The organism is Legionella oakridgensis ATCC 33761 = DSM 21215 (assembly GCF_000512355.1).
Classification (GTDB): Bacteria; Pseudomonadota; Gammaproteobacteria; order Legionellales; family Legionellaceae; genus Legionella_A; species Legionella_A oakridgensis.
In genome coordinates this window covers 540344-598014 of the sequence record NZ_CP004006.1, presented here as the reverse complement: position 1 = coordinate 598014, position 57671 = coordinate 540344, and the positions used below count along the sequence as shown (strand labels likewise).

Below are 57671 nucleotides of genomic sequence, written 5' to 3'. Positions count from 1 at the left end.
ATGGGTTCGGCTCCAGGCAATGCCAAATTCTGGGGAGAGCAATATCTTAAAATTGGCGATCAGGTAACATTAGAAATAGAAGGACTGGGAAAACAGGAAAAGCACGTTATAAAAGAATAACAAATGCTTTCAATAAATTATGTAGATCCTTATCAAACTGACTTGGGCGCCATATTGCAAGTACTACTGGATTTTGGAATATCGAAAAACATTGCTCGAATAGCTGAAATGGCTACACATTTATAACGCTAAATTGAAAATGGTCAGAATTTCCTGCTTTAATTTTTTCTTTATTTTCCAACTTATGGCCATCTAGATATCGTTCACCACGTTCATTATCTTGTTTCTCTAATTGTTTTCTTTTTTGTTCTTCCGAATTTAATGCGATTTTCAGAAGCCTTTTTTTCTTGCTCCAAACGAATTTTAGCTTTTCTTTTTTTATTAAGATTAATGATGTCTACCATAATACCCTCTATAATAATGCGAATCTAAAGCAATAATTAAACAGTGAAGGCACCTCTTTATCTTCTTTATATATTAGCATACACAATCATTTCCCTAATCTTACTTTAACACACCCCAACCCACGTACCCAATGATGCATTTGAAGCAATCCATAAAACAACTTTAGATCATTCATAATGAAGAGCTGATTGATAAAAATTGTTTAAACTTATCTATCGAACTGACATTTTCAAATGAAAAGCGTTTTCTTCATCCAGAGTCCATGTTTTTGACCTATAATTTTAAATGGAGCATATATTAATTGTCATAACCAGGGATAAGGTTATCCTTTTCAACAAGGAAGTTAATCATGAAAACAACATCCGCTAAATTTTGTGCTTTAACTTGTGTGCTTGTTGTTTTCTTGACGTTCATTCTGTCAAACACCGTCATCGCCGATCCTGCATCTCGCGTTGCCCGCATAAGCTACACCAATGGCATTGTCAGTCTTTTACCTGCTGGAACCACCAAATGGGTAAAAGCAAAACTTAATCGACCTCTCATTCTTGGGGATAGTCTTTGGTTAGATACAAACGCTCGAATTGAATTACAACTTGGATTAGCCACCCTTCGTGCAGGGGAGCAAACCAATTTAAAAATCCTGAACTTTAATAATGAACTCGCTCAATTTCAATTGACTGAAGGAACACTGGTTTTAAGCATAACTCGTTTAAAACCTAAACAACGATATGAAGTTAATACACCAAACCTTGCCTTGTCGATTCAAACACGTGGATATTACCGCATTGATGTAGAAAAAAATTCCACCACCGTGACTGTAAGGAAAGGTACAGCAACCATTTATGGTGAAAAGGCTGCATTGAAGATCAGTGCAGGGAAATCATGTCAGTTTAAAGGAAGAAATCTTCAGGGGTACATTTGTAACGCCATCGGTCCCATCGATGAATTTGATCGCTGGAGCCTGGAGCGAGATCGCCGTGCTCAAAAAACAGCCATAAAACACGTTTCCAAAGCAATGATTGGTTATGAAGATCTTGCTGACCATGGTCAATGGAAATCCGTCAAAAAATACGGCTATGTCTGGGTTCCTGATAGAGTTGAGACCGACTGGGTTCCTTACCGAGATGGACACTGGGTATGGATTCGAGGCTGGGGTTGGACATGGGTGGATGATCAACCGTGGGGATTTGCCCCATTTCATTATGGACGTTGGGTGTTTATTGAGAGAAGATGGGCTTGGGTTCCTGGACCTGTAGCTGCTGAGCCGCTTTATGCTCCTGCCCTGGTTGCATTCGTTGGTGGGAGAAATTTCATTGTTGCAGAAGATACGGTCGGCATTGCCTGGTTCCCATTAGGACCGGGAGAGGCATATATTCCTCCCTACCAGGTAAGCCGCAATTATTTTACCCAAATCAATGTTAGCAATACCATCATTAATCAAACTTATGTGACCAATATCTATCAAAACCCAAATACGGTGATTAATTATCAGAATCTTGCCATTGGCAATGCAGTCACTGCCGTACCAACACAAGCATTTGTTCAATCCCAACCTGTTGAAGAAGCGTATGTTCCAGTAACTGAAAAAAATTTAGCAAATGTGCCTGTAACGCCTGTGGCTGCAATCGCTCCTGAAGAAACAAGTGTATTAGGAGGAGAAAAACCAACTGAGGCTCAACCATCGAAAACCATTGAGGACAAACCAGTCCTCGTGAAAACTGAACCGCCCCCGCCCCAGTTCCATTTTCTGAAGAGCAAGAATTACTCACAAAAAATCCAGGTGAGCCCTTAACTGCAGAAGAAGCTCAGAATATGCAACCTAAAAAACCAGGAGAAGAGACACAAGTGCAACTTGTAGATCCTCAACAAACTCCAGAACCAGTCAAAGAAACTGACCAAGCCTTGCCAGCCAAAGAAGCTCAACCAAAAGAAGAAACACAACCTGCAGAACCTGCACAAGCTCCTCAGGAATCTCAACCCCAGGAAGAAGCTCAACCTGCAGAGCCCGTGCAAGCTCCCCAAGAATCTCAACCTCAGGAAGAAGCTCAACCTGCAGAGCCCGTGCAAGCTCCCCAAGAATCTCAACCCCAGGAAGAAGCTCAACCTGCAGAGCCCGTGCAAACTCCCCAAGAATCTCAACCCCAGGAAGAAGCTCAACCTGCAGAGCCCGTGCAAGCTCCCCAAGAATCTCAACCCCAGGAAGAACCTCAACCTGCAGAGCCCGTGCAAGCTCCTCAGGAATCTCAACCTCAGGAAGAAGCTCAACCTGCAGAGCCCGTGCAAGCTCCTCAGGAATCTCAACCCTCACAAGGCATACAACCTCCTGAACCTATGCAAGCTCCTCAGGAATCTCAACCCTCACAAGGCGTACAACCTCCTGAACCTATGCAAGCTCCTCAAGAATCTCAACCCTCACAAGGCGTACAACCTCCTGAACCTATGCAAGCTCCTGAGAAGACCCAATCTCCAGAAGGAGCACAACCTGCGAAACCAGATAAAGATAATCAGCAACCAAATTAAAATACAGATTGCGACTATTTATAGGCAACTGTCTCTGAATATACTCAGCTGCTAAGAATTATTTAACAGCTGGATGAGTTAGAAATTGTCCAGGCTCTTGCAAGAAATTATATATAAGCATCCTTCTTAAAAACTCATAGAGATAACCAATTACTATGCATTAGGAGAAACCCCTAAGTCTATTTAACTCATTGGGCTCTTCCAGATAAGAAATGGTATCCATGTAAATTTTTGGATTGAACTGCGATAAACGTGAAAATATAGTGTTAGCAAATTTTTCCTTTGCCTGCTTGCGTGTGTCTTCTTCTGGAGTAGCACTTATATCTTCAAGTAACCTCCAAAACTCGCTATAGTCCAACTCCTTGAGAGAACCTTCATATAAACTTGTGATGTATTCATCTACTTTTTTGGCATAATCGCGAATCCTCTGGAACAATGCTATATGCTTCATCATGATATTAGTATCCATTGGTTTTAATAGTGGCTGTGGTAGAGCCAGAAGTTTACAAAGTTCATTATAAAACACAGCCAAACCCAATGTGTTTTTATCAATATTAAACGATAGAATAGCTGAGCGAATCCCGCGTAACTCGTTTATAAAATCTGGAGGAAACTCTGGCTGGGATGTGATTTGTTTTAGCCAGGGAGAGAGTTGTTTCCAATGAGCAATTTGCTCACAAATCACTTGCTTCTCTTTTAATTGGTTTTTAATTTCTGCAAATTGCCTTTCACTAATAACTGGCATAATCTTTCTCTTATTAAAATCCTCTTTATTTTCCTGATCTGCTAACGAATCTTTAATTTATTATCAAGCCAACTTAAGTTTTTGTTGCTTATGGTTTCATCATTGTATCTGCTTCGATTGCTTTCTCTGCTGCAGTTGTAACAGCAACCCCAGTAACATAGGATGCTTGCAGATAATCAATTGTAGGGATTAATTTACCAAAAAAACCCCATTTCCTGTATTCCAGGGTAGCGCTAATTTTAGCTTGGTTGGCAATATGTTGATCCCGACTCGTATCAGTAGCCGGAATACCAGCCTTTCGACGAATTTGCTCTTTTGAGAGCATATTTATCTCCTAAATATCAATAAAGTCAGAATGCGAGCAATTTTATCATAAACAGTTCTCACTACACATCTTTATCCGGATTACTCTTGATGCTTTTTCGGATATTGCCAAGAAATTTGTTATCTTCATGACAACTGCTTGGTATAACTACTTAAAGATATATCGCATAAACAAATTGAACAACTAAAACTCATCAATGTACATTCTAAAAAATAGTTAATCGTCAAGTCTGTTTTTTTAAATTTTCTCTGGTAAGATTTAGTGCCAAGCAGTGTAGAATATATCCTGAAGCAACCTGTGGATATCTTTTTTATTCAATCTTCAGATTCTTTCCCAATCGCGCATTCAAATCACATCATTCCAATCAATATAAGCTTAATTACCATGTTTAATCCTTGCTGACTTTCAAGTTTATCCACAAAATCTGTGGATAAGTCTGTGAGCAGCCCATTAAAAACCTTGAAAAATAACCGTCTTTATCTCATGACTAGAGACGATTCATTGATCCCATAAATAAGGCCTGAATGTATTTATAATATACACACCTCTTAATCAAACAATGACAGCTGATTAATGAATTTATTTGTTATTAATAATGAAATGACTTATCTTTACCTAAGAATTTATGGACTATTACATTAAGGAGATATTTATTATGAAAAAAGCTATTGCGATATCTGCGGTACTTTTTAGTTATTCAGCATTTGCCGAGACGCTCACGAGCCTCTCAAAAGAGGAAGTACTTAGTACCTTTCAGGGAAAGACCATCAAAAGCATACCACTCGCAAATCTAGATAACCGGCTCATTGCAGACTCATTCATGGGTTATTTCGATAAAAATGGCCAAATTACAGGAAAATTTACTAAAAAACCACAAGGGAATGACCCACAAACCGACGATGGTACCTGGAGGGTAAAAGATGATGGTACCTTATGCGTAACTTGGAAACACTGGTTTAATAGCAAAGAAGTGTGCGCCCTAACTTATCCGTTAGGAAATGGGTATTTATTTGTTAACCCTGACAACAATAATTTTGAAAGTCTTATTCATAAAGACATCAAATCTGGCAATCAGATTACAGGTTGATACAACCTACTTTATATGAACCAGTTTTGACTTAATTGACACCTTTAATTTGAGAGTTTCCAGAGGAAACTCTCATGATAATGGTTATAAAGAGGCAATGTCAGATCACTGGTTGAAATCACACAACCAGCAATACATTGATGTATAAGTTTTTGAAAGCAATTATTTATGGATTATTATAACCCACATAGATATATTAATATCCAAATGACTCAGGTATAATACTTCTTCCAAATTGACTTACCATTAAGACAAAACGCATGCCAGGCACTGAATTGCTTGATAAATTCCCGCAGGAAATCCAAAGAAAAAAAGCGCAGTATTTATCCACAGCTGATTTATTAAAACTTTCTATCGCTTCAACCAAGTATAGGGCTTTATATAAACCCATGGCGGACGTTCGCAAGCTGTTAGGGCATATCGTGCGTGGTGAGCATGATGCGGTTCGTACGATATTAAACAATGACGTGAGTTTAATGTTTAAAAAGGATCGCATAACGGATTGCTCTGGGCGAACCTTTGAACATATCAGTGCTTTTGAATATGCGCTTTGGGCCCTGGATAAGCATATGTGGACGATGATGCTTCATTGCATACCCCAAAACGAAGAAGGTAAAGCAGTATTAGCAAAATTACTTTCTCAATACGAGAAAGTAATTACAGAAGGCGTCACCTATAGATTTCACGAAGAAACAATCACCGAAAAGCATTTTGATTTTGCAAACACCATCATTAAAGAACTGCAAACGCAAGTGGATTCCACGAACGTACCCGGAATTAAAAATTGGGATGCTATTAATAAGCAATGGCGAGAAGGAGTTGGTGGTGCACAAAAACTTCTACCGATGCATGTTGTGTATGAGTACTGCTCTGACAAACCTTTTTACCCAGTACCTCACTTTACCTCACAGCCAAAATCATCAAAACAATTTTATAATTGGCTAACTCGTAAGCACGAAAATTGGTTTTCATCTAATTCTAAATTAGGTGTTGATTTTGCTATATTGAAAGGTTTGGACAGCCGCCAGCCGGCACAAGGCTCCCGCTCAGTACCCTATGGCCGTGCACTTTTGGATTTAGCCGCCATGCGAGCGTTGTATGAAATACGAACAATAGACTTTATCAATCTTAAATCGCAACTTGAAGAACAAATGACCGTTGATAATCAACGTCAAACGTTTCAAATATGAAACGATACAATTTTATCAAAAATCTTTAATATATTTTATTGCTCTAATCCCTAGTACGTGTGAATATTAGCCAATTTCATAGCTACCTGAGTAATAAATGACTAAGAAGCATTGGTCTAAGATAGAACTACTTCATCAAAGTGTTAAAAATCCAAATATTCATATTAAAGGCACGCATAGCTACTACTCAAATGCCTGGACCGATAATTTTGAGGAATCCGTCGTACGCTATCTATATGGAGATGAATATAGTCTCAATCATTGGGAACCTCGTTGGAAAATAGATCAATTATACATAGGTGATTATGTTTGTATTGCTGCAGAAGCAGTAATCATGCTAGGAGGCAATAATAATCATCGAGTTGATTGGTTTAGTCTATACCCCTTTAAAAATAACTACATCGAATCCTATGAATCGCGCGGTGATACCGTGATAGGTGACGGTGTATGGATAGGCATGCGCGCAATGATAATGCCTGGCATCCAAATAGGAGAAGGTGCGGTTATAGCCGCTAATGCAATCGTTACAAAAGACGTAGAACCCTACACGATTATTGCAGGCAATCCCGCAAAAATCGTTAAAAAACGTTTTGATAATGAGACAATAAAGCGACTGTTAGCACTCAATATTTATGAGTGGTCGGACGAAAAAATAAATGAAATGAAAGCATACCTGTGTTCCTCTGACATAGACAAATTAGAGGCTATGGCCAATAGATATAAAACCGATATCAACTAACATATCCATCGTTTTCCCTGAAGTTAATTCCCCAAAGGGAAAACTTTCATTGGCATGCTAAACCCTCAATTTGAAAACAATTAAATTAGTTTCGCCTTAATTTCTGCTTATTTCCTTCTTAACAACCTTTATATAAATAAAGAGTGCGCCTACCTGCCTACTTAATAAAGACTTAATATTACTCAATTAATATAAATATAAGGCAATATGCTTTGTATAATTATGAAATTAATTGAAGCCAATAAAGCATTACGAGATTTAAATCGCTTCATTGAAGAAAATGTCGCTAAATTAAGTCTGCCTAAAAAGCATGAGCCAACTCATGCTGACAGAAGCGATAGCCCACGAAAAGAGCCTGATGAGCAACAAAAGGCACATGCAGCGACAGTCATCCAAAGAGTTTGGCGTAAAAGAAAAGTAAAGCAGGCCATTGTAGAAAGTCCTTATTTTACTTACCTCTCTCTAATGGATAAAGGTGATGAACAATACTTACTATCACACATTATGTTCGGTAGGCATGTCGCGGAATTGAATCTTTCCTCAAAACATCGAATAAATAATCCATATATTCATAGAGGCGCTTTTTATCATCGTGATGATGATCTTTCAGGTGATTTGCTTGATAAACTGCTACAGGAATTTAGAATTGATCTAAAAGAACAGGCCAGCCATACCTTTATTCCTGTTACATTGTTGAAAAATACACCCATTTTAGAAATATATAATCATTTTTTCCCACATGAACTTCCTCGAATTATCAGGGATGAAAATCACTCCGTCGGTTTGTTATGTTTACCAAAGCATGGCCATAATAAGGCACAGATTATTCGCGTCTTGAGAGCGGCAGGGCTAATCGCATCTCCGTGGGAGATAGCTGTTAATATTCAAAATAAAGATGAATTTGTTATCCCCAAAAAAATAACTCTGGATGATAACTTACCTAAAACCTCCGAAGAATTAATCGAAAGTAGCATTTATGATAAGCTCTCATTCATCGCAAGAGATCTTCATCATCCGACGCAAAAATTAGCAGTATGCTTACAAAAATTTTAAAAAATCTACCTAAAAATATAAAACCTGAAGCGATACAACGCATTGCCTGCATGATAGACATGGCAAATACGTTTTATGAATACGATTATCCTAAGTTTGCTTTTTCTGTATACGCAACCATTCATGAGATAAGCCTCTCCCTGCTAGAACGAACAGAAGCAGAAGATTTGGAGCAAGGCTTTAGTGATTTTCTTACAGAGTCTCGGCACACGCTGGATAAATCATTAGCAATAGACAGTGCAACTATGGATAAAGCCAGTTTTCTGGCATGTCCAGCAATGTCTGGTACCAATGCGTATATGCTAGCAATGAAGCTGGCATTGAAAATGAAAACGCCATCAGGAGAACCACCATTAGTTAAAGTATTTAAACCAAGCTATTTTGAATTTGATTATATTACCAAAACAACCAGTAGTGCGGACGCTGATATTTTTGTGTTATCCGCTGGCCCTATAGTAAACCCAGAAGGTTTAACGCCTGGGGTTGATATTAATAAGTTTGTAAAACGAAATATTATTGAGGCGAAAAGAACAAAGCCTGTTACCTTGATTATTGATGCTACAACTGCTCTGTATAAAAATTTGCACTTAGATCCGGAAGTTCAACATTTAATCAATACAGGAAAATTATCCATCATTATTCACGAAAGCCATCAAAAATTTGGAATGATTCATGCAGATCAAGCACAGTATGGGCGCATGTTGGCCATTTGTTCAAAAGACCAATTTGACAGTGATGTCATTAGGGAGATGCAAGAATATTCTCGGGAAGACTATGCAAAGCATTTAGATCTTCGAGTTGGTGCTTATATTAGCTCTATTTGTGGCGATACCTTAGAAGAAATTAAAGAACAACATTTCAGTAACGGCGCTTTGTTAAGAAATATTTTAACCCAAACCTCTCTTGCCTCCAGGAAGGTTGTAGAGCATCGAGACATGTTATCCAATCTCAATGAGCTTTATTTTGTTACATCCACACAAAAAGAGCTGAGAGATGCTTCACGGGGCATTATCGATCAAAGAGATAGTTTTGGGCATTTTAGTACAGCGTTAGCCCGCGTCGTGGATCAAATTAGGCTTAGTCCGGATGCATCCGACGATTTGGATTGCCTGGTTCAGACCGCGCAGATATATCTGGCTCATCATTTTAAACCTCAAGATGCTCTGAAATTACTGATCACCTATGCTAAAAATGACGATCATCTTGCAATCACCGAACAGGTTATTGTAATGGCACTGGCCAATAACGTATTAAGTTCGTTACCTCTAATCAATGAATCAGATGCTTTATCACTATTGTTTACATTAAATAATTTAATGAAGCAATGTAATGAATTAAAAGGAAGGCAATATTATAATAACATTGCAAAGTTTTATTTTGAGTTCCGTCAAAACATCATTGATACCTATGACATAAAAAACCAAGGGAATTTTTTGAAGTTTCTAAACTCTTAAACGACAGAAATATACCATTAACCTCAAAACATTTACATCTATTGTCAAGCAACGAATTTATTAGAAAAATACTCGTTGAACACCATGAACAACTATCAAACCATGCTCTTTTAGCGATTGTAGATTTGGCTGGAGAAACACTCACACAAGATCAAATACAGTTAATGATTGATAATAAAGAATTTTGCGCCAGCGTAGAAAAAATTCACTCAGCAGTAAATGATATTTTATTAAATTTAAAAGATAATAAAAGTAAACATCAAAGTGCCGTAGAACATTCAAAATATTACTTCATTGATTGTTTCAAGGCCTTAGAAACTTTCCATACGGCGCTTTCAAAAGATTCAAATAGCAAAAATGAACTAATTAAAAATCTTAATCTGGCAAAAGATAATTACTGTCGAGATGTTTTAGGTAACGATAGAAGCACCTCATCAAAAATTGCTCGATATATATTGAAAGGAGTTGTTAATTTTATTGCAGCACTTACATTAGGTGCTGTTCACTATCTCCATTATAAGACCACTGGACATGCTTTATTTTTCGCAAATACAAATAGTCAAGATAAACTTGAAAAACTTCACCATAAAATGTCAAATGAAATAACTGAGGATAACTCAGAAGATACCAAACCAAAAACAAGATAAGCGTCTAAAGTAGATTACATTTTAGTCTCTGATCAACCACGACCTTCTATAAAAAGAAGGCCATGGCTTAAACACTTATAGCTTGTATACAGATTTTAACCATTCTTTGGCTTTCGGACTGATTTTTTCATCCTGTAAGGCAATGGCTGTGATAGTCGCTTTTTTATCTATTTGCTCACCACATATTTCATCCATTAATTGATTCCAGCTTTGCAATAACTTAGATGAAGAAATTTTTCCAACATTATCCAAAATGCTATAAGCACGTTGTTTCAAATAAGCATCCATTGCCTTATCCATCCAAGCTACAATTTCTGGCGTCAATCCATGCTGTTCAAGTCCCTTTCCTTCACCAAAACCTTTTTCGAATTTTTTAGTTCGAAGGTGCGCATATTTCTTACCATATAGATTGTTAACCCAATCCATCAATTTTTTCCCTAAATAAATACCCGTTTCGGAATTTGGATCCTCGTGCAAATGATTCTTAAATTCTTCAACAAGATTAAACCAATCTTTTTCAAACCTTTCCTTTTGTTCTGGTGTCGAATTTGATTTCAACTCTGTTTCGAATTTTGCATACTCCTTCAGCTCATCGGGCGTAAAGATTTCTTTAACCCAGGTATCTTCAAGTTGTTGCGTCATTTTATATACCTCAATAAGTTCGATAACTTTTTTCCAAGGGATGGATTTATTATTGTTACAATCTTGAGATATTCGATCTAATATGGCACTTGCTTCCATTAATGATGCTGCTTTTTCCCGTAAGAACCTGGATTGCATAGCAAGGTTATCAGGCACATCATCATTTCTGGTAAGAAATTCCTGGATTTGAGATAATTCAAAACCAAAAAATTTAAGCGCAATAATCTGTTGTAACTTTAATAAATCCTCTTCGGAGTACAAACGATAATTGTTACTTTGGCGCAAACTGGGTTTGAGCAAACCAATTTTGTCATAATGATGCAGTGTACGTACTGACACTTGCGCAAGATTTGCAAACTCTTTTGCTTGCCATTGTTTCATCGTTTTTTCCTCCTTGTTTCCAAGGTTAATGTATGACGCAACGTCATAGTCAAGCTTTTTTAAACTGTAAATTTATTCATTATAAATCCAGGGAAATAATCGATTAATAAAAAAGGTAAGAAAATGCAGAAAATCAATGGATAGAAAAAATTAATCTTGCGCCCCTGTAAATATTTGTATCACAGCGCAAGTTCCGACGTCTCAGGTCTAATAACAGCAGGTATGTCAGCCCCCTCTATTTGATTAGATATTACTTCTTGTAACTGAATCATGGTTTCTTGCATTTGTCTTTGAAATTGCTGTGCAGACATTTGGGGGGAAACAAAAAAGAGCCGATATAACTCCTAACAGAAGAAAAACATAATGGAATGCCCAAAGGTACCGCAGCAAGAACACCTAATACCAAACCACAAGTGGCCATCAAGACTGAATATACTTTATTTTTTAGCTCTTGATTTTTTAATATTTGTATTAATGTGTTTACTTCTGCGTTATACATAGCTCTCACTTCTGCCGGATTGAATGCTTTAGGTTGTTTACTCTGATCAAGCATGAGTGCTTCTAATTTTTTTCCAACATTCCACTCAAACATCATTAACGCCGTACGCTCTGGACTTTGTACATCATTAAAAGGTTCTATTAATAATAAGTTATTAACGGCAAGCTTAATAAGCTTTATACATCCATCGAAAGCAGACATTTTTTTAGATTTTGATTTAGTAGTAACGAGATGGTCAGTAATGCATGATGGTAGCACGGTAATCGTTGGTTTTTCTTTCAATACCTCATAGGTAGCGTTTAAATGTGTATTTATCAGCAGCAAATGCATGAAAACAATATGAAGTTTTTCATTATTCAATGCCATCTTCTCTGACTGAGGCGATAATAACAATACATCTGGTTCTAAATAAACTGTATGTAATCTTATTCCAGGATTAAATGGATCATAAGCGTAAGGAATCAAAAATTTTTTATTTATTCCCTGCTCCATACGAGCTTCAAAAAGATAACCTTGACGCGTTTCTGATAACTGAAAATGCCCATAACCGTCAAAAAAATAAGGGGATGGGCGATAACTTGTATTGGGAAAAGCATTTTCAAAAAAATCTATAAATTCAGGAGAAAACTCTCTTGCAATCTCATCGTAAGTTTTACGCCGAGGTAGAGGCTGTATATTCGCTGAATATTTCCCAGCAGAAGGCTTCGCATTATGTCGAATAATTTTAATGTGCGCAGGATAACTATCGAATGGGTTATAGTATCCTTCCTCATACTTGGCGATAAACCCCTCTTGATTAAGTTGGGTACAAATCTCATCGACTACACGCCGATCATAGATTGATTCAAGTCTGAATTGCCATTCTGATTCTGTGGGATTGGCGGCTAAAAGGCGGTTAACACCATTACTGAGACGCTTACGATTTTCTTCGGTAGCATCCATAATATGTTGGATTAAATCCTTCCATAATGGATTGGCCTCTTCAGTTTTTCTGATTTCCATATGTGTATCGTACGTTTCTAAATAAGGTCGCTCTCTACCAGAATAAAATGAAACTAATTCAAACCCCGTTCCTTTCAATATGGCTCTTATATTACTTTCTGATTCCGGTGAGTGGCTGGAAAAATATAAGCGCCATTGTTGCAAGAAAGGATTTTTATAAATTTCATTTTCTAAAGCTAATCCAATACCTCGTTTTGTTAACATACGTACTTTACTCTATGTCTATAAAATGGTAATTTAGGATCGATTTTAACCACATGATAAATGATTGTCAATTTGAAGACGCTGGGATTTAACTCCTGTTTTATAATCCTCAAAAGATATGATAATGACTGCACGCTCTAAAAATGATAAAATATTAGCAATTTAACGAGACTAGTAACTCCCCACGTCATCCCGAGTGCAGCGAGGGATCTCCAGCAACTGGCAGGTATTAAATTAATGTAAAAAACACTTGAAAAATTATGCGGTTATGATCAAATAGCTGCATGAATAGCAGAGCTGGAAAAACGACTGAACAAGAATAGCAGCAACAGCTCAAAGCCCCCCTCAAGTGACGGGTTAGGCAAACTACCCCGTACGACTATTGCTAACATGCCCGGATTGTTATGGTTCATTAGTTTCAACGCCGGTGATTGGAATTGTGAAGCGCCAGGTTTTTGATATTCCACCACCCAAAATTGAAGTCACGGAACATCAGGCTGAAGTAAAATATTGCGAGTGCTGTAATAAAACGATAACAGCAGCATTTCCTGCAGGTGTTCTTGCCCCTGTCCAATACGGTGAAGTTATTCGTAGTTGGAGCGTGTATTATCAATATCAGCATTTTATTCCAGAAGACAGGCTGCAACAGTTGTTTTATGACCTGTACGGAATTCAACTGGCTACTGCAACACGGACTGGATATAACCGGATTGCCTTTGATACATTGGCATCATTTGAAGAATCGGTATTGTCTGCAGTCAAAACTGCTGCCGTAAAAAACCTGGATGAAACAGGGTTTCGTGTGGCCGGAAAAACACAATGGTTGCATGTGGCATCGACTAAAACGGCAACTTATTATCACATATCTCCAAAACGAAAATCATTACTGGATGGCCTTTCAGGTACCGTCATTCATGATCACTGGAAAAGTTATTACAATTTGGGAGGTGTGGAGCATGCCCTATGCAACCAGCATCACTTGCATGAATTAAAAGCAATAACCGAGCATGACAAAGAACCATGGGCACAGGCTATGACCCGACTATTACGTGTTGCTCTTCGCTGTCGTCATTTTAATGAACATCATGCAATACCTGTTGCTCGCATCAAGCGGTTGACCAACATCTACAAGAAGATTATTCGAGATGGGCTGGCGTATCATGAAACGCTGCCGCCATTGCCATGCAAAGGCAAACAGGGTCGACAACCTCGACGGACAGGTCACAACCTCTTGTGGCGTTTATTTCATTACAAACAAGACGTTTTACGGTTTTTTCATGATCTGGCAGTTCCATTTACCAATAATGATGCTGAGCGTGATTTACGAATGATGAAATGCAAACAAAAAATATCCGGTGGTTTTCGGACCGCTCAAGGCGCTGAACAATTTGCTCGTATCCGAGGATTTATCAGTACGATCCGTAAACAAGGATTAAGCATTATCAGTTCCATCCAATCTATATTTTCTGGTACTATCCCTGTGTTATCAGGAATCTGAGATAACAATACAGTCCAACAGAGCAAGGAATAGTATATGCGTACGGAGTCTTGCGTTTACCTTCTGACCAATAAACACAATAATGTTTTGTATACCGGTGTTACCCATGATTTGATACGCCGTGTTTATGAACACAAAAATAAACTGGTGGCTGGATTTACCCAAAAATACAATGTGGATCGACTGGTTTATTTTGAAGTTTGTTCAGGCATCGTCATGGCTATTGAGCGAGAAAAACAAATCAAAGGGTGGTCTCGAAAAAAGAAGCATGATTTGATTAATGCATTGAATCCTGAATGGAACGATTTGTATCCATCGCTACTTTAAAAATTGTGCCACTGCAGGCAGATCCCTCGCTGCACTCGGGATGACGTGGGAAGTTACCGAGACTATCGTTTTATGCCAAGAAGTAATGACGATTTATTTTGTTTTTTCTCAGGTTTTGCTCATCAAGACATTGAGGTGCATGAATATCAAGAACATCTTGAGACTAAGACAGTTATTTTGACTTGCCATAATCTTGGCAAGCATTCATTGTCTAAAGACGATTACATACAACTCGATGGCGTGCTTTTTCAGGTCATTGAAACCAATGGCTCATATTTTAAAGCTTGCAGTACTTTTGAATTGGTAAACGATACATCCATCAAAAATCTCAGTCCGGGCAGTAAATTAACGTTAGGGATATTAGCAGAAAAAGATATATCGCATGAGCAATTATGGATGTTACAACCATCGGCTTTAAGCCAGGTAACCTACCTGAGTTGTTCCGTACTACATGGTCATGAACATACTTTAAAACTTGATTTTGAGGCACCACCAAACCTTGCCTCGGTGATTCATCAAGATTGCCATTTAGGGTTGGCCGGCTCTAGTTTGACAGCACGTGACGTCTCGAAAGAGAGCCATTTAATAAAATTTTCAATTTATTGTGGTCGAGAAACCAGAGAAAAATCACAATTTAACCAAACTCTTAAGCCAGGTACTCGAATTAATATCACTGAACCCGCTGAGATAGAAGACAGAACTTGTAAATGCTAAGTTTCATGTCTGAAACCGAAGTAACAAAATAGCAGACCCAACAACAAATCCACGACTGCGACAGAATAAGCAAACATGCTGTTAGTCACGAAATGCAAGGTAAGCTGATCCAACGCATGCGGAAACAAGAGGATGCTGGCACCTTTTAAGAAAACAATCCACGCCACAATAGTAACCAGCACACGCCAATGCCATTGCCAAATGTTATGACTTACCACCAACAAAATCCCCATAATCGCGGTGACACAACCTATGTATACCATTAAGTGAGCATTATTCATTAATCCATGAATGTTGGCCATGAATTGATTCATGTTGATGAGCATAGCAAGGCTAATGATGATTTCATACAGGCCAATAACCTTGCTTAGAAATTTTGAAACATCCACGTTAACTTCTCTTTATGAGTTGGTCTATTTACAGTATAGCAATCCGTGAAACAGCAACCATTTGTCAACATGCACCAAGGCTAATAACCTATCTAAAATGATAAGTCACTGCACTATCTTCCTCTTCTAATTGATAATCAAAACAAGCTTTCAAGGTTTGTTCAAAATTGGAAGGTAACGCATTATTGTCAAATTTTATTCCTACATGATCTATAAAAACGGACGTTTTTACAGCACTAGCTGTCTGCGGATTATTAGCTTCAATCATAAATATAATATTAGTGTTCAATCCTTTAAGAAGTTTTGTCATTAGATTTGGAAGCGGACAAGAAGCAGTTGGCACATCAAATAAGGTTGTCAAAAGCGCAGCTGGTATATTGATATCAATATTAATGGGAGAAGAAGCTTCTTGACTAAAACGCGCTGAAAGTGTTGCTTCAGGAAATGAGATTTTAATGGGCGAAACGGTAATTTTATTATTGGCAATTAAAAAAACCGCCTCTAGCTTTTGAGGTAATTTCTCGGGAGCAATCTGGAACAGCTGTTTAATCATTTGAGGATCAGACAATAAACCACGAACATTCCCTTCCCACATTGGATGAGCATCATTGAGAGCAAGGGAAACCACGTTCTTACCTAAAGAAAGAGTAAAATCGAGCAATTTCTCTTTTTGCGGGTAAATTCCTGCAAAACCAGTTATTGTTTGTCCAACAAATTCACCATTCAGGTTCATAAGAAATGACTCGTCGGCAGCATTATGTTCCATGGTGATTTTTTCAAAATGCAAAGGTTTCGTCGAAGATTTAGCGTAAATAATATCAAGATTGTTTATTTGAACATGGTCTAGCTTAAAAGCACGTTCAGAAGCCGTTTTAAATGTTGACGTGGGCGATTCTTTCTGTTGTTTTATTGTATCGGCAGCCCCCTGCTCATAATGGTCGCTTTCTCGATGATAACGTTCCTTTTGCACCGTCATTTGGGGTAAATTTGTAAGATTAATCATTCCATTCTTAAACGTCATATTGTAAATGTGCACACGCTTTTTAAATAATTCAAAAAATGATAGGTGGGCACTTGCCTCTTCAATCTTGAGGACTGGTTTATTCTTATAGGAATACTCAAGGTTTGTAAAACCCAATTTGAAATAGGGGAAAACCCTGATTTTTAGATTCAGATCAAGATGATTTGTTTTCGTATCAATCCCTACGACATTAGCGCTTTTGACAAGACGATTAGCCATATAACTTAACAAAAAATTTAGCCCAAATAAAAACAGGATAATAACCAAGGCTATAAGTAATAATTTTTGCCCCCAAGTCCAATTATCTTTTCGCGTCATCATTCTCTTCTTTCTTTATCAACACATTTGGTTATAACTCAATATCCAAATCCCATATTCATCGGACTTAAAAACCCATTGTATAACCGATATATCTATTTGCAATTTTCTAATGTCGAATTGGGTATTATTGAGATTTCCTCATAAACTTAAATGGATTTTTTTGATAATGTCACTACTAAGTGAGGCTTAAATGCAAAATAAATTCGAATTGTACGCACATACTTTAGAAGAAGGCACAACGGTTTTTCATGGAACTAATTATGAACGACTTTTAACGGATGCGGAATTAATGAAAAATAAAACTCTTTCTCAGGGATTTGTGAATGCTGGAGGTAGAGGATTTTATACTTCATTGAAAGAAAGTGATGCTGTGATGTGGGGCTCTTACAAAAGCTCTGATTGTTATATTCACAGTTTTACCTTAACAGCAGCTGCTAAAGGCCTCAGAGAAAACGAAACTGGTCAATTTGCAGGAGTCTCTGCAGCAGATGGTTATGAGTTCATTTATACCAAAGATAATGATATAAAATGGCTAATCAGCTGTGAGCAGTTAAAATCCAAATCCGTTTGTGCGGTTAAGTTCATACAACTCCAAGAAGATGAAGAAGACGCTCCTGAGGAAAAAGGTAATATTACACAGAAATTTAAAGGTCAATATAAAGCGGATAAGGCTGCTGTGACAGGCGAGGAAGATCTTGGAGAGCAAGACAGTAATCGACCATAATACCTTGAATTAATATGGTCTCTCGCATAAGCAATATGAATAATTAAAAATCACATATTTTTTACATTAAAAAATAGTTAATCGTCAAGTCTGTTTTTTTAAATTTTCTCTGGTAAGATTTAGTGCCAAGCCGTGTAAAATGCTTATGCATCAAGCTGTGGATATCTTTTTGATCAATCTGCAAACCCTTCCCCAACCAAGCACTCAAAACCCTATAAACTCAATAAATACAAGGCTTATCGCAAGATTTAATCATCGTTGATTTTCATATTTATCCACAAAATCTGTGGATAAACCTGTGAGTAGGCTATTAAGTCTTTGCATGAGAAGCCCTATTTAACAAACCCAACAGGTAGTCTAATTATAAACATCGTATTAAAGATTTGATTGAACAGGTAGTCCAAAAGGAGTGCTGGAATTTTGGCTCTTTCCCATTTAAGGGGGCAGCTTTAATCACCCGCAGAGGACCTTAACACGTACTCTATAATTTTCAAAATTTCTAAAACCATAAGCTCTTCGCTGAATGAGTTTCATTTTGCGATGAAAGCCTTCTGTTATTCCATTTGACTTACTAAATCGCCACATTCTGGCCACTTCATCTTTCCAAGCCCAAAGTGTTTTACCTAATGATGCTAATGCTTTAAAACCACTTTGCTTTAACTCAGCCAACATTTCTAAGAAAGTAGGTATTACTTTACGGCACTCATGCTGTGTTAGCGCCCTTTTCATTAATAGTGAGTGCAGTTGTTGCTGAAATTGATATATAGCCTCTATTGCAGGATTTTCAGTGAAAAACGCATCTCTTTTGACTTTCTTCTCATCACTTAAGTTATCAGGTCTTGTTCTTAATAAGGCTAAGATACCTCTATTGTTTTTAATTTCAGTGGAGAGTTCTCGACAGGTCATCATACACTGATGTTGAATTAAACGGATTACATGAAACCTATCAGCCACTATCATAGCATTAGGAAAGTACTTCTTTACTAAGGAACGGTACGTACTGCTCAAGTCCATACAAATCACTTTGACACGTTCTTTTCCAGGTAATTGCTGGAGATATTCTTTTAATTCTTGCTCACGACGGCCACGAACCACATCAAATATCTTATGTTTTCTTAGGTCACAAAAAGTAGTTGCAAACCCTTCTTTCTTACTGAAAAAATGTTCATCAATACCCAGTACCACAGGACATGGTTTATTGATTAATTCTCGATGTTGCTCTTCATAATGCCGCTGATACCAGCGCTCTATGGTCGCTTTTCCTTTCTTATAACGCTCTGATAAATCTTTTTGCGATACCCCGCGGCTATGCTCATGAAACACTGCAGCTTGAGCTCGCCAAGTAGCACGTTGATGTTTATTGATACCGGGAAACTGTTGATTACCATAGCGACAACAAGTATGACAATAAAGCTTATACGCTTTAAACCTCAATACACTTCGACGATGCCCTATTAACTCATGGTGTACTGTTCTTATATACGATGATTTCTTGCGAACCTGTTTACTTTGGCAATGACTACACCGAGCTAATCGGTTATAAGTTACATCTAATAATAAGGGTTGATACCCACTCACTTTTAATATGGAAAATCCAGGTAAATTTAGGATAAGATTGTTCTTAGGCACTTTAATCTCCTTTTGATCGCTAAATCAAGGACTTAGTCTAGACTAATTTGATTAAAGTGCCCCCTTAATTGGTGTAGAGCCGGAATTTTTGGTCCATGCAGTGGAGGAAAAGAGTCTGGCCGCAATAAAGGCCTCTTCTCATGGATCATCAATTATTGTACAATAAGATCAAATACACGCTTTTTAGATAACATTGTGACCATCCAAATCAATTCAACCAATGTAGCACAGAATGAATGGATCTGGGATTTTTTAGAGTCTCAGCGTCTTTTAGGAAAATCCATTTGGCATCAAGGAGAAAAATTCACTTACAATGGCACTGATTACACATTCCAACAAATCGTTTTTGCACGACAAAGAAAAGATCCCAAACGTGGTTATGCCTATGAAATGTTATCTTCTGAACAACTCGGAAGAGGAGCGTATGGGGCAATCTATCGCGTTGCATGTACAATAAGCTTAGGAAAAAATGGACATTTTCAAGCGCAAAATAAGCATCGCGTAGCAAAATATCAATCGCATCGTGATGCCTTATATGAATTCCAATCCGCTCGTTTTACCGATCATTTACATGTGAAAGTACCTAATCAAGGTCTTATGGTAATGCGGGAAATACCAGGCCAAACCTTACATCGCTTTTTGTTGTCAACGTATCTAACACGTGCAGAAAAATTGGAATTAACTAAAGCATTACTTAACGCATTTAAAGAACAGGTTGTAGATAGAAATTTGATTCATAATGATCTTCACCAAGGTAATATTTTAGTCCACGTGGATAACCAAGGTCCACGCAAACAATTTATAATCAATGTCGTTGATTATGGTTTAGCAAATTTCAATCCAACACTTTATTTAAATAAGCCCTACACAGACATTGCAAACTTTTTATCTTTAACCATACAACAATTATGGTCTTCCGAGTCCGATTGGCCTACCCCTATCGCGCAATTACTCAATAGCAATTCTTCTTCTTTAACTGATTATATAACATTCTTTAATGAGGCAGTTGCATCACCTAATCCTCAAACACAGAAACCATTAGAATCAATGCTCGCTTATCTTAAAGAATTGGAAAAAACCCACCAAGAATTAGCTAGCCGCTTAAAAAGTGATTTATTAGAAGCAGTGGAGCACTCCAGTTCCAACGATGTAGATCTTTTAAAAGAAGCCATACAGCATTGCAAAGAGAGCCTAGTGAAAGCTGGTATTAAACTTGATACTTTCCCCTATCCAATATTCACTAATAATCCACAAAAACAACAATTATTTAATGAAATCTATGCTTATTTTCAGTTGTTGGAAAACAAGGGGAAAGCCTTGATGGCTACCTCGCATAAACGCGAAGGGGAGCAACTTTGTGCCTTGGTACATCAGTTGAGAGAAAGAACCTTTAATGCACACTACCTCCCTCCTGAAAAACAAAAAGTGAGTTAGTGGAGTGTGGCAACACCTGCAAAAGGCTGTTACAAGAAAATCAACATTTACTCGATATTCATCGGAATACTAATTATATCTGGGCAGAAGTAAGCGTGATTTTTTGCTCGCTTATTGTACTGTATCCTATTATTGCTGGAATTCATTATGCTGCAACTGGACGATTCACCTTCTTCGCACAAACAGAATCAGCTCAAGGTGCAACGAAAATGGAAAAAGATTTTAATCAATTAAATAGCATCGCCGTGTTTTAACGGCGATTGCTTCGAGTCCTTACATGCTTTTGTCCTGGAGCATTAATCTTTTTGTAAACTCCGTTCACTTTTTATAAGTTACTCTACATTCTATATACCGTACCCTGGGCCTTCACTTGATCCACAAGGTATCATACCATATCCAGCCCCGTCATTATTAGCACCCAGTAACGACTACACCATAACATTCCTGAGATAAAGTAATTTTAGCGTTAGATTCTATGTTTCCATCAATCATTAAGTGGCCATCTTTAATAATTACAATAGCATTTTTACCGATACTACCAGTAATTCGGACGTCACCTTTATATTCAACATGCTCGTTTTCTTCAATTTTTTCAATTGTGATACCCCTTTTACTTCCTTGACATTCAAATCAACGGCAGATAGTAACATGCACTCTTAAAAATGGCGTCCATATAAAAATATGAACCAGTAATTCTATTGAGAATTCGATAACTATTATTTTTTCTTGAGAAAGCGTCTTACTAATATTCAGTTTTCTAGCAATATCAGATTGGCTCAGGCCATGCCATATTAGAGAGATCTAAAATTATGTTTATTGCGGATGAATAAAATAATTTCCTCTAATTCTAATTCTTTGCTCTGTGCAGGACAAAATTTAGATGGTTTTTGAGGATTTAGAGGTGAAGCAAAGGTAACTCGCTGATTAAATTCAAATAATTTATACTTCATTTCGCGAAAAAGGAGGTATAAATGAAGAACATCAGCGAGTTAAAGGGCATATTAGGTCAACATTTAGGTTGGCACAAGGCTCGAATTAATTTTTTTGCGCGAGCTTTAATTGGTTTTTTGCTGGCCCGGAGCATTAATTTTAAAGAGATTTCGGTTTTTATGCCTTCATTGGCGTTGATTGAATCACGCTATAAAAGGATTCAGCGGTTTTTTCGCGACTTTGAGATTGATTTTGATTTTATAGCCCGCTGGTTATTTTTATTGTTCTTTCATTCCTCAGATAAACTCTATTTATCCATTGACCGAACCAATTGGTTTTGGGGTCGAAGCAAAATCAATATATTCATGCTATCCATTTGTTATGAAGGTATTGCAATCCCTATCTATTGGCGTTTGCTTCCTAAAGCGGGCCATTCGACGGGTAGGGAACAAATTGCATTATTAAAGCGGTTTATCCAGCAATTTGGTACTCATCCGATTGAAGCGGTTCTTGCCGATAGGGAGTTTCCCAACAAAACGTTTATATCCTGGCTTCAAGAGCACAATATACCCTTTTATATGAGAATCAAGCATGACACGGCTGTCAAAATCCGGGCCAAAAAATATAAATCCGCCGGTGAAATCTTTGCAGGATTAAGTCCAAGAGTACATCATGTCTTTCATATGCGCCTGACTTTGTTTCAGCATCAACTCTATCTTGCCGCCAGTAAAAACGAACGCAATGAATTGATGATTATCGTGACTAATGCCAACCCTAAAGTTGCTCTAGCTACCTACTTAAGACGGTGGGAAATCGAATGTCTTTTTCAAGCCTTTAAACAGAGGGGATTTCAGTTTGAGTCAACGCAGGTTACTCATTCTGCACGATTAGAAAAAATGCTCGCTTTTATGGCTATTGCCTTTGCCTGGGCTCATAAAACCGGGGAGTGGCAGGCAATTAAACGGCCAATTAAGTGGACAGCCATTAAAAAACAACTAAGGCCAAGAACCAGCTTTTTCAAATATGGTCTCGATTTTATTCGCGATAAACTCAGCTCTTTTGGTTGCAAAATTGCCGAATTTAGAAAAATTATCCAACATCTTATTCCTCTTAATTTCATAACAGGCGCTGCTTCATGAAATTTTGTCCTGCACAGAGAATTCTTTGGTTGTTTTTTGTTTAGCTAATTTTTTGGTTTTTTGTACTATATATAATAAAGGATTTTTCTACTCCTGGAATCCCACACTTTCTTGCTATTTTACTTACAGAGCCTAAGCCTATGTCTATTTTTGAAATAAGGAATATTATTATTGCCTGCATACAGGGTATTTTGAGATGTAATTAATTTCATAGAGAGAGGTATCAATCTTACCTATAATCACATCAAGAATTCCATCATGAATCTTCACAAATTATTAATACTTTCTAGATCTATTACCCTATCAGCCATCTGAATAGTTTCCAAGCGGTGAGCAATTATAACTTGGGTAATCCTTAAAGATTTTAAGGAATTATTGATATTTTTTTCGTTTACTATATCCAAATGACTTGTTGCTTCATCTAAAAATAATATTTTAGGCTTTTTATATAATGCTCTAGCCAATAATATTTTTTGTTTCTGCCCTCCCGATAGAGTTGATCCCATATCACCAATCAAAGTTTCATATCCCATTGGTAATTTACATATTATATCGTGCACAAAGGATAGTTTTGCCACATTGTAAACTCTTTCTATATCAATATTTTCATCAAAAAAAGTAATGTTATCTAATATTGAACCACTCATTAGCGAATCTTCTTGCATTACACAAGCTGTTAGACATCTATAATTTCTTAATCCAAAATCTTTAATAGATATACCATCAATAAAAATTTCACCTTCCGTTTTATCAAGCAATCCCATCATAATTTTTAAAAATGTAGATTTACCACATCCAGAAGGACCAATAATCGCAACCTTTTCACCAGCTTCTATATTTAAACTAATATTATTTAAAATATATTTATCATTTAGAGTATATCTAAAAGAAATATTTTTTACAGATAATGCTCCTTTTATTTGTTCAATATTACCAAAACCTGTATCAATAACTTCTGGTTGTTGAAATAATATGTCACTCAACCGTCTTAACTGAATTGAAATTAATTTATAATCAAATATATTTTGAATAAATGAAGATGCCTTATTAACCAAGGAGAGACGATAAGAAAGAAAAGCAATTAGCATTCCTACGGAAAATTTATTTACTAAAACGAGATATGCACCAATACATATCACAAAAATATGCTCTATATTAAACAAAAATTGATTTATAATGTTATAGATAACATTAATCTTAGCTACTCTAATATCTGCATTTAAAAAATTAATATATGAGTTTCTCCAAGCATTAAATCTGATATGCTCTTTCAAGAAGGATTTGATAGGAATTATGCATTGCAAAGTTTCAAGAAATATTGATGCAGATTTGGCATATTGAAATATCGATGATTCTGTCTGTTTTTTTACAACATGATAAGTCGTATATCTTATAGTAAAGTAGATAAACAAAGTAAAAATTACTACCATTGTTAACATCTTATTATAAATAAACATTACTGTTATGTTAATGATGACCATTAACCCATCTAAGACAGTATTGACAAAGTCTGTGCTAATTTTTTTCTGAATTTGATCGATAGAATTAAATTTTGATTGAATATCCCCTTTATGTCTTTTTTCAAAAAAATCCAAAGGTAGTTTTAAAATATATTTAACCACGTTTGAAGAAAATTTTTCAGTTAAGTTCTTCGTTAAATATATTATCATATTACCTCGAATATATTCCGTATAAATTTGAACAAATATTAATATAATAAAAGCTATTGAGATAACGTACAAATTACTTACATCGTTGGAAATAATTACATTATCTGTTATATATTGTATGAATAAAGGATTTAATAAGCTTAAGACTTCAATAGATAATGAAAGTAAAATTAAGAAAATAAAAAATTTATTTATACCACTAACTTTTTTAAATAATTCATATAAATTGAATTTATTTTTATTTTTAATTTTCCTAAAATTTATTGATCTTTCAACTTCCAAGACAATGCCAGTAAATAATTTAGAGACCTCCTCCATATTACAATACCTAACTCCAATTGCTGGATCGTGAATTATAATAGAGTTTTTTTTTAACTTTCTTCAAAACAACAAAATGATTCATATTCCAATGTAATATTGCAGGGCACCTAATCATATGAAATTCATCTAATGGTACTTTCAATGCTCGTACTATAAATCCCAAATCTTCAAATAAATACTTTAATTCTAACAAAGTAATACCTCTATTAGATATTTTTTTAATTTTTCTAATCGCTTGTAGATCAAGATCATGCCCCCAAAAATTACTTATCATCACGAGACATGCATAACCGCATTCTGCAATTTCATCCTGAAGAATAATTGGTAGTTTATAACTTCTTTCAAAACAAATCTTTTTATTAAAGTTCATAAAAATAGCGTTCCATAATAGCTATATAAAGGGTCTAATACCCATTGCCAAATTTTTTTCTTTTGACCAACTATAACTGCTGATATTGTCATTCCATGCTGCAATTTTTTTTCTTTCCCATATATCATGACATATTGTTTATCCAATTTTGCTATAATTTTATAATAAGGCTCTCCAATTAATATTGGTTTTTCTTCTTCATTATCCATCATAATGCTTTGGCTAATTTCTTTTACCGTAGCTTTATAGCTCCCAAAACGCTCATACGGATAAGCATCATATCTAATAATAATTTTATTATCTTTATTCAAGAAACCTGATTTTTTTATTGGAATAAATAATTCAGCCACCAGGTCAGAATTACAAGGAGCTATCTTTAATAACGGCTTATGTATATCTACATATTGTCCGTTTTTATACATAACACTAGAAATAATACCATCTATTGGGGAATAAATTACATACGAGTCTTTTTGTTTATGTTTAATGATATCCATATCAATAATATTTTTCTTATTTTTAAGCTCTACTAGCTCTGATTTATTTTTATTGTATACAGTCAATGATAAATATTTTTCTGTAATAATTTTTCTAATTCATACAGATATTGCGTTTTATATTTAATCTCATTTTCAATAGATATTTTTCTTTTTTCCAAGAATTTAAATATCTTATTATCTTCCTTTTTATGTATGCCAATATACGAGGTATCAATTAAAAATAGTTTATCTCCCTTTCTTACTTTATCTTCGTTATGAAAATAGCTTTTAATAATTATTCCTTTGGTTTTAGGGTAAACGTTAACAACCGCTTCAGTTGAATTAAGATATCCTAACACATTAAATTTTTCTGAAAATTCAGCGAAAATAAAAAACAAAGCTACCAATATTACTATGACTGTAATCCCAATAGATATAGTCATATATTTTGGAGGAGTATTGATATAGATATATCCATGATTTTGATTTTTTTTATTTTCAATTACTTCTTTTCTAAATAAATTAATCTCTTCCATAATAGATATTTCGACAATTATTTAAAAATGATTGCTATCATTAAAATAAAAAATTTAAAATATATTATAGATATATTTGATATTATCAATTTTGGACAGATCTTAGCCATTTATTCCAAGAATCTATATTTTTATCTCCAAAATCTCTTCCGCTAACTTTCTTTAAGATTTCATAAGAAATATCATGATTATTAGGTTGTTTAAGTCGCAATAATGCCAATAATTTATTACCACCATTTTTTATAATGATATTCTTTTTTGAAAAAGGTGATAATATTGCTTTTGAGAGTATATACAATGCCTTATTTCTATCAGTATTTTCCGGGGAATCTAGTAAATCTAAAAATGGTATCATATTAATATGATATATTTTTGCTTTAGACATAGTAGAAGCAATAACTCGCATAACATTATTTCTAACAATATTATTGTTATCATTAATATGGGGTAATAACAAACTAATAATTTCTTCTGGGTCATTAAAATGACCTATCAAAAAGGCAGCAGCAGCTCGCCTTTCCGAATTATGATCTTTATTTAAAGTATCAATAATTAGTTTTTTTTCTTTGATTGCACCATCATTAAAAATTTTCAAATAAGGCTTTAATTTAACGTGATTGAATCCACTAATACAGTGATAAACAGGACATGTCATATTTTTTATATTTAATTTATTATTTATGATTAATATTATTTCAATATTTCTAAAAATAATCATTTGATTTATTAAATCATCTTTTTTATTATTATCATTTTTAACATTAATTTCTGATGTGACAAATCGAAGCCTATCTGGTTGATTTTTATTAACAACTTCTATAGTAGTGTATTTATTATTACTTCCAGGATATAAAACCGTACTAAAATTTACATATAAAAAACCACCTTCTTTTTTTATTTCCTCAATTAATTTATTCTTTTTTTCTATAACTTTACCCATTGAAAAATCCAAATCATTATTCTGTAATTTTTTTTTAATTTTTTCTTGAAATAACGATTCAATTTCACCAACTCTTTTTGAGTATTTTTTTAATATTATCTCTGACAAAGCAGAATCATCTCCATATAAATCAACTATACTTGATGCTGGTAAGTCAATAGAAAATACCAAAAAAAATGTCAGTATAAATATTTTTATCATAATGTCTCTACGATTTTTTTATTTGTGTACTATTTAAATCAACATGATTCTTAATATTTTGATTAACTATATGTCTAACTTCATGTTTATATATTTTAATTTCGTGCCTAAATTCATGTTGGTTCCAAACAAAATTCCTGGATCTATTAATAATAAAATTAATGAAAATATCTAACATTCTGAAATTTGAGTTATATTCTTCTATCCATAAGAATTGACCTTGTTCATTTACTTCAAGAAATATATATTTATCATCATGAGTAACAATAAAGTCAAATGAGCCAAAAATTATTCCAATCCTTCGCATAAATTCTCGTATTTTATTCGATATATCATGAGGTAGATTATAGGGCTCGATATTCATTTTTCCTTCAGGTATTGCCCTCCAATCAATTCTACCTTCTGGATGAATTTGGGAATTTAATTTTGCAGCAATAATATAGTCACCAAAACAAGTAATTCTTAGTTCATATTTTTTCTTGATTTCTCTTTGAAATATTCCAGGCAAAAGTTGCAATAATTTATTATTGGGGAGATCTAAAAAAGTTATTTTTGATGTGTATGCAATCTTAACTTGCTTTTCTTCAAACCAAAAATTTGAACATAATGGTTTATATATAACCCCATCTTTTTCATGTTTTAATAGGAAATAACGGATATCATTTGGATCATTCGAACAAAGTGTAGTTGGAATTAACATTCCACACTGACTAGCAATTCTTAATTGTAATAATTTAGAATTTGCTCTAATTGATGCTTCTTTAGCATTAATCCACCAGGCATTAGGCGCTATATTATTAGTTAGTGATTCATAAAATAAATTATTTTCTCTTATAGCAAATTTATAATCTTCTGGATGTATAATTTTCTCTGGTAAATAGGGTTTCCGTACACGTCGCCACCATACGACATCATAATCATGATCTAAAATAGTGCCATGTTTATCCGTGCTCTTCCATTGATAACTATCATTATCAATAAAAACTGAATTTTTCTGTTTAGTTGGCTGATCAGCAGTAAACAAAAGCCTTACATGATGCCCTATTTTTTCTAAGGCAATTTTTACAATAACAGCATGAGTATCATCAGGCTCAGTTAAAATTAGAAATTTCATTTTTTCCATTTTAGACAATATCTATTAATTATTTTTTAACTTTTTAGGGCTCTTTTAGAGCCCATATATTTCTAATATATGCTCACCAATCAACACTTTGATCATATACAACATCCACACCTTGACCGCTCCCACCCGTTCCTTTAACCGTCTCTGAATGAGTCATTTGAGATGCACCTCCAGATACTTTAGATAATTCATTATTATCTATTATTCTCGCCAGAGTATATGCTAAAACACGAACGTTATTGTCTTCCATTTCAACCTCCTATTTTTATTAAAAATATAACATAAAATTCTTTTAATTTTTATGAAGTTATTTTCTTTATATTTCCCATAAATTTTTTATTAAAAAAAATAACAACTATTTATGTTGCATTTTATAAATAAATTTTGATTATATTATTCTCACTATTCGCCAAAAAAAATAAACAAAAGATGAACTAAATTAATTGCTGGTTTTCCCTGAAGAAATTCTTTACCTTTATAGGCATTTAGTAAAGTTGCTATTGATATATCCAACATTAAAGCAAGATCAATTAAGTTTAATTTGCTATATTTTAATAATACTTCAAGCAAGATTTTCTGTTTGGTTCTACAACTAAATTCATATCGAACCAATGGTTTTTGAAATTCTATGATACATTCCATGTTAAAAATTCCTCAAAGATGGCTGTGACTTTTTAATTCTTTTAGTTTTAGTCTTCAGAATACTTTATTTTATTTAGTATCCGTTTATAATTTTATAAAATCATAAACGGATTTTTAAAGCATTTCAATACTATTAAATATTTTATTTGATGATTTTTAAATGCAATGTTATTTTATTATATAAAAATATAATTTATGGAATAAAATATGCTTTTAATAAATATTATTGGTGCTGGCCATCTAGGAAAAACAATCGGACGTCTATTGGTAAAAAACAAATTAGTTAAAGTTGGTGCCATTTTTAATACATCTATTGAAAGTTCTATCTCCGCAATTGAATTTATTGGTGAAGGTAAATATTGTACTTCACTTGATGAATTACCTGCCGCGAATATTACTTTCATAACAACGCCTGATGATGCTATATCTTCTACATGCGAAACTCTAGTTACAAACAGATTTATTGAAAAAGATAGTATAGTTATGCATTGTAGTGGTTCTCTTACCTCAGATGCCTTAACTTCAATTAAGAAGAGAGGATGCTACATAGCAAGTGCACATCCAATGAGAAGTTTTGCTAAACCTAAATTAAGCGTTGAACAGTATAGCGGCACATATTGTGCTCTAGAGGGAGATAGTGAGGCTCTATCTGTAATAGCTCCACTTTTTACTTCTATAGGATCAATTACTTATCGAATTAATAGAAATAAAAAATCTTTATATCATGCAGCAGGTGTTTTTGCTTCGAACTATTTAGTCACACTTTCACAACAAGCCCTTGCTTGTCTAAAGGATGCAGATGTCGAAGATGCAATGGCAATGCAAATAATTACTAATATAATGAGAAGAACGGTTTTTAGTCTTGAGCAAACTTTATCCCCAAGACAATCATTAACGGGGCCGATACAAAGAGGTGACATCTCCACAATTAAAAAACATATGGATTCATTTCCAGACAGAACCCGAAAAAAACTATATTCTGAGCTAGGAGAAGCAACTCTTCCCTTAACAACTCATGATCAAAATAAAACTGAAGCAATTAGAATCGCTCTCAAAAGTATCCAACATAGAGACACATATTATGTAACAAGGGTAAATGAAACAACTCAATACACAGCAAACCCTTTTTTTACTTCCATGAGATTAACCGGTTACAGAATTGATAATAAAAAATCTTTATACCAGGCAGCAGGTGTTTTCGCTTCGAACTATTTAGTCACACTTTCACAACAAGCTCTTGTTTGTCTAAAAGATGCGGGCGTCGAAGATATAATGGCAATGCATATAATTACTAATATAATGAGAGGAACCGTTTCTAATCTTGAGCAAACTTTATCCCCAAGACAATCATTAACGGGGCCAATACAAAGAGGTGACATCTCCACAATTAAAAAACATATGGATTCATTTCCAGACAGAACCCGAAAAAAACTATATTCTGAGCTTGGAGAAGCAACTCTTCCCTTAACAACTCATGATCAAAATAAAACTGAAGCAATTAAAATGGCTCTCAAACTCGAAGAAGAGGACATATTATATATGTCCTACTCATTTTTTTAATCATTTAAAGGATGAATTAACTTGAAGATGCTCTGCTTCCTTTTGACGAAAAGGAATAAATTTCATAAACTTAGATCTAATATTTCCAGAAAGTTGTTTTTTATATTTTTTTGCATCAAGTCCTTCTCTAAATCCTACTCTATATCCTAAATCATGAGCATCTTCACTTTTTAATTTTTTTATCATTTCTCTAGAAGAGGAAATATATTTTTCTGAATATCGGTATTCTCTTCCAGAAGAATCCCTAAGTAGAATTGTTCCATTTCTATCTATCTCTAGTACTCGTAAATTCTTCTTGCGCTCTTTTATGATATACTCTAGACGAGTAATTGTAACTGCATCTTGAGGGCTTAATCCCACCATTGCATTTGGATCAGATAACAATTCTTCTGGAGTATATTTTGGAAAAGCATTTTTTCCAACTAACTGCATGACACATATTTCATGTCCATGCGATTTACTATAAATTATATCCTCTAATCTTAGTGTATATTTTGGCTCTATTTTATTAACTAAATTACCTACATAGCTTATAACATTATTAGCTTTTACCTTCATACAATTAATCTCCTCATTCCTTAATTTCAAAATCTTCTATTAAAAGACTAATCCTTTATATTTTTTCATCATAATTGTAAATAAATGGATTGTAATTTACTCCATAATCAAATACATCGCTTTTTTCCCATTCTTTTATTTTAGAAGCAACGATGGAAACTAATGGAGCAGCAAATAAAGCAAATAATAATTTATAATACCAAACACTAAAGATAATTTTCCAAATTTCTATTGGACTTTTTAAACCTAGATACAGTGTGGTGTATGCAACAAAACAGAGTACAAACTCACTAATTGAGCTAGATAAAATAGTTCTTATCCAAAAACGCTTACCATTCATCCAAATCTTAATCTTTGACATAAGAAATGCATTAGTAAACATTCCACTTGAAACTGACATGCAGCTCGTAATATTAGTCCTAATTATATGCTTGAAAGCCTCATTATAGTGAAAATTATTTAAATCATTTTCTGGACTTGGGAAATTAACTGCTAATGTAATTACTATCCCAAAAATGAACTGGCAAATAAGAGCATTCCAAATCAATTTTCTTGATATTTGATAGCCATAAATATCTGCTATTAAATCTCCCAATGCAAATACTATTGGAATAATTAAACCACTTACAGGTACATTCGCTCCAAATAATGTAGTCATTCTAAATGCTGTTATATCACATGCAATAAAAATAGTGATAAATAACATCATAAAAAAATATATATAATTATAATGGTTGTAATCTCTGGGGCGAATATGAGAGGGTTGAAATTCTTGTATTCCTTTATTTTTCATTTTCTCTATCTATATGACTCAATTGATTTAATAACTACTCCTAGAATTTTAAAATATTCGTAGTGTTTCATTTCTCCAAACCCAGGATTGATTGGTTTAAAGTAGTAATCATTTCCATCTATAAACAATTGCCTAAATACGGGAATATCTTCCCCAGCTCCTAGGCAACATAACACATAATCTCCTTCAATTGGTTTAAGATCTGGGTCTATTATAACAATAGAGTTATTTTGAAATGCAGGAGCCAAGGCTTCGCTATTAATAGATATTCCAAATACATTTTTTCCAGTTATCCCTGCAGCCCCAATAAATTTTGATACTTTTGCCTTACTTCTATCTTTTGATATTTCTTCAATAGAATAGACAGAAATATGAACAAGATCTCCCATTCTCTTTTTATTTTGATAGCTTAAACTAGACATATCCTGATAAAGAAATGAATCCATATCAACTCTAAAAAATTCAAGTAACGGCTCAATAGAAGATAAAGTAGGGTTACTTCCATCTTTTCGTAGACGAGATAAAGTTGCAGGAGGGACACCAGTTTCAATGGATAAGTTTTTAATATCTAGAGAGTGCTGCGCAAGCAAATAATCTAGATTTTTTCTAAGAAATATATTCTTCTTTCCTCTTTTAAGAATCATGACATTTTAATTAACTATAAATTTGTTCAAAATTAACATAATATGATTTTAAAATCAATTAAATTACCATATATGAAATTATAAACTATTTTATGTTATAAAAATAATATCTGTTTAACTAAACTGTTTAAATTACATTTGTTATCAATTACATTGAACTGCATAAAAATGCAATATCTTATTTGTAATAAATAGAACACCACACATTTTATTTAGGCAGTTTTCCTCATCCCCAATACCACTTCATTAAAAAACACATCCGCATGGCAAGTATTTTCTTTGGGAATACCAAGTTTCGCGGCTTCCTCTAAATCACCAGGAAATTGGCTAACTACGCGGATGTCAGAAACCGCTGTACTGGTTAATTGTCCTTTGATCAAATGGTTTAGCAACGACATGGTGGAATGAGGGTTGAGACTACGATTGTCTGCCATGGTTTTAAATAATTGGTAGCGATAGGATAAGCACAGAAATACATTAGGAGCTATTTCAATAGGCTCCCTGCTTTCTCGCACGCTTAAATCAAGAGGGGTATAAAACCTTATGTCTGGGTTTTGCCTTCTTAAAAGCCTAAGGATTTTTAAAACATTCAACTCGTTGGTATTGGATATCAAATAAACAGGCTCAGTACGGGCTTGCTCGAATAACGCGGGGAAACGAGAAGCCCTCGTCTCATCCATGTCAATCATTGCATTCCAGGCATTTTCCAGTAATGACAAGGCAAACTCTCTTGAATACGACTCCCCCTCATTTAACCCAATCATCATTTCCTGTTCAGCCTCAACGTCTTGAAGGAATGGAAAAATTCTTAGTAAATTTTGTAAAAACTGCTCAGTATCAATAGCACCCAACCTATAGGGCTGAATAAGCTTTCTGTCATTCCTACTGTATTGATACATCACCCAAGCATAATTTGACCAGGATTTAAAGAAGGTAGGACAAGAATTAAAACACCCTGCAGAATACCGATTGCACAATTGCGCAAAGGCATCGACGCTTTTACTAATTGGATGCAGGGTATGAATGGAAGATAAGTTAACTATAAGTGGCATGACTGATCAAATCTCTATATTTATTTCTCATACGACACTGAAATCTTTTAAGACCCCTTAGTGGGAGGAGAGCTGCCACTTTGAAACTTCTTGTAAATAGTGAATTTGTCCAGAAGGGTCAAGCTTTCCATTTTCCATCGCTTCTTCCATCGTATAATCACTATACATCTCAGCATGTTTGTCTAACATCTCTGCTTCGGGTGTTGCTCTCCCATTAGGCGCTCCTGGCAAAGGTTTTGGTATACCTCCAAAAAAGGTAAATCTTTGCTGATAATTAATTTCATCGGAATATACAGAATTTTTTACATCGGCTGAATATCCATACTCAAGCGCTTCATGATTTTTAATGGAACCATCGGGGCGAGTACTGATATCAATGACACGAGGATCCCAAGCGTCCACTTCCCAGTAAGAATAATCCTTTTCATCTTTTAATTGGATTTTTATTTCCAGATAAACATGATCATATTTAACAGAGCGAACAATACGAATTCTTGCAAATGCACCCTTGAGTTCCAAGGCTTTACCAATTTCTACGAGAAGAAAATCTGCTAATTCATGACAATGACCTAAACCAACATGTGCAAGCAAATCATGCCTGTACATGTATTCATGCTCTCTGGTATCTATCAATGAAGCGCGAACATTGGCAAAGAAATAATGATTTTCTTTAATTTCTCGGTGAAATTTTTTATATCCGCTGATTTGATTATTGATTGTTATTGTATTTCTAGTATACAAAATAGCTTCAGTACATAGTTTAACAAATTGTTCTCTTGATAATAACGGCATAGTAATTCACAAAAAATCATTTAGGCATTTATGGAATTAAGACTGCTCAAAACTAATAGATACATGGCATTTTCTACAATACAAGATCAAAATGGAATATATTTTAACAACAAAGATTTAAAATAAGCAATAATCATGGATAGGATTTTATTGAACCTTTCGCTTCCTATTTAATGATCGTTTAAATGGATGGAATTAGCCGCTGGATTAATACAACGAGTTGAACGATTAATGAAAAATTTTATCAAGCACCCAGGCAACGAATGCACTCTTGAGAGTGCATTCATTCAATATGTTCCTACAGAGGCACTGAATTATAGTTTTTATTAAATTTAATGTACTATATGCTCCTTAATTGATCTTGAAAACGTGAAAATGAGCATTGATATTTTAAAACACGCATTAAAAAAAGCGTATACCGAATATTATGGAAAACCTTACGACAACCGCCCCCTTCCTGTACTAAAAGCAAGTTATCGCCATCATCATGGTATTCTCCACGCCATAGGATGCATGGAACTTATTCCGAAAATTCACAAACTATATTGCTCCCATGTTTATAACTATGAACATACGATAGCGGAATTGGCTAACGCTTTTAAAATCTCATCTGAAGACCTTCTTACTTTAATTCAAGCAACAGCGCTATTTCATGACTCAGGGCGTCAAGGCGATGGAATTGATTATTGGGATAAGGAAAGTAGTGATAATCTTTATAATTTCTTAATCACGCAAAATATTGCACCCGAATTAGCTCAATTATTAAAATTAGCAATACAATATAAAGATAATCAAGCAGCATTTATCGCTGAATCTTCCCAAATACCAAAACTTGCGCACCTGACAGCGACTAATATCAATGCTGATTATGTACGGCAGTTAGTCAATATGGCAGACACCCTCGAAGTCATTCGGGTACGCCGTGTATTTGATTATCATCATTTACCAATTATGCAACTTCCTGAAGAAGTATTGCTACAATCGGCCTCTTTATCAGACGAGGTAGATGCCTTAGTTATCTCTGTGGCACGTAGAATTCATAAAGAAAATCGGGCTTATTATTTGAACCCACAGGTGATGCGCAAAGATAATACTTATTTTGATATTACCTATAATGAGCAAAAAATTGCAGGCTCACAAGATGCTGTTTTCAAAGAGTTTTGCGCTAATAACCCCTATGGGTTTACTCTGGATTCAGCGTCATTGAAACCAGGCAAACATGAGCAACAACCCACTAATTCTTCATTTTATTTAAATTGCCTGACTGCTCTTGCTGGCATAACAGCAATGGCAGCGGGATTGGTCGTGCTCCTCATGAGTATAAGTACCATGGGTGGAGCAGCTTTAATAATAGGCGGCGCAGCTCTTTGTGCTTATAGTTTCTTTTCTAAACCGAGCATAAAACAGGCTCAAGAGAGTGCTTTGCAAGAGGTAGAGCACAGGACTGGACAAAAAGATTTTGCCCTTAACCTATGACCATAGCTGATTCATTTTCAGTGACTCTCAAATTAATGGCATACATTTTTCATTATCTTCTATACTTACCACGTTAATAAACAGGGAATGTTTCTCCATGCGCCATATCGTTATTTTAAACTTCCACCAATTGATGTCGTTTTAATTTCTCATAATCATTATGATCATATGGACATACCTACCTTGAAACATTTGGATAAAACATTTCATCCTCTGTTCGTTGTCCATTTAGGCAATAAAGTTTTACTAAATGCATATGACATCAAACATGTTGTGTAAATGGATTGGTGGTAGTCCATTAACATTAAAAATGCCAAAGTGACCTTTTTACCAGCCCATCATAGCTCACAACGTTGGTTACATGATTACAATTGGACACTTAATATTAGGAAACCAGAAAAGCATGAGCATCCATTGGGGAACTTTTCAGTTAAGTGCAGAATCCATTACCCAGCCAATAAAAGATTTAAGACTTGCACGCACAAAGGCTCACGTGTCAGAGAAAAAGTTTTTCGTAGTGCGTGAAGGCCAACCTTTTTACATTGGCATACATTAACATGATGCCCATGGCTTCTACCATCCAAATCCCCGCTCTGCGCTGAAATTATCCTACTTATTGAATATAAACAAAGAAATCAGAATTAGTTGGAAAATTATTTATGAACGACACCTAACAATTTTTATTTTTTGTTGTAAATCATATGCAATATGTGTTAAAAATGCACTCCGATCAATAATGTACAAGCTGTAGTTCTTACTATTAATTAAGGAGATATTATGCCTCAGTTATATACTGATATAGGCCCCATGCTGCTTCAATACAAAAATGCAAATGCCATTGGCCGACAAGCCATGTTGCTTGATGCAATGGCAGAAGTAGAAAAACTATCTGGCGTGGTAAAAAGTAAAGATGATGCAAAAGAGCATTACAAAAAATTAGCGTATGCCGCCACTTTAATCAATTATGCTGATGTATTACGACGCATGGAAAATCAGCAGTATTTTGATATCTTGTTTGATTTCTATAAGATGGATTTGGATGAAGAATTACAAGAATGGTTTGAATTTGGTAATCCAGGCCAAATGAGATTAACCCATCCAATCAGCGAGTATACGCCTGAAATTTGGCAACAATTTCGTGCGGCACAAAAAGCACATCTTATAAAAACCAATAAAACTCATCTATTTGATTTAGATCAGCTGGATATCTTAAATCCTCCTGCAACGCAATTATACCCAATTCAAATTCAAATGCTTGGTAAGCTTGAAAATGAAGCAGTCGATAGAATATGCGCCGATGCCCAAGGACGAATTCGTTTTGCAAAAAGATTTGGTTTATATCTTTTACCTGGCGGCGGGATGGTAGAAATAACCAACTCTGCAAGAATTGATGAGCTCAAGCACAAAATGCTGGAAGAGCATTTAGAAGAAGAACATGCCAATCTTCATATTAAAGCCGCTGAACTCTATGATCAATTAGATAAAGAAGCATTTAATGCAGCATTACTAAGAGCCTTTGAAAGTAAACAAGCTAAATCATTAGCTCCTGAATTTCAGGACTGGTTGAAGCAACAAATAGATGAAGAGGGAAATAATAGCGTTCGCCTGCAAGCCATTGTTGCTGAACTTGATCACCAAATAGAAGTAATCAAGGCAGTAGAACCATCAAGCAGAGAAGAACAAGGCAGAAAACAAGCCATGCTTAAATCGCTTGTAGAACTACGTGCCATTGTTCAGGTACAAACGTTTGAATTAACCCCATTATTCGAAGAAGCTTTTGCTTACGTAAAAGAAAACACAAAACATGTGGATATTCAACAGTATCTGGATACTCGCGCATTAGGTGGTTCACAATTGTCTCACAGCTTTATCATGACTGGCATGCCATTGGAAGATTGGTTTAAAGCGAAATTTAATGGTGTAGAAGGTGAGTTTGGTGATGATATTGCAGGCTCTGAAATTGAGCGCTTAACACTCCTTGAGGGACTGGAGCAATTTAGAAAAGTTAAATTCTCCCATTTATTGATTGGATTAGCGAATTATGACGAATGTTTAGATAATGGAACATTGCTTGTAGAAAATATTTGGAATGTTGAGCAATTTGAAAATGCACGAACAGCCATTCATACAGAAGCATCTAATCTGTTAAAAACACATGGAGAGTTATTACCAGAAATTCAAGCTTTATTAACCAAGGCAGTTTCTGGTTTACAAGATAAGAAAAAGCAAGAAGAAATTCGCGATCATATGACTGCTTTTTTGAGAACGGTTGAATACGCTAATGATTCACAAGCAGTACATACTGCTTATGTTCAATTTGCTCAACATTGTCGTGAAACATTAGATGGAAAGCATCCTAATATACTGAAAACCATATTGACCATTGCAGCAGTATCTGTTGCTACTGTATTAGCAGGAGCTGTTGGTTTTGGCATTGGTTTTGCTTTAGGCCTATGGACAGGTCCAGGAGCGTTTTTTACGGGCGTGATGGCAGGTAGCGCAGCCGCTTCACTCACTCTCGCCGCTGCAGGAACCGTTGGAGTTACGGCAGGAGTACTAACTGGATATAGTCTTTTCAAGCCCAAAGCTGACGTTTCTGCAGTGAAACAAACGTTAGATGTTGTAGAAGATACTTTTGATAGAATGGATTCTCTTGCTATCTAATCCATTAAATGTTGGGTCATTTGACCCAACATTATTATACTTTAACCATTCACTGGGAAAGAATTATTTTCCGCATTGCGATAATCTGGGAAAGAGCAGTGCGTATGCGCAATTTTCCAAACTCCATCTTCTTGTTCAGCAATAAGCGTACCTCGTAAATGCTCAAAGGTATGTTGGGTACCATCAATGATTATATGAGCATTGCAAATTGCTGCAGACCAAAAAGCATCTTGCAAAGTAGGTACAAATTTTATGATTTTAATCTCACCGTGCTCGGACTGACTCCAATCTCTGAGCAATTGCATTTCGATTTCCTTTAAGCCTTCACGATACTCATCAAGCCGTCATTCCGCAGTAGAAAATTAAATTAAACTTTCTTGACATACCTCTGCCATTTTGATCTATTACTCCCTTTTGGAGTTGAGTAATGGATAGTACGAATTATGTTAGCCAAAGCATTGATCACCTTGGCTTGGTTGCAGGGTTTTGTGAATCAATAGGCTTACAGGAATATATTGACAATTTAATTCCAAAAAAATCAAATCAAAGTGGGCTATCTCATGGCACGCTTTTAACCGCAATGATATTAAACGGTTTGGGCTTTGTTAGCCGTACATTACATATGTACCCAGAATACTTTTCAGAAAAAGCAACGGAACATTTGCTTGGTTCAGGAGTTATGCCTGAGCAACTAAACGATGACGCAACCGGTCGAAGCTTGGATGCGTTTTACGATGAAGGTGTTTCAAAGATTTATGCAGGTCTTGCCTTGAAGGTAACTGATTATTTAGGTCTTGATTGTAAAAGTATGAATATCGATACAACCAGCTTTCATACTGATGGTCAGTACGAACAAGATATTGATGCCCAGTGTATAAAAATAACCAAAGGGTATAGTCGCGACCACCGCCCCGAGTTAAATCAAGTTGTTTTAAACTTACTTACGGAAAATCAAGCTGGCATTCCATTATATATGCAAGCCTGCAGTGGCAATGCAAATGATATGGAAACATTCAAACAATTGGTGAAATCTCATTTATCAAGTTTAAAAGCAGCGTACAACAATACCTATTTGATAGGAGACGCCGCACTTTATACAGAAGAGTGCATTCGTTCTTTATCTGAGCAAAAACAGCTATTTATTACACGGGTACCACAAAAGTTAGTTGAAGCAAAATCTATCATACAGCAAGCGTCGAATGTCGACTGGGAGCCTCTAGAAAATGGTTACTCTGGTTCTTGGTTTGCTGCTTCATATGGTGGTATAGCTCAGAGATGGTTGTTAGTCCGTAGCCAACAGGCCAAGCAAAGAGAAAGCAGCATTTTGCATAAGGCTATTTCAAGGGATACAGAACAGGCAGTGAAGTCATTTAAAAAATTATACCGCCGTTCCTTTGCTTGTGATAAAGATGCTAGTAAAGCTCTTAGTCTTTGGCTTGAAAGCCAAAAGTTCGTTAGTGTAGAAAACATTGATTTTGTTAAGCATACAAAGCAAGAGCGGAGGGGACGACCTAGTACCAACAGTCCTGTAAAAATAACTTACCAAATATCCGGTAACTTATGTACAAAGCTGAATTTGTGCGAAGAGGCAGAGCAAAACACCGGACTTTTTATACTTGCAACCAATGACCTATCAGATGCTATGAGCATGCAGTTTTTACTTGATGAATATAAATCACAACAAGCTGTGGAACGCGGTTTTCGTTTTTTAAAAAGTCCTGAGTTCCTCACCTCATCTTTGTACTTAAAAAAGCCAGAAAGAATAGAGTCGTTGCTTATGGTAATGACTTGTAGCCTAATGGTATATGCTGCTATTGAGCACTTAATTAGAATCCAACTTGTTGCTAAGGCGATGTTCTTCCCTGATATGAAAAAAAACCAACGCAAAAACCTACGGCAAGATGGGTCTTCTCTTGCTTTCAGGGTGTAGATCTTCTAACCGTCAATAACAGTGTTAACTTGGTTATAAACTTAACTGACAGGCATAGAATAATTCTCGAATGCCTTGGTGAGCCCTACTGGAAATATTATTCGTAAATTTTAATGCGGAATGTGGGATATAAAAGAGCATATGTTCCATTTTGGAACCTATGTATTTTTTGATTGCTGTGTATGAAAAGCTATTAGTATGTTTTATTTTGAACCATTTCCAAAATGGAAACAGTTGCTCATTTTTCAGTTATTTCCATTTGGAAACATCTGCTCAGGTTGTTATAAGCAATATTTGCCATCCCTTTTTCTAACTACCTTATTAAAATGGAGGTGGCAATATACCTCTACCCTTAATCTAACATTGATCATAACTGCTAAATTCAGTTGGTGACAAAATGTCACCAACTGAATAAATATTTAATGTTGGGATTCATTTATTAAATCTAATCCTTTTGTAGTTAAGCGATATTTTTGCAATCGGCTGTTGGGTATGTCTGGAATAGTCATTTCTATCATTCCAAGTGTTATAAGTTGTTTAATTTGCTTATTTAGTTCACCAGAAACGGTTTCATGACCTAAGGCACGAGCAATTTGTAATTTGCCAATTTCTTCATTTTGTAATATCAAAATGACTCTAGCCGCAAGTTTTGACTCTAGCCGTGACTCTAGCCGTGACTCTAGCCGTGACTCTAATTGTTCATCCCTTTTATCGAAAATAGTGTCAATTGGTATAGCTTGTGCAAGGTATATTATAAAGCGTATTCGCATCCCAATTTCGATAATTTCGGGTTCTTGTAATTTTTGTTCTATAGCTTCGGAGTAGATACGACTTACGCCACTTCCCCATTGTTCAATTAAATTAAGTTCACGAAAAACTCTGGCAATGACATGATTTCTAATTTTTGATATACCCTGTCGCATATCTTCAATTGTTAGTCCTGGCAAAAGAATTCCAGGGTTTTCTATTTCTATACGGTCGTCAAAAAAGGAAATTCGAATTGGCGCACCACGTTGAGAGTAGTCAGTATGAACAAGTGCATTGATAACAGCTTCGCGCAACATAAGAAGAGGGATACTCCAAATATCTTTTCTTTGTACTGCTGAAAAATCAGCGCCACGTAAAGCGTGCTTTTTCAAAAACATCATGATGCTCTCAACTGCATTGGGAAGATAGTCATAGATATCAACATGATCGAAAATACGGGATTTGTCTTTACCAATGAAACGGCCACATTGTACCCAGGCATCAGGAAAATATGTATTGCGTTCTTTTCCAAATAACAATATCGCGCCTTTTGTTGGAACTAATTTTCCTTGATGAGAAGTGATGAGCTTTAAAGTCAGGAGGTTTTTTTCATTCAGCGATTTAATATCTGAAAATAGTTCTTGAGCTTTCGTTATATCAACATCATCGACAGAAAGCTCAGGCATGGGCATTTCATCAAAATTTACTCCTTCTGAGCGACGGTGTAATTCTGTGATAAGCTCTTGATCTGCTTGACGATTTGTGGAACCTAGTCGGACATAAATACCTTGTGTTGATCCCTCTGAATTGATCCAATGAGGTCCTGTATTGCTGACAAATACTTCAATTACCAGCAGTGTTTTATTATTTAGTGTTACCAATTCAATACTAGGTATAAGGCGTGGTGAGATAGAATCAGCAATCAGATTACATAGACGTTCCTCTTCGTCTAATGGATGCTCAACACCTGTTATTTGTCTTTCATCATTGACCCCAATAATCAGGTGACCGCCAGCTGTATTTGCAAAAGCAACGATAGATTTAAGTAGTGATTTTGGTGATGATAAATCTCTTTTAAACTCGAGTGTTTTTCCTTCTTGTTGTGTAATTAGATTTTTTATCATAAATTTTTATCCAATCGTAATTTCTGCTTTGTTTAATGCATCTTTGCAATATACAGCTAATTTGGGGGAGTCTGATTCTATAAGTTGCTTAATACGTTCTTCCCACCGAATAAGGGCTTCCTTTCTTTGAGGCAGCATTTCATTCTTATTATAGGTGGCCATTATTTTAGGCATCTTATGCCCTAAGCATTTCTCAATCACCACGGGATCAATATGCAAAGCCTCACCAAGCTGGGTTGCAAAGGTTCGTCTTAAGTCGTGTGCTGTCCAGTGCGGAATACCGACTCGTGATTGTATTCGGATTACAGCTCTTGGCATAGCCCGATCTGATAAAATACTTTGGTCGTCTGCGCCTGTAATGACATATTCTGAATTGCTGTGTGCTTTGAGTTCTCTCAATACCTTTTTAGTCATTTCTGTGAGGTGGATTCTCATGACTATGTTGGTTTTGGTATTCTCGGCTGGGATAGTCCATAAGGAGTTTTCGAAGTCGAACTCTGACCATTTGGCTACTCGGATTTCTCCTGTTCTTACGCCTGTAAGTAGGATGATTTTCAGAGCTGCTCGGATCTGGAAAGATGTTCCATGTTCTTCGCTGTCTAGGAATTGCCATAGGGTTTTTACTTCATCGAGGGTTAAATAGCGTTCTCTGGGTTTTTCTATACCACCTATGTCTCTGGCTCGTATGGTCATTGCAGGGTTTAGCAGCATTTCGCCTCGGCTTACTGCGTAGTTGAATGCTTGTTTTAGTGTGCTCAGTACTTTATTGGCATGTACGGGTGAACCGCGACCAACGATTTTATCGAGAGCTTGAGTTATTTCCCTCGTTTTTAAGTGTTCTAGTTTTTTATTGCCCAATAGGGGAATGATATCCACTTTGATATGCTGCCAGATTTGCAGCGGTTGGGCGCGGTGTTTTTCAATGTAGTTGGTGTACCAGTGGAGTATCAGATTTTTTACGGTACTTTGGTCTTTCTGTTTTTGTTCTGCGATCTGCTCTTTAGGATTTACTTCGCCATGGCGTATGTCGCTTAAATCGATAAAACGTTTCTTGGCTTCGGATAAACTCATAGCAGGGTAGTGGCCTATAGTGATGAAATGCCTTTGGCCGTTGATTTTATAACGGTATAGAAATGTTTTTAGCCCTTTGGGGGTGACTCGTATACCAAAACCCCCATCTCTGAATTCTTCATAGCGAGAAGATCTTGGTTTTAGCGATCGAATATAGGCGTCTGTAAATTGTCTTTCCATTATTGCACCACTTAAAAAATTAGGTGTACTTCTAGGTGTACTTTCGTGAGTTCTCACATGAAATCGTTTGATATTTTTTGAAGTATAGCAGATGATAAAAATTAATAAAATACAATGAGTTAATGATTCTTTTTGATATCAAATGATACTGTTTGAAAATGGTCTTTTTAAGAATGGGGTGCTAGTGGTCGAAGGTTCAAATCCTTCCGTCCCGACCATCAAATTTCGGGGCTCTTTCCCATTTAAGGGGGCAGCTTTAATCACCCGCAGAGGACCTTAACACGTACTCTATAATTTTCAAAATTTCTAAAACCATAAGCTCTTCGCTGAATGAGTTTCATTTTGCGATGAAAGCCTTCTGTTATTCCATTTGACTTACTAAATCGCCACATTCTGGCCACTTCATCTTTCCAAGCCCAAAGTGTTTTACCTAATGATGCTAATGCTTTAAAACCACTTTGCTTTAACTCAGCCAACATTTCTAAGAAAGTAGGTATTACTTTACGGCACTCATGCTGTGTTAGCGCCCTTTTCATTAATAGTGAGTGCAGTTGTTGCTGAAATTGATATATAGCCTCTATTGCAGGATTTTCAGTGAAAAACGCATCTCTTTTGACTTTCTTCTCATCACTTAAGTTATCAGGTCTTGTTCTTAATAAGGCTAAGATACCTCTATTGTTTTTAATTTCAGTGGAGAGTTCTCGACAGGTCATCATACACTGATGTTGAATTAAACGGATTACATGAAACCTATCAGCCACTATCATAGCATTAGGAAAGTACTTCTTTACTAAGGAACGGTATGTACTGCTCAAGTCCATACAAATCACTTTGACACGTTCTTTTCCAGGTAATTGCTGGAGATATTCTTTTAATTCTTGCTCACGACGGCCACGAACCACATCAAATATCTTATGTTTTCTTAGGTCACAAAAAGTAGTTGCAAACCCTTCTTTCTTACTGAAAAAATGTTCATCAATACCCAGTACCACAGGACATGGTTTATTGATTAATTCTCGATGTTGCTCTTCATAATGCCGCTGATACCAGCGCTCTATGGTCGCTTTTCCTTTCTTATAACGCTCTGATAAATCTTTTTGCGATACCCCGCGGCTATGCTCATGAAACACTGCAGCTTGAGCTCGCCAAGTAGCACGTTGATGTTTATTGATACCGGGAAACTGTTGATTACCATAGCGACAACAAGTATGACAATAAAGCTTATACGCTTTAAACCTCAATACACTTCGACGATGCCCTATTAACTCATGGTGTACTGTTCTTACATACGATGATTTCTTGCGAACCTGCTTACTTTGGCAATGACTACACCGAGCTAATCGGTTATAAGTTACATCTAATAATAAGGGTTGATACCCACTCACTTTTAATATGGAAAATCCAGGTAAATTTAGGATAAGATTGTTCTTAGGCACTTTAATCTCCTTTTGATCGCTAAATCAAGGACTTAGTCTAGACTAATTTGATTAAAGTGCCCCCTTAAATGGGAAAGAGCCAGGCTTTCATCGCAAAATGAAACTCATTCAGCGAAGAGCTTATGGTTTTAGAAATTTTGAAAATTATAGAGTACGTGTTAAGGTCCTCTGCGGGTGATTAAAGCTGCCCCCTTAAATGGGAAAGAGCCGAAATTTGATGGTCGGGACGGAAGGATTTGAACCTTCGACCACTAGCACCCCATGCTAGTACGCTACCAGGCTGCGCTACGCCCCGACTGCATGCGAATAATAACTGGTCTTTGAATAAATAACAAGATAACGCTTAATCCAAGAAGCGATCCCGAAGAATTGCTTGTGTTATTTTTTAGTAGGGTCTCTTTCGGAAAGGAGACGGCGTAGGCGCAGGGGCGTCTATTTCATCTTCGTATTGCTGCTCATCACTTACTTCTACCACACCGCTGGTTTCTTCTTGTAAAGCTCCATAACCAAATCCGTCCGCTTCACCCGTGGTTTGATAGCCAGGAGTACCTTCTCCCACGGAATCAACCATATCTGCACCCATAAAACTTTTTTGCAGCAGCTCATTATCGGAACCTTCTTCTTGCAGTGCTTTTTTTACTTCCATAGGGCTTAATTCTGTATTAGGCTCTCCCTGTAATTTTATATCCATAAGATCTTGTTTTAACTGTTCGGGATTTAATAATGTATCTGGTTCCGGTTCCAATTTTATACTCATCAGTATCTCCTAAATAAATCCATCGCGTTAAAATGGACTTTTCTAGTTATACTTTAAGTGTAGTAGAAAAAATGAATAAATCCCGAACATCACTCCCGTTTCTAACTGAATGCATTAATGCCTGTGATATGCCTACCCAAAACCAATGTATGGACATTGTCAGTACCTTCATAGGTAAAAACAGACTCCAAATTCAGCATATGACGAATGACATGATATTCCAGACTGATGCCATTTGCTCCCAGTAAATTCCGACAGGTACGAGCAATTTTTAATGCTTCACGACATGCATTGCCTTTGGCCAGCGAAATCATGACAGGAGTTTCACGTTGCTCATCTTTCAGACGGCCAATTTGCAAATTTAACCATTGTGCTTTCACAATTTCGGTATACATATCCGCTAAATCTTTTTGGATGAGCTGAAATGAAGCGATGGGCTTGTCAAATTGCTTGCGTTCGAGCAAATAATCACGGGTGATATCAAAACACGCCATGGCAGCTCCCATTGCTCCCCAGGCAATGCCATAACGTGCCTGGCTTAAGCAGCTTAATGGAGCACTCAATCCGCGCGCTTCCGGTAATAAATTCGCTTCTGGGACAAAAACATCCTCAAACACCAATTCCCCGGTGATGGAAGCGCGTAATGACTGTTTTAATTTGATTTCATTACGCACAAACCCTTGAAAGTCTTTTTCAACGATAAATCCCCGAATTCCTTCATCGGTTTTAGCCCAGACGATGGCAATATCGGCAATTGATGCATTGGTTATCCAGAGTTTTGAGCCACTCAAGCGCCAGCCACCTTTCACTTTTTTAGCAACAGTACGCATACTGCCAGGATCCGAACCCGAGTCCGGTTCCGTCAAGCCAAAGCAACCAAGGATTTCGCCAGCAGCCATTGCCGGCAAGAACCGCTTTTTTTGCTCTTCGTTACCATAACGAAAAATAGGATACATGCATAACGAGCTTTGCACAGATACAAAACTGCGAAGACCACTGTCACCACGCTCCAATTCCTGGCAAACCAAACCATAGGCCACGTAAGAGGCTTCAGCTCCACCGTACTCCGCTGGTAAAGTCAATCCTAACAACCCCAGGTCGGCGGATTTTTTAATCAGTTCACGCGGGAAAGTTGCATGTTCAAATGCTTCGGCCATGAGTGGGACGACGTCATGGCTGACAAAACGTCCGACACTGTCACGAATCATACGCTCATCATCACGTAGCTGTTCATCCAGAAATAGCAAGTCGTCCACTTCTCTCTCCTTTATCTATCAATTGCTTTGAGTATCTAATACGAAGGTATCGCTCGACCTTATTTAACAAATGGCTGCGCGGCTTTCGTTCGGCTTGATTTTTTCTCAGACGCCCTGCCATTCTCCATCATACGTATGACTTCTGCTATGATTTTGTCCCTGTTGGGCAAAAGATGCTGCCAAGCACTTCCTAAAGGAATAAAACAATCCTCTCCGGTCAGGCGTCGGATTTTTAAATGCGACAAACCATGCTCCATCAATAACGTCATTAAGCCCTCACTCACCGAACCACTTCTCCGTCCTTCATCCACAATCAATACTTGCTTTGCTTTTGACACTTCATGTAAAATAGCTTCTTTGGGCAAAGGACTAAGCCAACGCAAATCAACGACTTTTACCTTGATATCATAGCGCTCGGCCAATATCTTTGCAGCCTGACGGGATAAATAATAACCATTGGCATAAGTTAGAATCACTGTATCTCCTTTACCATGTATCCCCACTTCCCCAGGTAAAATACGCTCATTAAGCGGTGGATACTCAAATAACCAGCCATTGTCCCCTGGCTCATGAAGATCTTTGGTCATATATAAAGCAATAGGCTCTAGAAAAACAACCACACGCCCTTCCTGATGCGCAAGTTGCATGCAAGTTCGCAATAACTTCACGGCATCCGGACCATTAGATGGACAGGCCACGATAACACCGGGTAAATCACGAAAAACAGCAATCGAATTGTCATTATGAAAATGACCACCAAAACCTTTTTGGTAAGCCAGCGAAGCTATGCGTATTACCATCGGATTTTGATATTGACCATTTGAAAAAAAGGACAAGGTGGATGCTTCACCTCTTAGCTGATCTTCTGCATTGTGGAAATAGGCCAAAAACTGGATTTCCGGCACAGGTAGAAAGCCATTATGTGCCATTCCAATCGCTGTTCCCAGAATGGTCGTTTCATCAAGAATCGTATCAAATACCCGTCGTCGCCCAAAACGAGCTTGCAAGTCGGCCGTTACCCGATACACCCCGCCTTTTTTACCCACATCTTCTCCGAACACGACCATGTTGGGGTATTGCATGAGCAAATCCGTCAAAGCAAAATTAATGTGCTGACATAAATTGCGTTTCATTGGCAATTGCGAATAAGAAGCAGCGAACACTTGCGCCCGCCGGGTTTCATCAGGCAATGAATAATGATTCACTTGGCGAGAGTTGGGGAATAAGGACGCCATGACCTCCACGGCGTTCGCTAACTGCGGGCTATGAGCCACTTCCAAAGCCTTAGCCTCGATCAAAGCGTGATTATTTTCATACAAACTGACAATTCCCTGTAATGTCATCCATCCTTCTCGATATAATAGGCCAGCCGTATGTAGTAATGGATCGTCCGCTTCCGTAGCTTCTATCTCAGCCTCGCTGCGATATTGCGATTCAATGTCTGAACCGGCGTGCCCTAACAAGCGCACACAACGCATGTGTAAAAAAACCACTTGTTTTTTGACGCGTGCCAAATAGTCAGCTTCTTTGGCTTTTGCATAACAATCCGCAATATTCAAACCGTCACAAGCAAGATAACGAATATGAGGCCGGCATTTTATCGAAGCTTCTATCCAATGGCTGGGAGTTGGCACAGAAATACCAATCCCGTTATCTTCACAAATAAATACAAGCGGTAAAGGATAAGATTGCTGCGCAAGCCAGGAACTTGCATTGATGGTCGCTTGCGCTGATGCATGGTTAGTAGACGCATCACCAAACGAGCAAAGAATCACGGAATCCTGCGGCAAGGCACTCTCAATCTTTAATTCCTTGGCGCGTGTAATGGAAAAAGCCGCGCCTAATGATTTTGGCAGGTGGGAAGCAATCGTTGATGTTTGCGGTGGAATAGTCAATGGCACACTGCCAAATACTTTATGCCGGCCGCCTGCAATGGGATCATCAGCCGCGGCAACCAGAGAAAGCAATATATCACGCACCCCATCACAGCCTTGCACTTGTTTGGCCCTTTGCAAAAAAAATCCGCCACTGCGATAATGTAAAAAAGCCATATCGCTCGACCGAAATACGTGGCCAAAAACAGCGTTCCCCTCATGTCCACTGCTACCGATCGTATAATAAGACAATCCTTTTTCCTTTAATTGCCGAGCAATAAGATCAAGTTGACGAGATTTGATTTGCGAATCAAACAGTTCAATAGCAGTTTTCTTATCTAACCCTGCAGAAGTCAACGTTGTCGTACTTTTTGGTGCTGGAAAATCGGCTTGCTTTACTCGTTTTAGAAACTGTTTATTGATAATACTGGCCCTGTCTAACATTGTGTTTTCCCATAGTCATGCTCATCGAACAATAAGCCAAAATTATTGAGTCTTATTCGAACAGACATCAGTATAGTGAAAGGAATTCATGAAACACAAGCGTTACCAAAGAGAATCATATAAACTACAACCTATTGACTCAGGACGTTTAAAACTCGAGGACACCATGAAAGGAATTTTATTGTTGCCCATACTGCTTATGCTGACCGCTTGTGGTTTTATGAATGATGAAACCATTGAAACACAGGAGGTACTTGCCCCGCCTGTAAAAAATAAATTTTTATTCGTGGAATATGATACTGGAATCGATGTAACGCACACTAAAATTAAATACAATTAATTCCAGTGTTCTCTTTTATATAACCTTGGTTTTTTACAGGAATAATGCATGCGATTTATTATTTCGGCATTGTTACTTTTAGGATATTGCGGCTCTTTCCCATTTAAGGGGGCAGCTTTAATCACCCGCAGAGGACCTTAACACGTACTCTATAATTTTCAAAATTTCTAAAACCATAAGCTCTTCGCTGAATGAGTTTCATTTTGCGATGAAAGCCTTCTGTTATTCCATTTGACTTACTAAATCGCCACATTCTGGCCACTTCATCTTTCCAAGCCCAAAGTGTTTTACCTAATGATGCTAATGCTTTAAAACCACTTTGCTTTAACTCAGCCAACATTTCTAAGAAAGTAGGTATTACTTTACGGCACTCATGCTGTGTTAGCGCCCTTTTCATTAATAGTGAGTGCAGTTGTTGCTGAAATTGATATATAGCCTCTATTGCAGGATTTTCAGTGAAAAACGCATCTCTTTTGACTTTCTTCTCATCACTTAAGTTATCAGGTCTTGTTCTTAATAAGGCTAAGATACCTCTATTGTTTTTAATTTCAGTGGAGAGTTCTCGACAGGTCATCATACACTGATGTTGAATTAAACGGATTACATGAAACCTATCAGCCACTATCATAGCATTAGGAAAGTACTTCTTTACTAAGGAACGGTATGTACTGCTCAAGTCCATACAAATCACTTTGACACGTTCTTTTCCAGGTAATTGCTGGAGATATTCTTTTAATTCTTGCTCACGACGGCCACGAACCACATCAAATATCTTATGTTTTCTTAGGTCACAAAAAGTAGTTGCAAACCCTTCTTTCTTACTGAAAAAATGTTCATCAATACCCAGTACCACAGGACATGGTTTATTGATTAATTCTCGATGTTGCTCTTCATAATGCCGCTGATACCAGCGCTCTATGGTCGCTTTTCCTTTCTTATAACGCTCTGATAAATCTTTTTGCGATACCCCGCGGCTATGCTCATGAAACACTGCAGCTTGAGCTCGCCAAGTAGCACGTTGATGTTTATTGATACCGGGAAACTGTTGATTACCATAGCGACAACAAGTATGACAATAAAGCTTATACGCTTTAAACCTCAATACACTTCGACGATGCCCTATTAACTCATGATGTACTGTTCTTACATACGATGATTTCTTGCGAACCTGCTTACTTTGGCAATGACTACACCGAGCTAATCGGTTATAAGTTACATCTAATAATAAGGGTTGATACCCACTCACTTTTAATATGGAAAATCCAGGTAAATTTAGGATAAGATTGTTCTTAGGCACTTTAATCTCCTTTTGATCGCTAAATCAAGGACTTAGTCTAGACTAATTTGATTACAGTGCCCCCTTAATTGGTGTAGAGCCGATATTGCCCATCCATTTTTGCTTTACCCAATAATTTTGTTTATCTTCATGACGTCGCCCCGAACATCATTGAAGACATGCGCTATGCTGGCAATAATAATTTTGTGGGAACTCCCATTCCAGGTTATCTGGCACCTCGCTGCATTCTTACCCGGGCTGCCGCCATCCAATTACAGAAAGCACAACTTGCAATAGCTCGCCAGGGTTATCGACTCAAGGTATATGATTGTTACCGCCCGCAAATGGCGGTGAATGCTTTTAATCTTTGGAGTAAAGATTTAAACGACACGCGCATGAAACAACGTTTTTATCCACATGAACCTAAAAAAACATTATTTGACAAAGGATACATCGCGCTTTATTCAGGCCATAGTCGCGGCAGCACGGTTGATATCACGTTAATCAAAACTTCCAATGCCAATAAAACCAATCAAAAGAACGACAACTTAGGCAAAAACCACCCCATCGACATGGGAACGCCATTTGATTACTTTGACAAAAGCGCTCATGTTTTTTATCGGGGATTAAGCAAACAACAACTCAAAAACCGCATGCTTTTACGGACACTGATGATGACGTACGGGTTTAAACCCTACCCCAAGGAATGGTGGCATTTTACCCTGGACAATGAACCTTATCCCCACACTTATTTTAACTTTCCAGTCAAATAAGGTTCCTGTCTTAAGATTAACAACTTACCCTATTGTTTCTACCGACTTTTTCAGATTAACAATTTCAGGACGCAATTCTTTTATACGATTATATTCGTCTACGAAAACAACCGTAGGTTTAAACGTGTAGCAAGCTTCATCAGTAAGCTGAATAAAAGAAGCAATAATGATAATATCGCCCGGAGTTACCAGATGCGCAGCAGCCCCATTCACACATATGTCGGTAGAATTGGGCATGCCTTCGATGGCATACGTTTCAAATCTCGTTCCTGCAGTGACATTCCAGACATTGACTGCCTCATAAGGCAAGATATTTGATGCAGCAAGCAATTCAGGAGAAATTGTGATGCTGCCTTCATAATCCAGATCCGCTTCCGTAACACGAGCACGATGGATTTTTGATTTTAACATTTTTCTATAGGTAATCATTTTTTATCCCAGTCATCCATGCTTGCAGCATGCATTAACGATGCTATGACTAATTGCACATTTTATGCGCATAACAGGGAAAACTCAATAATCTATTAGGATATATTATGGTCTATTGAGTAATTTAGAAAAATGATCTGCATCAACTGGATTGGAAAAATGCTCTCCTTGACCATACAGACAACCTAGATTTTTCAGTTCATTGAGCGTATTTTCATCAAAAATACCATCGGCAATGACATTTAAATCCATAACCTCACCTAATTTAATGATTGCTTCGACAAGATGATGACGTTTTGTATCCTTCATCATATTGCTGATAAACGCCTTATCAATTTTAATTTCACTGATGGGAAAGTTAATGAGATAAACAAACGAAGAATAACCACTGGCAAAATCACTGATGCATATTTTTATTCCGAGATCAGCCAATCGCTTGAGCACATCCATGGAACGTTCTTGATCACTTAAACAGGCTTTTTCTGTCAATTCAATTTTTAAATAGTCTGGCGATAAGTTATTTTCTTTTAATAAGTTATTTAAAATATCTGGCAAGTCCGGATCGGTTGCATTAAATATATTAATTTGAATATAAATTTTATGATTGGCCTGATGCCACAAAGCCAACTGTCTAATAGCATTTTTTAAGGTAAAAACGGTCAAATTTTTAACTAAGGAGCTTCCTCCTACCAAAGGAATTAATTTTTCAACATCGAAATTACCATATTGAATATTTTCAAAATGAATGCCAACATCAGCTCCCAATATTTTGCCCGTTGCTAATTCCACAATCGGTTGATGTAAAATACCAATTTCCTCTTGTTCGATGGCACTTCTTAATTCTTTCAAGATGGTTCGTTTGGTTTTGTAATTCTTTTCCATGTTTGCTTGATAAATAGCATAAGATTTATTTCTTTCTTCTGCATCAAGCAATCCTAATGTTGCGCGCTGCATTAACTGTTCATCATTATTGCCATGTTGCGGGTGAAGTACTACACCCGCAGTGGTCGTTACTTCAATATTATTACCATCAATCATAAAACTAACGGACGTCGCTTGGATAAGATTATGAATAATTCTATCAAGTTGATGTTCTTCTTTTAATCTTGGAATAAGAATTGCAAATTCTGCCCCCTGTATGCGTGCCACCATGTTCATGCCCATATAAGCCTGCAGCATGTAGGGTTCCAATAAGATTGATTTTAATTTTTCCGCAAATTGAACCAAAAGACTGTTGGCACTAAAACTGCCAAAATTGTAATTAATTTCTTTAAATTTATTGATTTTCAAAATAATTAAAGCAAGTTCTTCTCCTGAATGCAGTTGCTGAATGCCTTGATTAATACGTTGCGACAATAAATGACTATTCGGCAAATTGGTCAGCCGATCATGATTACTTTCATATTTAAGCTTTAATTCCAAATCATCACTTTTACTGGCAATTTCCCGAGTTTTATTTTCAATGATTGACTCAGCTTTACTGACCAATTCATAACAGAATGACTGTCCCCAATAAGCAAACATAAATGGGGTCAAATCCAGTGCCCATATGGCGGGATTGCTTGCTTGTGCCTTAAGAAACCCTCCTAAGCTTATTTCCCCGGTCGTTTGATAAGAAACGAGTAAGGATGCCACTATGATACTGCCGATAGAGATGACCAAACCCAACATAGCGTATTTATTCACATGGCTTTTTAAAACAGTTGAGCGTATTGCAAGTTGTTGTTTAATGTTCATGTGATATGGCCACTTTTTAAAAAATTTATATAAAAAATCGGCAAATGCTGCCATATCTTTAATATAGACAAAAAATAGTTTTTTTAAATCGAAAAAATTAAATATTAATCTTTGTGGACATCAACATGAATCAGCTTACTTAAAGCTATAGAAGTAAATAAAGTCAAGGTTATAATCGCCAAAGTAATAAAAATAGAAATGTCCACCACATGATGAAGAAGCATCTTCGCACCGATGAAACATAATATGAATGCCAAGCCATATTTAAGAAGTAGGAATCGCTCGTGCATCGTTGCCAATATGAAATACATGGCTCGCAATCCCAATACTGCAAACACATTAGAAGTAAATGCAATAAATGGATCATTTGTAATGCCAAATACAGCAGGAATACTATCCATAGCAAATATCAGATCACTGATTTCAACAAAAATAAGAACAATGAAGAGCGGGGTAAGATAATAACGCTTATTTTTCTTCACCCAAAATGTCTGACTGGCAATCGATTCGGTAAGGGGGAAAATCCTGCGTAATCCACGTAAAATCAAATTATCAGATAATGACTGTTCCCCATCATGAAATGCAAAAATCCTGATGGCTGAATAAATGAGTAATAAGCCGAATATATAAAAAACCCAATCAAAGCGATGGATAAGCCAAATTCCCATCGAAATGAATACAAGCCTCAACGCAATAGCGCCTAATACACCAAATAAGAGTAACCGTCTTTGAAAATTTATAGGAATGGCAAAATACTTGAAAATAACGAGAAAGACAAAAACATTATCCATAGATAATGTTTCTTCAACAAGATAAGCAGTAAAAAATTCCAATGCTTTTTCATTGGCAACCTTCAAGGCGTAATTTTGCATGAGGTAGAACCATAAAAAAGCATTAAAAAGTAAAGCTAGCCCAACCCAGACACCGCTCCATACAACAGAAGCTTTCAGGGTCATTTGATATTGTTTTTACCACCAAACAGAAACAAATCAACGGCCAATACAATGGTGATGATGATGAAAAATACCAGCCATAACCACCACACACCTATTGAATGCATTAATTTTCCCAAATAACCGCTGAGCACCTGCCTAGTGCTTTTGTCCCAATGCTAGGAATATTACATTCTATTGCTAAAGAGTTACGATACAACTTCCACTTCTTCAGCTTGTGGACCTTTTTGGCCTTGAGAAGCTTTAAATAAAACAGCAGCGCCTTCTTTTAGGGTTTTAAATCCATCTGATTTTATAGCACTAAAATGAACGAAATAATCTTTGCCTTCGCTTTCAATAAAACCAAAGCCTTTGCTGTCATTAAACCATTTTACCGTACCGCGTACTTTGTCTGACATTTTACTGTTCCTCAGTATATAAAACTCACATCACAACACATCATTATAATCCCGCATGCCACTCTACTGTGTCAATGAGTACCTGCGTTATCCATCGACATTTTTATATGATACTTTTTTTGTGTCAAGAGTCTGGCAAAGGTAAGTATACTGTACAATTACTCGCCTTGCTCGGCAGATGCCGTATAACCACATCCTTCCTTCGGGCAGATGATCTGACGACCGGAGCGCTTGGTTTCTTTTACCGTGAGCACAGGCCATCCACATTTGGGACAGGGCTGGGCAATTGGTTCATTCCATAATGCATAATCGCATTTAGGATAAGCAGCGCATGAATAAAAAATCTTTCCCTTTCGTGACTTGCGTTTCAATAGCGTCGCATTATGACATTTGGGACATTCTACTTGTGTATCGGCTGGTTTTTCCAACGGCTCAATATGTTTGCATTCGGGATAATTACTACAACCAATAAACCGGCCATAGCGTCCTGTTTTGATGTGTAATTCTCCACCGCAATCAGGACACACTCGTCCCTCAACCACTTCAGATTCGGCACGTTCAGTCGAGGAGGAGCTCAAATCTTGAGTGTAATCGCAATCAGGGTAAGCAGTACAACCAATAAAGCGCCCACGTTTACCGAGGCGAATCGCCAGTGGACTGCCGCATTTCGGACATTTCTCATCCAGTACTTCAGTCGTTACATCTTTGCGCTGTACTTGTTCATCAATGGCATGAATTTTCTCGATAAATGGCTGCCAAAATTCTTCCAAAACCGGAACCCATTCTTTTTCACCGCGAGCAATAGCATCCAGCTTATCTTCAAGATGAGCTGTAAATTTATAATCCACGTATCGGGTGAAATAGTTAGTTAGAAAGTGACTGACTATACGCCCAACGTCCGTTGGGTAAAACCGCTTTTTCTCTACGACAACGTATTCGCGTTGCTGCAACGTATGAATAATAGTTGCGTAAGTAGAAGGCCGCCCAATATCAAATTCTTCCAATGCTTTTACCAATGACGCTTCTGAATAGCGTGGCGGCGGTTCCGTAAAATGCTGATTGGCTAAAATATCAAGCAATTTCACTTTATCGCCCACAGCCAGGGAAGGTAATAGGATGGATTGTTCTTCTTCTTTGGCATCATCCCGGCCTTCCTCATAAACACTCAAAAATCCGGGGAAAAGAATGGTTGAACCATTCGCTCTAAAAACATGTCCTTCACCGCAATTAAGATCCACCGTCACCGTATCCAGAATAGCTTCAGCCATTTGGCAAGCCAATGTACGTTTCCAAATAAGATTGTACAGTTTGAATTGATCAGCCGTCAGCGACTCTTTTATCATATCAGGAGCACGTTTTATCGACGTGGGACGGATGGCTTCATGCGCTTCCTGAGCGTTTTTAGATTTTGTTTTGAAAATCCTTGGATTTTTGGGACTGTTTTCTTCGCCATATCGTTGTCGAATATAGTCCCTGATTTCATCAATCGCCTCTGTAGCCAGATTTACCGAATCCGTACGCATGTACGTAATCAAACCCACAGTTCCAGTACCAATATCAATGCCTTCATACAATTGCTGAGCTACCATCATGGTTTTACGGGCAGTAAACCCTAATTTTCTGGCCGCTTCCTGTTGTAAAGTTGAAGTAATAAATGGTGCAGAAGGATTACGTTTACGTTGTTTTTTATCGATATTGCTAACCAGCAAAACACCTTTTGCTTCTTCTAAAAGCTTGCTTTTGATGCGTTGAGCCTGTTCTTCATTATTGATGGTAAATTGTTGTAATTTTTCTTGCTGATAATGGGTTAAACGCGCCTCAAAGGCCGTGGCATCATGCTGACAATTAGCCAGTATCCGCCAATATTCTTGCGAGACAAAACGCTCAATTTCTTCTTCCCGCTCAACAATCAGCCGCAGTGCCGGACTCTGAACACGACCTGCTGATAAACCACGTCTTACCTTTTTCCACAATAAAGGGGACAGATTAAAACCAACCAAATAATCCAAGGCACGTCTTGCTTGTTGGGCATTGACTAAATCCATG

Annotated in this window: 55 protein-coding genes, 1 tRNA gene and 4 pseudogenes (2 of these 60 running past the window's edge); 25 read left to right on the top strand and 35 right to left on the bottom strand. The window is 36.6% G+C overall.

The window, feature by feature from the left end; all coding sequences use genetic code 11:
• Nucleotides 1–120 carry the 3' end of a fumarylacetoacetate hydrolase family protein gene (locus LOA_RS02950; protein WP_025385078.1) on the top strand. It extends 726 nt beyond the left edge of the window, so 120 of the gene's 846 nt are visible here — the last part of the coding sequence; the start codon falls outside the window, past its left edge; it ends in the stop codon at nt 118–120.
• Nucleotides 121–283: 163 nt separating this feature from the next.
• Here LOA_RS02950 and LOA_RS02945 read toward each other — a convergent pair.
• A pseudogene (locus LOA_RS02945) lies at nt 284–464 on the bottom strand (DUF4169 family protein); the annotation flags it as partial.
• Between the two features lie 350 nt (nt 465–814).
• On the opposite strand from LOA_RS02945, the gene LOA_RS02940 reads away from it, so the two are divergent.
• Complete coding sequence (locus tag LOA_RS02940) at nt 815–2257, top strand: DUF6600 domain-containing protein (protein ID WP_052335873.1); 1443 nt, start codon at nt 815–817, stop codon at nt 2255–2257.
• 20 nt (nt 2258–2277) lie between these two features.
• Nucleotides 2278–2985 (top strand): hypothetical protein, encoded by a 708-nt coding sequence (locus LOA_RS13600; RefSeq protein ID WP_052335872.1) that lies wholly within the window; start codon nt 2278–2280, stop codon nt 2983–2985.
• Between the two features lie 160 nt (nt 2986–3145).
• Here the strand turns inward: LOA_RS13600 and LOA_RS02935 are convergent, their stop codons facing one another.
• A complete protein-coding gene (locus LOA_RS02935; RefSeq protein WP_025385077.1) occupies nt 3146–3730 on the bottom strand; it encodes a hypothetical protein in 585 nt (194 codons plus the stop codon).
• 88 nt (nt 3731–3818) lie between these two features.
• Entirely contained in the window at nt 3819–4055 is a 237-nt protein-coding gene (locus tag LOA_RS02930) for a hypothetical protein (RefSeq protein ID WP_025385076.1), read from the bottom strand.
• Between the two features lie 655 nt (nt 4056–4710).
• Between LOA_RS02930 and LOA_RS02925 the strand changes: the two genes are divergently transcribed.
• From LOA_RS02925 to LOA_RS02905, 6 genes are all read left to right on the top strand, one after another.
• Nucleotides 4711–5142, top strand: a complete 432-nt coding sequence (locus LOA_RS02925; RefSeq protein ID WP_025385075.1) for a hypothetical protein — start codon at nt 4711–4713, stop codon at nt 5140–5142.
• Nucleotides 5143–5402: 260 nt separating this feature from the next.
• Nucleotides 5403–6332 carry a hypothetical protein gene (locus LOA_RS02920; protein ID WP_025385074.1) on the top strand — a complete coding sequence of 310 codons (930 nt, stop codon included), beginning with the start codon at nt 5403–5405 and terminating at the stop codon, nt 6330–6332.
• A gap of 97 nt (nt 6333–6429) precedes the next feature.
• Nucleotides 6430–7071: a CatB-related O-acetyltransferase gene (locus LOA_RS02915; RefSeq protein WP_025385073.1), complete on the top strand. Its 642-nt coding sequence runs from the start codon at nt 6430–6432 to the stop codon at nt 7069–7071.
• A 222-nt stretch (nt 7072–7293) separates the two neighbouring features.
• A complete protein-coding gene (locus LOA_RS13595; protein WP_025385072.1) occupies nt 7294–8124 on the top strand; it encodes a hypothetical protein in 831 nt (276 codons plus the stop codon).
• Complete coding sequence (locus LOA_RS13590) at nt 8106–9578, top strand: hypothetical protein (RefSeq protein WP_025385071.1); 1473 nt, start codon at nt 8106–8108, stop codon at nt 9576–9578. The genes LOA_RS13595 and LOA_RS13590 overlap by 19 nt, the downstream gene beginning before the upstream one ends.
• Before the next feature lie 41 nt (nt 9579–9619).
• Entirely contained in the window at nt 9620–10225 is a 606-nt protein-coding gene (locus tag LOA_RS02905; RefSeq protein WP_148294856.1) for a hypothetical protein, read from the top strand.
• A gap of 75 nt (nt 10226–10300) precedes the next feature.
• Here LOA_RS02905 and LOA_RS02900 read toward each other — a convergent pair whose 3' ends face one another.
• Entirely contained in the window at nt 10301–11248 is a 948-nt protein-coding gene (locus LOA_RS02900) for a MerR family transcriptional regulator (RefSeq protein ID WP_025385069.1), read from the bottom strand.
• A 268-nt stretch (nt 11249–11516) separates the two neighbouring features.
• On the bottom strand, nt 11517–12953 hold the full coding sequence (locus tag LOA_RS02895) for a hypothetical protein (protein WP_025385068.1): 1437 nt from the start codon (nt 12951–12953) through the stop codon (nt 11517–11519).
• A gap of 288 nt (nt 12954–13241) precedes the next feature.
• Here LOA_RS02895 and LOA_RS16145 point away from each other — a divergent pair.
• The 4 genes and pseudogenes from LOA_RS16145 to LOA_RS02880 form a co-directional block, all read left to right on the top strand.
• A pseudogene (locus LOA_RS16145) lies at nt 13242–13325 on the top strand (DUF6444 domain-containing protein); the annotation flags it as partial.
• A 10-nt stretch (nt 13326–13335) separates the two neighbouring features.
• Nucleotides 13336–14451 carry an IS66 family transposase gene (tnpC, locus tag LOA_RS02890; RefSeq protein WP_025385067.1) on the top strand — a complete coding sequence of 372 codons (1116 nt, stop codon included), beginning with the start codon at nt 13336–13338 and terminating at the stop codon, nt 14449–14451.
• Between the two features lie 36 nt (nt 14452–14487).
• A complete protein-coding gene (locus LOA_RS02885; RefSeq protein WP_025385066.1) occupies nt 14488–14778 on the top strand; it encodes a GIY-YIG nuclease family protein in 291 nt (96 codons plus the stop codon).
• A 45-nt stretch (nt 14779–14823) separates the two neighbouring features.
• Nucleotides 14824–15492, top strand: coding sequence for a hypothetical protein (locus tag LOA_RS02880; RefSeq protein ID WP_147370105.1), 669 nt, complete (start codon nt 14824–14826; stop codon nt 15490–15492).
• On the opposite strand, the gene LOA_RS02875 is transcribed toward LOA_RS02880, so the two are convergent.
• Both LOA_RS02875 and LOA_RS02870 read right to left on the bottom strand, forming a co-directional pair.
• Complete coding sequence (locus LOA_RS02875; RefSeq protein ID WP_025385064.1) at nt 15489–15881, bottom strand: hypothetical protein; 393 nt, start codon at nt 15879–15881, stop codon at nt 15489–15491. The two genes, LOA_RS02880 and LOA_RS02875, sit on opposite strands and share 4 nt — an antisense overlap.
• Before the next feature lie 88 nt (nt 15882–15969).
• Nucleotides 15970–17223 carry an AsmA family protein gene (locus LOA_RS02870; protein WP_025385063.1) on the bottom strand — a complete coding sequence of 418 codons (1254 nt, stop codon included), beginning with the start codon at nt 17221–17223 and terminating at the stop codon, nt 15970–15972.
• Between the two features lie 190 nt (nt 17224–17413).
• Between LOA_RS02870 and LOA_RS02865 the strand changes: the two genes are divergently transcribed.
• Nucleotides 17414–17947 (top strand): hypothetical protein, encoded by a 534-nt coding sequence (locus tag LOA_RS02865; RefSeq protein ID WP_025385062.1) that lies wholly within the window; start codon nt 17414–17416, stop codon nt 17945–17947.
• A 453-nt stretch (nt 17948–18400) separates the two neighbouring features.
• Here LOA_RS02865 and LOA_RS02860 read toward each other — a convergent pair whose 3' ends face one another.
• Complete coding sequence (locus LOA_RS02860; RefSeq protein WP_025385061.1) at nt 18401–19576, bottom strand: ISL3 family transposase; 1176 nt, start codon at nt 19574–19576, stop codon at nt 18401–18403.
• 195 nt (nt 19577–19771) lie between these two features.
• On the opposite strand from LOA_RS02860, the gene LOA_RS02855 reads away from it, so the two are divergent.
• The 3 genes from LOA_RS02855 to LOA_RS02845 all read left to right on the top strand — a co-directional run bounded on the left by LOA_RS02855 (nt 19772) and on the right by LOA_RS02845 (nt 23079).
• Nucleotides 19772–21010 (top strand): AarF/UbiB family protein, encoded by a 1239-nt coding sequence (locus LOA_RS02855; protein WP_025385060.1) that lies wholly within the window; start codon nt 19772–19774, stop codon nt 21008–21010.
• The gene (locus LOA_RS02850; protein WP_025385059.1) at nt 21010–21264 is read left to right on the top strand and encodes a hypothetical protein; all 255 of its coding nucleotides are present in this window, start codon (nt 21010–21012) and stop codon (nt 21262–21264) included. Before LOA_RS02855 ends, LOA_RS02850 begins: the two co-directional genes overlap by 1 nt.
• A 717-nt stretch (nt 21265–21981) precedes the next feature.
• Nucleotides 21982–23079: an IS4 family transposase gene (locus LOA_RS02845; RefSeq protein WP_025385058.1), complete on the top strand. Its 1098-nt coding sequence runs from the start codon at nt 21982–21984 to the stop codon at nt 23077–23079.
• A 266-nt stretch (nt 23080–23345) separates the two neighbouring features.
• Here LOA_RS02845 and LOA_RS02840 read toward each other — a convergent pair whose 3' ends face one another.
• The 8 genes from LOA_RS02840 to LOA_RS02815 form a co-directional block, all read right to left on the bottom strand.
• A complete protein-coding gene (locus LOA_RS02840) occupies nt 23346–25031 on the bottom strand; it encodes a peptidase domain-containing ABC transporter (protein WP_158423009.1) in 1686 nt (561 codons plus the stop codon).
• Nucleotides 25032–25077: 46 nt separating this feature from the next.
• Nucleotides 25078–25440: a cysteine peptidase family C39 domain-containing protein gene (locus tag LOA_RS13585; RefSeq protein ID WP_052335870.1), complete on the bottom strand. Its 363-nt coding sequence runs from the start codon at nt 25438–25440 to the stop codon at nt 25078–25080.
• Nucleotides 25437–26003 carry a beta-barrel domain-containing protein gene (locus LOA_RS02835; RefSeq protein ID WP_025385057.1) on the bottom strand — a complete coding sequence of 189 codons (567 nt, stop codon included), beginning with the start codon at nt 26001–26003 and terminating at the stop codon, nt 25437–25439. The genes LOA_RS13585 and LOA_RS02835 overlap by 4 nt, the downstream gene beginning before the upstream one ends.
• A complete protein-coding gene (locus LOA_RS02830) occupies nt 26000–26455 on the bottom strand; it encodes a hypothetical protein (RefSeq protein WP_025385056.1) in 456 nt (151 codons plus the stop codon). The genes LOA_RS02835 and LOA_RS02830 overlap by 4 nt, the downstream gene beginning before the upstream one ends.
• Nucleotides 26456–26540: 85 nt before the next feature.
• Nucleotides 26541–27596, bottom strand: a complete 1056-nt coding sequence (locus tag LOA_RS02825; protein ID WP_025385055.1) for a hypothetical protein — start codon at nt 27594–27596, stop codon at nt 26541–26543.
• Between the two features lie 7 nt (nt 27597–27603).
• Nucleotides 27604–28710: an MvdC/MvdD family ATP grasp protein gene (locus tag LOA_RS02820; RefSeq protein ID WP_025385054.1), complete on the bottom strand. Its 1107-nt coding sequence runs from the start codon at nt 28708–28710 to the stop codon at nt 27604–27606.
• Between the two features lie 82 nt (nt 28711–28792).
• Nucleotides 28793–28969: a hypothetical protein gene (locus tag LOA_RS14625; protein ID WP_155831610.1), complete on the bottom strand. Its 177-nt coding sequence runs from the start codon at nt 28967–28969 to the stop codon at nt 28793–28795.
• Between the two features lie 152 nt (nt 28970–29121).
• Nucleotides 29122–29361 (bottom strand): hypothetical protein, encoded by a 240-nt coding sequence (locus LOA_RS02815; protein ID WP_025385053.1) that lies wholly within the window; start codon nt 29359–29361, stop codon nt 29122–29124.
• A 207-nt stretch (nt 29362–29568) separates the two neighbouring features.
• On the opposite strand from LOA_RS02815, the gene LOA_RS13580 reads away from it, so the two are divergent.
• Nucleotides 29569–30921 (top strand): Rossmann-like and DUF2520 domain-containing protein, encoded by a 1353-nt coding sequence (locus LOA_RS13580; protein ID WP_025385052.1) that lies wholly within the window; start codon nt 29569–29571, stop codon nt 30919–30921.
• Here LOA_RS13580 and LOA_RS02805 read toward each other — a convergent pair whose 3' ends face one another.
• The 5 genes from LOA_RS02805 to LOA_RS02785 form a co-directional block, all read right to left on the bottom strand.
• On the bottom strand, nt 30922–31479 hold the full coding sequence (locus tag LOA_RS02805; RefSeq protein ID WP_025385051.1) for a hypothetical protein: 558 nt from the start codon (nt 31477–31479) through the stop codon (nt 30922–30924).
• Between the two features lie 55 nt (nt 31480–31534).
• Nucleotides 31535–32272: a VUT family protein gene (locus tag LOA_RS02800; RefSeq protein WP_025385050.1), complete on the bottom strand. Its 738-nt coding sequence runs from the start codon at nt 32270–32272 to the stop codon at nt 31535–31537.
• 5 nt (nt 32273–32277) lie between these two features.
• Complete coding sequence (locus LOA_RS02795) at nt 32278–32916, bottom strand: LexA family transcriptional regulator (protein ID WP_025385049.1); 639 nt, start codon at nt 32914–32916, stop codon at nt 32278–32280.
• A 212-nt stretch (nt 32917–33128) separates the two neighbouring features.
• Nucleotides 33129–33968 carry a hypothetical protein gene (locus LOA_RS02790; protein ID WP_025385048.1) on the bottom strand — a complete coding sequence of 280 codons (840 nt, stop codon included), beginning with the start codon at nt 33966–33968 and terminating at the stop codon, nt 33129–33131.
• Nucleotides 33969–34025: 57 nt separating this feature from the next.
• A complete protein-coding gene (locus LOA_RS02785; protein WP_025385047.1) occupies nt 34026–34760 on the bottom strand; it encodes a hypothetical protein in 735 nt (244 codons plus the stop codon).
• 375 nt (nt 34761–35135) lie between these two features.
• On the opposite strand from LOA_RS02785, the gene LOA_RS02780 reads away from it, so the two are divergent.
• From LOA_RS02780 to LOA_RS02770, 3 genes are all read left to right on the top strand, one after another.
• Nucleotides 35136–36236, top strand: coding sequence for a SidE phosphodiesterase domain-containing protein (locus LOA_RS02780; protein ID WP_025385046.1), 1101 nt, complete (start codon nt 35136–35138; stop codon nt 36234–36236).
• 87 nt (nt 36237–36323) lie between these two features.
• Complete coding sequence (locus LOA_RS16140; RefSeq protein ID WP_025385045.1) at nt 36324–36515, top strand: MBL fold metallo-hydrolase; 192 nt, start codon at nt 36324–36326, stop codon at nt 36513–36515.
• A gap of 498 nt (nt 36516–37013) precedes the next feature.
• A complete protein-coding gene (locus tag LOA_RS02770; RefSeq protein ID WP_025385044.1) occupies nt 37014–38900 on the top strand; it encodes a hypothetical protein in 1887 nt (628 codons plus the stop codon).
• 41 nt (nt 38901–38941) lie between these two features.
• Here the strand turns inward: LOA_RS02770 and LOA_RS02765 are convergent, their stop codons facing one another.
• Nucleotides 38942–39205: a nuclear transport factor 2 family protein gene (locus LOA_RS02765; RefSeq protein WP_025385043.1), complete on the bottom strand. Its 264-nt coding sequence runs from the start codon at nt 39203–39205 to the stop codon at nt 38942–38944.
• Nucleotides 39206–39327: 122 nt separating this feature from the next.
• Here LOA_RS02765 and LOA_RS02760 point away from each other — a divergent pair.
• Nucleotides 39328–40937: pseudogene (locus tag LOA_RS02760) on the top strand (IS1634 family transposase).
• Between the two features lie 312 nt (nt 40938–41249).
• On the opposite strand, the gene LOA_RS02755 reads toward LOA_RS02760, so the two are convergent.
• The 3 genes from LOA_RS02755 to LOA_RS02745 all read right to left on the bottom strand — a co-directional run bounded on the left by LOA_RS02755 (nt 41250) and on the right by LOA_RS02745 (nt 45388).
• Entirely contained in the window at nt 41250–42701 is a 1452-nt protein-coding gene (locus LOA_RS02755; protein WP_025385042.1) for an AlbA family DNA-binding domain-containing protein, read from the bottom strand.
• Between the two features lie 6 nt (nt 42702–42707).
• A complete protein-coding gene (locus LOA_RS02750) occupies nt 42708–43952 on the bottom strand; it encodes a tyrosine-type recombinase/integrase (protein ID WP_025385041.1) in 1245 nt (414 codons plus the stop codon).
• 260 nt (nt 43953–44212) lie between these two features.
• Entirely contained in the window at nt 44213–45388 is a 1176-nt protein-coding gene (locus LOA_RS02745) for an ISL3 family transposase (protein ID WP_025384767.1), read from the bottom strand.
• Between the two features lie 67 nt (nt 45389–45455).
• On the opposite strand from LOA_RS02745, the pseudogene LOA_RS16135 reads away from it, so the two are divergent.
• Nucleotides 45456–45566, top strand: a pseudogene (locus LOA_RS16135) (transposase); the annotation flags it as partial.
• A 40-nt stretch (nt 45567–45606) separates the two neighbouring features.
• On the opposite strand, the gene LOA_RS02740 reads toward LOA_RS16135, so the two are convergent.
• The 4 genes from LOA_RS02740 to LOA_RS02725 all read right to left on the bottom strand — a co-directional run bounded on the left by LOA_RS02740 (nt 45607) and on the right by LOA_RS02725 (nt 49719).
• Nucleotides 45607–45683, bottom strand: a tRNA-Pro gene (locus tag LOA_RS02740).
• Nucleotides 45684–45773: 90 nt separating this feature from the next.
• Entirely contained in the window at nt 45774–46145 is a 372-nt protein-coding gene (locus tag LOA_RS13575; protein ID WP_025385040.1) for a hypothetical protein, read from the bottom strand.
• A 101-nt stretch (nt 46146–46246) separates the two neighbouring features.
• On the bottom strand, nt 46247–47401 hold the full coding sequence (locus tag LOA_RS02730) for an acyl-CoA dehydrogenase family protein (RefSeq protein WP_025385039.1): 1155 nt from the start codon (nt 47399–47401) through the stop codon (nt 46247–46249).
• Between the two features lie 59 nt (nt 47402–47460).
• A complete protein-coding gene (locus LOA_RS02725; protein WP_025385038.1) occupies nt 47461–49719 on the bottom strand; it encodes a thiamine pyrophosphate-dependent enzyme in 2259 nt (752 codons plus the stop codon).
• An 88-nt stretch (nt 49720–49807) separates the two neighbouring features.
• Here LOA_RS02725 and LOA_RS02720 point away from each other — a divergent pair, with 88 nt between their 5' ends.
• Nucleotides 49808–50059 (top strand): hypothetical protein, encoded by a 252-nt coding sequence (locus LOA_RS02720; RefSeq protein ID WP_025385037.1) that lies wholly within the window; start codon nt 49808–49810, stop codon nt 50057–50059.
• A 121-nt stretch (nt 50060–50180) separates the two neighbouring features.
• Here LOA_RS02720 and LOA_RS02715 read toward each other — a convergent pair whose 3' ends face one another.
• A complete protein-coding gene (locus tag LOA_RS02715; RefSeq protein WP_025384767.1) occupies nt 50181–51356 on the bottom strand; it encodes an ISL3 family transposase in 1176 nt (391 codons plus the stop codon).
• 158 nt (nt 51357–51514) lie between these two features.
• On the opposite strand from LOA_RS02715, the gene LOA_RS02710 reads away from it, so the two are divergent.
• Nucleotides 51515–52108, top strand: a complete 594-nt coding sequence (locus LOA_RS02710; protein WP_025385036.1) for a M15 family metallopeptidase — start codon at nt 51515–51517, stop codon at nt 52106–52108.
• Between the two features lie 24 nt (nt 52109–52132).
• Here LOA_RS02710 and panD read toward each other — a convergent pair whose 3' ends face one another.
• The 5 genes from panD to topA form a co-directional block, all read right to left on the bottom strand.
• Nucleotides 52133–52534: an aspartate 1-decarboxylase gene (panD, locus tag LOA_RS02705; protein ID WP_025385035.1), complete on the bottom strand. Its 402-nt coding sequence runs from the start codon at nt 52532–52534 to the stop codon at nt 52133–52135.
• Between the two features lie 108 nt (nt 52535–52642).
• Entirely contained in the window at nt 52643–54274 is a 1632-nt protein-coding gene (locus tag LOA_RS02700) for a putative bifunctional diguanylate cyclase/phosphodiesterase (RefSeq protein WP_025385034.1), read from the bottom strand.
• A gap of 104 nt (nt 54275–54378) precedes the next feature.
• Nucleotides 54379–55230 (bottom strand): TerC/Alx family metal homeostasis membrane protein, encoded by an 852-nt coding sequence (locus LOA_RS02695; protein WP_238551305.1) that lies wholly within the window; start codon nt 55228–55230, stop codon nt 54379–54381.
• Between the two features lie 185 nt (nt 55231–55415).
• Nucleotides 55416–55625 carry a cold-shock protein gene (locus LOA_RS02690; RefSeq protein ID WP_025385033.1) on the bottom strand — a complete coding sequence of 70 codons (210 nt, stop codon included), beginning with the start codon at nt 55623–55625 and terminating at the stop codon, nt 55416–55418.
• Nucleotides 55626–55783: 158 nt separating this feature from the next.
• Nucleotides 55784–57671 carry the 3' portion of a type I DNA topoisomerase gene (gene topA, locus LOA_RS02685; RefSeq protein ID WP_025385032.1) on the bottom strand. 398 nt of this gene lie beyond the right edge of the window, so only the last 1888 of its 2286 coding nucleotides appear in the window; the start codon falls outside the window, past its right edge; the stop codon is at nt 55784–55786.

Excerpts from the sequence above, each read along its gene's own strand:
- LOA_RS02785 (WP_025385047.1), bottom strand. The coding sequence starts at position 34,760 with ATGCCGTTATTATCAAGAGAACAATTTGTTAAACTATGTACTGAAGCT.
- LOA_RS02865 (WP_025385062.1), top strand. The coding sequence starts at position 17,414 with ATGCAAAATAAATTCGAATTGTACGCACATACTTTAGAAGAAGGCACA.
- LOA_RS02770 (WP_025385044.1), top strand. The coding sequence starts at position 37,014 with ATGCCTCAGTTATATACTGATATAGGCCCCATGCTGCTTCAATACAAA.
- LOA_RS13575 (WP_025385040.1), bottom strand. The coding sequence starts at position 46,145 with ATGAGTATAAAATTGGAACCGGAACCAGATACATTATTAAATCCCGAA.
- LOA_RS02800 (WP_025385050.1), bottom strand. The coding sequence starts at position 32,272 with ATGAAAAATAAAGGAATACAAGAATTTCAACCCTCTCATATTCGCCCC.
- LOA_RS02805 (WP_025385051.1), bottom strand. The coding sequence starts at position 31,479 with ATGAAGGTAAAAGCTAATAATGTTATAAGCTATGTAGGTAATTTAGTT.
- LOA_RS02825 (WP_025385055.1), bottom strand. The coding sequence starts at position 27,596 with ATGATAAAAATATTTATACTGACATTTTTTTTGGTATTTTCTATTGAC.
- LOA_RS14625 (WP_155831610.1), bottom strand. The coding sequence starts at position 28,969 with ATGGAAGACAATAACGTTCGTGTTTTAGCATATACTCTGGCGAGAATA.
- LOA_RS02925 (WP_025385075.1), top strand. The coding sequence starts at position 4,711 with ATGAAAAAAGCTATTGCGATATCTGCGGTACTTTTTAGTTATTCAGCA.
- LOA_RS13585 (WP_052335870.1), bottom strand. The coding sequence starts at position 25,440 with ATGAACTTTAATAAAAAGATTTGTTTTGAAAGAAGTTATAAACTACCA.
- LOA_RS02700 (WP_025385034.1), bottom strand. The coding sequence starts at position 54,274 with ATGAACATTAAACAACAACTTGCAATACGCTCAACTGTTTTAAAAAGC.
- LOA_RS02755 (WP_025385042.1), bottom strand. The coding sequence starts at position 42,701 with ATGATAAAAAATCTAATTACACAACAAGAAGGAAAAACACTCGAGTTT.
- LOA_RS02795 (WP_025385049.1), bottom strand. The coding sequence starts at position 32,916 with ATGATTCTTAAAAGAGGAAAGAAGAATATATTTCTTAGAAAAAATCTA.
- LOA_RS13580 (WP_025385052.1), top strand. The coding sequence starts at position 29,569 with ATGCTTTTAATAAATATTATTGGTGCTGGCCATCTAGGAAAAACAATC.
- LOA_RS02935 (WP_025385077.1), bottom strand. The coding sequence starts at position 3,730 with ATGCCAGTTATTAGTGAAAGGCAATTTGCAGAAATTAAAAACCAATTA.
- LOA_RS02900 (WP_025385069.1), bottom strand. The coding sequence starts at position 11,248 with ATGAAACAATGGCAAGCAAAAGAGTTTGCAAATCTTGCGCAAGTGTCA.
- LOA_RS13590 (WP_025385071.1), top strand. The coding sequence starts at position 8,106 with ATGCTTACAAAAATTTTAAAAAATCTACCTAAAAATATAAAACCTGAA.
- LOA_RS02720 (WP_025385037.1), top strand. The coding sequence starts at position 49,808 with ATGAAACACAAGCGTTACCAAAGAGAATCATATAAACTACAACCTATT.
- LOA_RS02820 (WP_025385054.1), bottom strand. The coding sequence starts at position 28,710 with ATGAAATTTCTAATTTTAACTGAGCCTGATGATACTCATGCTGTTATT.
- LOA_RS02930 (WP_025385076.1), bottom strand. The coding sequence starts at position 4,055 with ATGCTCTCAAAAGAGCAAATTCGTCGAAAGGCTGGTATTCCGGCTACT.
- LOA_RS02920 (WP_025385074.1), top strand. The coding sequence starts at position 5,403 with ATGCCAGGCACTGAATTGCTTGATAAATTCCCGCAGGAAATCCAAAGA.
- LOA_RS02695 (WP_238551305.1), bottom strand. The coding sequence starts at position 55,230 with ATGACCCTGAAAGCTTCTGTTGTATGGAGCGGTGTCTGGGTTGGGCTA.
- LOA_RS02870 (WP_025385063.1), bottom strand. The coding sequence starts at position 17,223 with ATGATGACGCGAAAAGATAATTGGACTTGGGGGCAAAAATTATTACTT.
- LOA_RS13600 (WP_052335872.1), top strand. The coding sequence starts at position 2,278 with ATGCAACCTAAAAAACCAGGAGAAGAGACACAAGTGCAACTTGTAGAT.
- LOA_RS02915 (WP_025385073.1), top strand. The coding sequence starts at position 6,430 with ATGACTAAGAAGCATTGGTCTAAGATAGAACTACTTCATCAAAGTGTT.
- LOA_RS02845 (WP_025385058.1), top strand. The coding sequence starts at position 21,982 with ATGAAGAACATCAGCGAGTTAAAGGGCATATTAGGTCAACATTTAGGT.
- LOA_RS02895 (WP_025385068.1), bottom strand. The coding sequence starts at position 12,953 with ATGTTAACAAAACGAGGTATTGGATTAGCTTTAGAAAATGAAATTTAT.
- LOA_RS02885 (WP_025385066.1), top strand. The coding sequence starts at position 14,488 with ATGCGTACGGAGTCTTGCGTTTACCTTCTGACCAATAAACACAATAAT.
- LOA_RS02830 (WP_025385056.1), bottom strand. The coding sequence starts at position 26,455 with ATGGAAGAGATTAATTTATTTAGAAAAGAAGTAATTGAAAATAAAAAA.
- LOA_RS02765 (WP_025385043.1), bottom strand. The coding sequence starts at position 39,205 with ATGCAATTGCTCAGAGATTGGAGTCAGTCCGAGCACGGTGAGATTAAA.
- LOA_RS02725 (WP_025385038.1), bottom strand. The coding sequence starts at position 49,719 with ATGTTAGACAGGGCCAGTATTATCAATAAACAGTTTCTAAAACGAGTA.
- LOA_RS02710 (WP_025385036.1), top strand. The coding sequence starts at position 51,515 with ATGCGCTATGCTGGCAATAATAATTTTGTGGGAACTCCCATTCCAGGT.
- LOA_RS02940 (WP_052335873.1), top strand. The coding sequence starts at position 815 with ATGAAAACAACATCCGCTAAATTTTGTGCTTTAACTTGTGTGCTTGTT.
- LOA_RS13595 (WP_025385072.1), top strand. The coding sequence starts at position 7,294 with ATGAAATTAATTGAAGCCAATAAAGCATTACGAGATTTAAATCGCTTC.
- LOA_RS02790 (WP_025385048.1), bottom strand. The coding sequence starts at position 33,968 with ATGCCACTTATAGTTAACTTATCTTCCATTCATACCCTGCATCCAATT.
- LOA_RS16140 (WP_025385045.1), top strand. The coding sequence starts at position 36,324 with ATGTTTCTCCATGCGCCATATCGTTATTTTAAACTTCCACCAATTGAT.
- LOA_RS02690 (WP_025385033.1), bottom strand. The coding sequence starts at position 55,625 with ATGTCAGACAAAGTACGCGGTACGGTAAAATGGTTTAATGACAGCAAA.
- LOA_RS02815 (WP_025385053.1), bottom strand. The coding sequence starts at position 29,361 with ATGGAATGTATCATAGAATTTCAAAAACCATTGGTTCGATATGAATTT.
- LOA_RS02780 (WP_025385046.1), top strand. The coding sequence starts at position 35,136 with ATGAGCATTGATATTTTAAAACACGCATTAAAAAAAGCGTATACCGAA.
- LOA_RS02750 (WP_025385041.1), bottom strand. The coding sequence starts at position 43,952 with ATGGAAAGACAATTTACAGACGCCTATATTCGATCGCTAAAACCAAGA.